The 50,518-nt window shown below is 46.0% G+C and carries 58 protein-coding genes and 4 pseudogenes; 24 read left to right on the forward strand and 38 right to left on the reverse strand.

Going from position 1 to position 50,518, the window contains the following annotated elements:
- The 4 genes from IQ257_RS10090 to IQ257_RS10105 form a co-directional block, all read right to left on the reverse strand.
- A partial coding sequence (locus tag IQ257_RS10090; protein WP_322744273.1) for a WD40 repeat domain-containing protein occupies positions 1-1,089 on the reverse strand: 1,089 nt, incomplete at its 3' end.
- A gap of 18 nt (positions 1,090-1,107) precedes the next feature.
- Positions 1,108-1,551, reverse strand: a complete 444-nt coding sequence (locus IQ257_RS10095) for a heavy metal-responsive transcriptional regulator (protein WP_193873598.1) — start codon at positions 1,549-1,551, stop codon at positions 1,108-1,110.
- A gap of 57 nt (positions 1,552-1,608) precedes the next feature.
- A complete protein-coding gene (locus IQ257_RS10100; protein ID WP_193873597.1) occupies positions 1,609-1,902 on the reverse strand; it encodes a hypothetical protein in 294 nt (97 codons plus the stop codon).
- Positions 1,903-2,095: 193 nt separating this feature from the next.
- A complete protein-coding gene (locus IQ257_RS10105) occupies positions 2,096-2,266 on the reverse strand; it encodes a hypothetical protein (RefSeq protein WP_193873596.1) in 171 nt (56 codons plus the stop codon).
- Positions 2,267-2,359: 93 nt separating this feature from the next.
- Between IQ257_RS10105 and ald the strand changes: the two genes are divergently transcribed.
- Entirely contained in the window at positions 2,360-3,454 is a 1,095-nt protein-coding gene (ald, locus tag IQ257_RS10110; protein ID WP_193873595.1) for an alanine dehydrogenase, read from the forward strand.
- Between the two features lie 55 nt (positions 3,455-3,509).
- Here ald and IQ257_RS10115 read toward each other — a convergent pair whose 3' ends face one another.
- Both IQ257_RS10115 and IQ257_RS10120 read right to left on the reverse strand, forming a co-directional pair.
- Positions 3,510-4,691, reverse strand: a complete 1,182-nt coding sequence (locus IQ257_RS10115) for an N-acetylmuramoyl-L-alanine amidase (protein ID WP_193873594.1) — start codon at positions 4,689-4,691, stop codon at positions 3,510-3,512.
- 104 nt (positions 4,692-4,795) lie between these two features.
- Positions 4,796-8,227 carry a PAS domain S-box protein gene (locus tag IQ257_RS10120; protein ID WP_193873593.1) on the reverse strand — a complete coding sequence of 1,144 codons (3,432 nt, stop codon included), beginning with the start codon at positions 8,225-8,227 and terminating at the stop codon, positions 4,796-4,798.
- A 288-nt stretch (positions 8,228-8,515) separates the two neighbouring features.
- On the opposite strand from IQ257_RS10120, the gene IQ257_RS10125 reads away from it, so the two are divergent.
- From IQ257_RS10125 to IQ257_RS10135, 3 genes are all read left to right on the forward strand, one after another.
- Entirely contained in the window at positions 8,516-9,190 is a 675-nt protein-coding gene (locus IQ257_RS10125; protein ID WP_193873592.1) for a response regulator transcription factor, read from the forward strand.
- A 205-nt stretch (positions 9,191-9,395) separates the two neighbouring features.
- Complete coding sequence (locus IQ257_RS10130) at positions 9,396-9,761, forward strand: hypothetical protein (RefSeq protein ID WP_228060589.1); 366 nt, start codon at positions 9,396-9,398, stop codon at positions 9,759-9,761.
- A gap of 173 nt (positions 9,762-9,934) precedes the next feature.
- Positions 9,935-10,237 (forward strand): DUF1830 domain-containing protein, encoded by a 303-nt coding sequence (locus tag IQ257_RS10135; RefSeq protein WP_228060590.1) that lies wholly within the window; start codon positions 9,935-9,937, stop codon positions 10,235-10,237.
- A gap of 109 nt (positions 10,238-10,346) precedes the next feature.
- Here the strand turns inward: IQ257_RS10135 and IQ257_RS10140 are convergent, their stop codons facing one another.
- The 6 genes and pseudogenes from IQ257_RS10140 to IQ257_RS10160 all read right to left on the reverse strand — a co-directional run bounded on the left by IQ257_RS10140 (position 10,347) and on the right by IQ257_RS10160 (position 14,970).
- Positions 10,347-11,426, reverse strand: a complete 1,080-nt coding sequence (locus IQ257_RS10140; protein ID WP_193873590.1) for a DUF3616 domain-containing protein — start codon at positions 11,424-11,426, stop codon at positions 10,347-10,349.
- Between the two features lie 120 nt (positions 11,427-11,546).
- The gene (locus tag IQ257_RS10145; protein ID WP_193873589.1) at positions 11,547-12,083 is read right to left on the reverse strand and encodes a DUF3172 domain-containing protein; all 537 of its coding nucleotides are present in this window, start codon (positions 12,081-12,083) and stop codon (positions 11,547-11,549) included.
- A 144-nt stretch (positions 12,084-12,227) separates the two neighbouring features.
- Positions 12,228-12,938, reverse strand: coding sequence for a HupE/UreJ family protein (locus IQ257_RS10150; protein WP_193873588.1), 711 nt, complete (start codon positions 12,936-12,938; stop codon positions 12,228-12,230).
- Positions 12,922-13,047, reverse strand: a complete 126-nt coding sequence (locus IQ257_RS30725) for a hypothetical protein (RefSeq protein WP_265584462.1) — start codon at positions 13,045-13,047, stop codon at positions 12,922-12,924. The genes IQ257_RS10150 and IQ257_RS30725 overlap by 17 nt, the downstream gene beginning before the upstream one ends.
- Before the next feature lie 31 nt (positions 13,048-13,078).
- A pseudogene (locus IQ257_RS10155) lies at positions 13,079-13,198 on the reverse strand (cyanate hydratase); the annotation flags it as partial.
- A gap of 119 nt (positions 13,199-13,317) precedes the next feature.
- Entirely contained in the window at positions 13,318-14,970 is a 1,653-nt protein-coding gene (locus tag IQ257_RS10160; RefSeq protein WP_193873587.1) for an alpha-amylase family glycosyl hydrolase, read from the reverse strand.
- Between the two features lie 87 nt (positions 14,971-15,057).
- On the opposite strand from IQ257_RS10160, the pseudogene IQ257_RS31485 reads away from it, so the two are divergent.
- Positions 15,058-15,243, forward strand: a pseudogene (locus IQ257_RS31485) (penicillin-binding transpeptidase domain-containing protein); the annotation flags it as partial.
- Between the two features lie 311 nt (positions 15,244-15,554).
- Here the strand turns inward: IQ257_RS31485 and IQ257_RS10165 are convergent.
- Positions 15,555-16,325: a PspA/IM30 family protein gene (locus tag IQ257_RS10165; RefSeq protein WP_193873586.1), complete on the reverse strand. Its 771-nt coding sequence runs from the start codon at positions 16,323-16,325 to the stop codon at positions 15,555-15,557.
- A gap of 185 nt (positions 16,326-16,510) precedes the next feature.
- Between IQ257_RS10165 and IQ257_RS10170 the strand changes: the two genes are divergently transcribed.
- The gene (locus tag IQ257_RS10170; RefSeq protein ID WP_193873585.1) at positions 16,511-17,719 is read left to right on the forward strand and encodes a Coenzyme F420 hydrogenase/dehydrogenase, beta subunit C-terminal domain; all 1,209 of its coding nucleotides are present in this window, start codon (positions 16,511-16,513) and stop codon (positions 17,717-17,719) included.
- A 40-nt stretch (positions 17,720-17,759) separates the two neighbouring features.
- Here IQ257_RS10170 and IQ257_RS10175 read toward each other — a convergent pair whose 3' ends face one another.
- Both IQ257_RS10175 and csaB read right to left on the reverse strand, forming a co-directional pair.
- Positions 17,760-18,194, reverse strand: a complete 435-nt coding sequence (locus IQ257_RS10175; RefSeq protein WP_193873584.1) for a hypothetical protein — start codon at positions 18,192-18,194, stop codon at positions 17,760-17,762.
- 227 nt (positions 18,195-18,421) lie between these two features.
- Entirely contained in the window at positions 18,422-19,465 is a 1,044-nt protein-coding gene (csaB, locus tag IQ257_RS10180) for a polysaccharide pyruvyl transferase CsaB (protein ID WP_193873583.1), read from the reverse strand.
- Positions 19,466-19,560: 95 nt separating this feature from the next.
- Between csaB and IQ257_RS10185 the strand changes: the two genes are divergently transcribed.
- From IQ257_RS10185 to IQ257_RS10205, 5 genes and pseudogenes are all read left to right on the forward strand, one after another.
- Positions 19,561-19,914, forward strand: coding sequence for a DUF2499 domain-containing protein (locus tag IQ257_RS10185; RefSeq protein ID WP_193873617.1), 354 nt, complete (start codon positions 19,561-19,563; stop codon positions 19,912-19,914).
- A gap of 10 nt (positions 19,915-19,924) precedes the next feature.
- On the forward strand, positions 19,925-20,221 hold the full coding sequence (locus IQ257_RS10190; RefSeq protein WP_193873582.1) for a DUF3593 domain-containing protein: 297 nt from the start codon (positions 19,925-19,927) through the stop codon (positions 20,219-20,221).
- Between the two features lie 29 nt (positions 20,222-20,250).
- Positions 20,251-20,439 (forward strand): annotated as a pseudogene (locus IQ257_RS10195) (class I SAM-dependent methyltransferase); the annotation flags it as partial.
- A gap of 252 nt (positions 20,440-20,691) precedes the next feature.
- On the forward strand, positions 20,692-21,720 hold the full coding sequence (locus tag IQ257_RS10200; protein ID WP_193933019.1) for an N-acetylmuramoyl-L-alanine amidase: 1,029 nt from the start codon (positions 20,692-20,694) through the stop codon (positions 21,718-21,720).
- A 29-nt stretch (positions 21,721-21,749) separates the two neighbouring features.
- A pseudogene (locus IQ257_RS10205) lies at positions 21,750-21,920 on the forward strand (Uma2 family endonuclease); the annotation flags it as partial.
- Positions 21,921-22,015: 95 nt separating this feature from the next.
- On the opposite strand, the gene IQ257_RS10210 reads toward IQ257_RS10205, so the two are convergent.
- On the reverse strand, positions 22,016-22,834 hold the full coding sequence (locus IQ257_RS10210; protein ID WP_193874225.1) for an META domain-containing protein: 819 nt from the start codon (positions 22,832-22,834) through the stop codon (positions 22,016-22,018).
- Between the two features lie 256 nt (positions 22,835-23,090).
- On the opposite strand from IQ257_RS10210, the gene IQ257_RS10215 reads away from it, so the two are divergent.
- The 3 genes from IQ257_RS10215 to IQ257_RS10225 all read left to right on the forward strand — a co-directional run bounded on the left by IQ257_RS10215 (position 23,091) and on the right by IQ257_RS10225 (position 24,890).
- Entirely contained in the window at positions 23,091-23,804 is a 714-nt protein-coding gene (locus tag IQ257_RS10215) for a MotA/TolQ/ExbB proton channel family protein (protein WP_193874226.1), read from the forward strand.
- A gap of 3 nt (positions 23,805-23,807) precedes the next feature.
- A complete protein-coding gene (locus tag IQ257_RS10220) occupies positions 23,808-24,239 on the forward strand; it encodes an ExbD/TolR family protein (RefSeq protein WP_193874227.1) in 432 nt (143 codons plus the stop codon).
- Between the two features lie 153 nt (positions 24,240-24,392).
- Positions 24,393-24,890, forward strand: a complete 498-nt coding sequence (locus IQ257_RS10225) for an ExbD/TolR family protein (protein WP_228060592.1) — start codon at positions 24,393-24,395, stop codon at positions 24,888-24,890.
- 13 nt (positions 24,891-24,903) lie between these two features.
- Here the strand turns inward: IQ257_RS10225 and IQ257_RS10230 are convergent, their stop codons facing one another.
- The 6 genes from IQ257_RS10230 to petC form a co-directional block, all read right to left on the reverse strand.
- Positions 24,904-26,079, reverse strand: a complete 1,176-nt coding sequence (locus IQ257_RS10230; RefSeq protein WP_193874228.1) for a hypothetical protein — start codon at positions 26,077-26,079, stop codon at positions 24,904-24,906.
- Between the two features lie 388 nt (positions 26,080-26,467).
- The gene (locus tag IQ257_RS10235) at positions 26,468-26,989 is read right to left on the reverse strand and encodes a hypothetical protein (protein ID WP_193874229.1); all 522 of its coding nucleotides are present in this window, start codon (positions 26,987-26,989) and stop codon (positions 26,468-26,470) included.
- Between the two features lie 83 nt (positions 26,990-27,072).
- Positions 27,073-27,495 carry a hypothetical protein gene (locus IQ257_RS10240; RefSeq protein WP_193874230.1) on the reverse strand — a complete coding sequence of 141 codons (423 nt, stop codon included), beginning with the start codon at positions 27,493-27,495 and terminating at the stop codon, positions 27,073-27,075.
- Positions 27,496-27,691: 196 nt separating this feature from the next.
- Positions 27,692-27,874, reverse strand: coding sequence for a CsbD family protein (locus IQ257_RS10245; RefSeq protein ID WP_193874231.1), 183 nt, complete (start codon positions 27,872-27,874; stop codon positions 27,692-27,694).
- A 417-nt stretch (positions 27,875-28,291) separates the two neighbouring features.
- Complete coding sequence (petA, locus tag IQ257_RS10250) at positions 28,292-29,281, reverse strand: cytochrome f (protein ID WP_193874232.1); 990 nt, start codon at positions 29,279-29,281, stop codon at positions 28,292-28,294.
- 127 nt (positions 29,282-29,408) lie between these two features.
- Positions 29,409-29,951 carry a cytochrome b6-f complex iron-sulfur subunit gene (petC, locus tag IQ257_RS10255; RefSeq protein WP_193874233.1) on the reverse strand — a complete coding sequence of 181 codons (543 nt, stop codon included), beginning with the start codon at positions 29,949-29,951 and terminating at the stop codon, positions 29,409-29,411.
- A 238-nt stretch (positions 29,952-30,189) separates the two neighbouring features.
- Here petC and IQ257_RS10260 point away from each other — a divergent pair, with 238 nt between their 5' ends.
- Complete coding sequence (locus IQ257_RS10260; protein WP_193874234.1) at positions 30,190-30,507, forward strand: DUF3067 family protein; 318 nt, start codon at positions 30,190-30,192, stop codon at positions 30,505-30,507.
- Positions 30,508-30,529: 22 nt separating this feature from the next.
- On the opposite strand, the gene tatC is transcribed toward IQ257_RS10260, so the two are convergent.
- From tatC to IQ257_RS10280, 4 genes are all read right to left on the reverse strand, one after another.
- The gene (gene tatC / locus IQ257_RS10265) at positions 30,530-31,306 is read right to left on the reverse strand and encodes a twin-arginine translocase subunit TatC (protein WP_193874235.1); all 777 of its coding nucleotides are present in this window, start codon (positions 31,304-31,306) and stop codon (positions 30,530-30,532) included.
- 224 nt (positions 31,307-31,530) lie between these two features.
- Complete coding sequence (locus IQ257_RS10270; RefSeq protein ID WP_193874236.1) at positions 31,531-33,573, reverse strand: ABC transporter ATP-binding protein; 2,043 nt, start codon at positions 33,571-33,573, stop codon at positions 31,531-31,533.
- Between the two features lie 144 nt (positions 33,574-33,717).
- On the reverse strand, positions 33,718-34,890 hold the full coding sequence (locus IQ257_RS10275) for a glycosyltransferase family 4 protein (protein WP_193874237.1): 1,173 nt from the start codon (positions 34,888-34,890) through the stop codon (positions 33,718-33,720).
- A 61-nt stretch (positions 34,891-34,951) separates the two neighbouring features.
- Positions 34,952-35,158, reverse strand: a complete 207-nt coding sequence (locus tag IQ257_RS10280) for a hypothetical protein (RefSeq protein ID WP_193874238.1) — start codon at positions 35,156-35,158, stop codon at positions 34,952-34,954.
- Positions 35,159-35,350: 192 nt separating this feature from the next.
- On the opposite strand from IQ257_RS10280, the gene gloB reads away from it, so the two are divergent.
- From gloB to dnaB, 3 genes are all read left to right on the forward strand, one after another.
- The gene (gloB, locus tag IQ257_RS10285; protein WP_193874239.1) at positions 35,351-36,124 is read left to right on the forward strand and encodes a hydroxyacylglutathione hydrolase; all 774 of its coding nucleotides are present in this window, start codon (positions 35,351-35,353) and stop codon (positions 36,122-36,124) included.
- Positions 36,125-36,406: 282 nt separating this feature from the next.
- Complete coding sequence (rplI, locus tag IQ257_RS10290; protein WP_193874240.1) at positions 36,407-36,865, forward strand: 50S ribosomal protein L9; 459 nt, start codon at positions 36,407-36,409, stop codon at positions 36,863-36,865.
- A gap of 126 nt (positions 36,866-36,991) precedes the next feature.
- A complete protein-coding gene (gene dnaB / locus IQ257_RS10295) occupies positions 36,992-38,338 on the forward strand; it encodes a replicative DNA helicase (protein ID WP_193874241.1) in 1,347 nt (448 codons plus the stop codon).
- A 93-nt stretch (positions 38,339-38,431) separates the two neighbouring features.
- Here dnaB and IQ257_RS10300 read toward each other — a convergent pair whose 3' ends face one another.
- A complete protein-coding gene (locus IQ257_RS10300) occupies positions 38,432-38,986 on the reverse strand; it encodes an FKBP-type peptidyl-prolyl cis-trans isomerase (RefSeq protein ID WP_193874242.1) in 555 nt (184 codons plus the stop codon).
- 24 nt (positions 38,987-39,010) lie between these two features.
- Positions 39,011-39,334, reverse strand: a complete 324-nt coding sequence (locus IQ257_RS10305) for a phasin family protein (RefSeq protein WP_193874272.1) — start codon at positions 39,332-39,334, stop codon at positions 39,011-39,013.
- 197 nt (positions 39,335-39,531) lie between these two features.
- Here IQ257_RS10305 and IQ257_RS10310 point away from each other — a divergent pair, with 197 nt between their 5' ends.
- The 3 genes from IQ257_RS10310 (at position 39,532) to IQ257_RS10320 (ending at position 40,919) form a co-directional block, all read left to right on the forward strand.
- A complete protein-coding gene (locus tag IQ257_RS10310) occupies positions 39,532-39,846 on the forward strand; it encodes a TIGR03792 family protein (protein ID WP_193874243.1) in 315 nt (104 codons plus the stop codon).
- A 52-nt stretch (positions 39,847-39,898) separates the two neighbouring features.
- On the forward strand, positions 39,899-40,276 hold the full coding sequence (locus IQ257_RS10315; RefSeq protein WP_193874273.1) for a zinc ribbon domain-containing protein: 378 nt from the start codon (positions 39,899-39,901) through the stop codon (positions 40,274-40,276).
- A gap of 70 nt (positions 40,277-40,346) precedes the next feature.
- Positions 40,347-40,919: a ComF family protein gene (locus IQ257_RS10320; protein ID WP_228060593.1), complete on the forward strand. Its 573-nt coding sequence runs from the start codon at positions 40,347-40,349 to the stop codon at positions 40,917-40,919.
- A gap of 177 nt (positions 40,920-41,096) precedes the next feature.
- Here the strand turns inward: IQ257_RS10320 and IQ257_RS10325 are convergent, their stop codons facing one another.
- The 10 genes from IQ257_RS10325 to IQ257_RS10370 all read right to left on the reverse strand — a co-directional run bounded on the left by IQ257_RS10325 (position 41,097) and on the right by IQ257_RS10370 (position 49,357).
- Positions 41,097-41,471, reverse strand: a complete 375-nt coding sequence (locus IQ257_RS10325; RefSeq protein WP_193874244.1) for a DUF433 domain-containing protein — start codon at positions 41,469-41,471, stop codon at positions 41,097-41,099.
- 40 nt (positions 41,472-41,511) lie between these two features.
- Positions 41,512-42,090 carry a Uma2 family endonuclease gene (locus tag IQ257_RS10330; RefSeq protein WP_193874275.1) on the reverse strand — a complete coding sequence of 193 codons (579 nt, stop codon included), beginning with the start codon at positions 42,088-42,090 and terminating at the stop codon, positions 41,512-41,514.
- A gap of 182 nt (positions 42,091-42,272) precedes the next feature.
- Entirely contained in the window at positions 42,273-42,908 is a 636-nt protein-coding gene (locus IQ257_RS10335) for a DUF3226 domain-containing protein (protein WP_193874245.1), read from the reverse strand.
- Between the two features lie 5 nt (positions 42,909-42,913).
- Positions 42,914-44,038, reverse strand: coding sequence for an AAA family ATPase (locus IQ257_RS10340; protein WP_193874246.1), 1,125 nt, complete (start codon positions 44,036-44,038; stop codon positions 42,914-42,916).
- Positions 44,039-44,213: 175 nt separating this feature from the next.
- Positions 44,214-44,477 carry a DUF4160 domain-containing protein gene (locus IQ257_RS10345; protein ID WP_193874276.1) on the reverse strand — a complete coding sequence of 88 codons (264 nt, stop codon included), beginning with the start codon at positions 44,475-44,477 and terminating at the stop codon, positions 44,214-44,216.
- Between the two features lie 25 nt (positions 44,478-44,502).
- Positions 44,503-45,237 carry an STAS/SEC14 domain-containing protein gene (locus tag IQ257_RS10350; protein ID WP_193874247.1) on the reverse strand — a complete coding sequence of 245 codons (735 nt, stop codon included), beginning with the start codon at positions 45,235-45,237 and terminating at the stop codon, positions 44,503-44,505.
- Between the two features lie 61 nt (positions 45,238-45,298).
- Positions 45,299-45,973, reverse strand: coding sequence for a Coq4 family protein (locus IQ257_RS10355; RefSeq protein ID WP_193874248.1), 675 nt, complete (start codon positions 45,971-45,973; stop codon positions 45,299-45,301).
- Between the two features lie 48 nt (positions 45,974-46,021).
- Positions 46,022-47,461 carry a Coq4 family protein gene (locus IQ257_RS10360; protein ID WP_193874250.1) on the reverse strand — a complete coding sequence of 480 codons (1,440 nt, stop codon included), beginning with the start codon at positions 47,459-47,461 and terminating at the stop codon, positions 46,022-46,024.
- Positions 47,462-47,622: 161 nt separating this feature from the next.
- Positions 47,623-48,348: a TetR/AcrR family transcriptional regulator gene (locus tag IQ257_RS10365; RefSeq protein WP_193874252.1), complete on the reverse strand. Its 726-nt coding sequence runs from the start codon at positions 48,346-48,348 to the stop codon at positions 47,623-47,625.
- Positions 48,349-48,541: 193 nt separating this feature from the next.
- A complete protein-coding gene (locus tag IQ257_RS10370) occupies positions 48,542-49,357 on the reverse strand; it encodes an MOSC domain-containing protein (protein WP_193874254.1) in 816 nt (271 codons plus the stop codon).
- On the opposite strand from IQ257_RS10370, the gene IQ257_RS10375 reads away from it, so the two are divergent.
- The 3 genes from IQ257_RS10375 to IQ257_RS10385 all read left to right on the forward strand — a co-directional run.
- Complete coding sequence (locus tag IQ257_RS10375; protein WP_193874256.1) at positions 49,356-49,496, forward strand: hypothetical protein; 141 nt, start codon at positions 49,356-49,358, stop codon at positions 49,494-49,496. The two genes, IQ257_RS10370 and IQ257_RS10375, sit on opposite strands and share 2 nt — an antisense overlap.
- Before the next feature lie 99 nt (positions 49,497-49,595).
- Entirely contained in the window at positions 49,596-50,300 is a 705-nt protein-coding gene (locus tag IQ257_RS10380; protein ID WP_193874258.1) for a Mo-dependent nitrogenase C-terminal domain-containing protein, read from the forward strand.
- A 129-nt stretch (positions 50,301-50,429) separates the two neighbouring features.
- A partial coding sequence (locus tag IQ257_RS10385) for a hypothetical protein (RefSeq protein ID WP_193933025.1) occupies positions 50,430-50,518 on the forward strand: 89 nt, incomplete at its 3' end.

Here is a 50,518-nt window from a genome sequence, read left to right on the forward strand (position 1 = left end):
GGCGCGATCATATCCTCCTGTCGCCAAGAGAGTACCATCGGGACTAAATTCCACCGAACGCACCCAATCTTGATGAGCAGTCAGTAAAGCGAGGAGTTTACCCGTCCTTAAATTCCACAATCGCACACCATCTCGACTAGCACTTGCCAGGGTTTCTCCGTCGGGATTGATGGCGATATCCCAAATTCGTCCCGTATGTCCCGAAAGGGTGTGTACTTGTCTTCCGGTTGTGAAATTCCAAACCTTGATGGTACGCTCATAACTGGCACTCACCAGAGTTTGACCATCGGCAGTAAACTCTAGATCACTAACAGAACTCTGATGGGCGGGAATTCTACTCAGCACTTGTCCTGTTTTCAGGTTCCACAGTTTCACTGAACCATATTTGTGTCCGCTTGCCAGGATGTCGCCATCCGGATGAATATCGAGGGCGTAGGTTTGGTTATCGAAGCGTGCCAGGGTGTAAAGAGGACGCTTCTTGAGCAAATCCCACAACCGAATGCCATCTAAACCCCCACTCACTAAGGTTTGACTGTCTGGAGTAATGGCTAATGCCAGAATATTTGTGGTATGCTCTCGAAAAAGATGAGTATAATCCCCCGTTTGCCAGTTCCAAATATTGATGATAGAATCCTGACCAGAGCTTACTAGGGTTTTTCCATCGGGTGTTAAGGCAAGGACACTGACAGAGGTCTTTTGCGCCCGAGTATTTTCTACTTCTTTACCCGTTTTGAGCAACCAAATTTTAACCTGTCCATCGTTATAGCTGCCGCCACTCAGCAAGATTTGCCCATCTGGACTGAAGGCTAGAGACTCAACGGCTGTATTATGACCGATGAGTGTGCGAACGAGTTGAGGGTTTCTCCAAACGGTAGCCGATGATGGGGATGTTGGTGTTACTGCTGGTTGAGCAGGGATATTGGGAATGGGTGGAGGGGCGGGTACGGGCAGAGGTTGGCTCAGTGCAAGCTGTGAGGATAATCCGACTAGAGCTGTAGCTGTGATTCCCAAAAGGGCGAACTGTCGGATTCGGAAATAGAGACGGAGTAAGATTTTCATGCTGGTGGTGCGGGTGATGCGATCGCTCACGATTGTCTCATTAGATAGTTAATTAGACTGATTCCCCGCCCCTTGAATGTTTGGGCAAATCGTGTGGGCGATGCGATCAGGAGAGGGTTGCTCTTGCCAGCCAGAAAGCAAGCCCAACAGCTCGGACTTCAAAAGTTTGAGAGCAGCAATTTGCTCGTCAATTATCTCAATTTTATGATGTAAATGCTGTTTTACGGCACCGCAGGGTAATTGTCCAGAGTCGTGAACGGCTAAAATATCTTGAATTTCGCTGAGGCTGAGTCCCAAAGATTGTGCTCGTTTGATAAATGCGAGTCGATTCAGAACCTCGTTGGCGAATAGGCGATAACCGGAGTCAGAGCGGGTTGTTGTCGGTGCGAGCAGCCCCATCTCTTCGTAGTAGCGGATAGTTTTTACCGATAATCCACTTTGGCTGGCAACTTCACCAATTTTTAACCAGCAGTCGAGAACAGTTTTTCCCATTTGTTGTCGAGTTGCGAATCAGCGCCAATTTTAGCAGCGGCGGTTAGAAGCGATCGCTTATCGGTGTGATTGACGCCTGGTAGAGTTAAGCATCGGCAGGGGCGGGCGAGAGGGACTCGAGGGCAGATAATGAGTGACGGGTTGCTCGACGAGTTCTTCTTCTCTCTTCTGAGTTTGCCACCAACGCACAGCGATCGCTAGCATCACCATCAGCAGACCAAAACTCAGCAGCGACCAACGCTCCCCAACACCGCCAATCACGGCATCTACAGCTCCTACAATGATGATAAAACTAGAAATGGGTTCTTTGCGGTACGCTAACTTGAAAAATCTCGGTCCGATAGCATTCATAAGGTTCTACTTAAGTATTTATTCTAATTCCAGGGTATCCGATCCGTGCCCGAATTAGCGATGGATTATTCCATTGAAGAATGCCTGACTAGAAGGGGACAAGGGGAAGCCGAAGGTGGGGAAGATGGGGGGTATTTTAATCAACATTCAGTCGGCAAATTTTCTCTTTATCTCCCCTATCTCCCCCACACCTTTACTGCAAGCCCAGCCAGGTTAGCAAACCTTGACCTGTAGCGTATTCAATGACCAAAGTCAAAATAAAACCAATCATTGCTGCTCGCCCGTTCAATCGCTCTGCATATTCGTTGAAGCCAAACTTGGGTTCTGCTAGTTGGGGGATTGTAGTTGGTTGAGGTTGTGTCATGATTCTCTAAGCCTCGCACGTCGAGTAAGTTACAATTCTTTACTAATTTTAACAGTCAAGACAAGCAAGGGTGCCTGAACAGGTAAAATAGATATGGAAGTTGGTGTACCAAAAGAAACGAAAGACCAGGAATTCCGGGTCGGGTTAAGTCCCAGTAGCGTCAGAGTCTTAGGTGAAGTGGGTCATGCCGTTTGGGTTGAGACTCAAGCGGGTGTGGGTGCTGGCTTTACCGATGAAGATTACCAGCAGGCGGGGGCAACCATAGTCTCGACTGCTGCTGATGCGTGGAATCGGGAACTGGTGGTTAAGGTTAAAGAACCTCTGAAGTCAGAGTACCAATTTTTGCAAAAGGGGCAGATCTTATTTACTTACCTGCATTTGGCAGCAGACCGCCCTCTAACTGAGCATCTCATGGATTGCTGTGTTTGTGCGATCGCCTATGAAACCGTTGAACTTAGCGATGGCAGGTTGCCCCTGCTGACTCCCATGAGCATTATTGCAGGTCGTCTTTCCGTACAATTTGGGAGCAGATTTCTCGAACGCCAGCAAGGAGGGCGGGGGGTTCTCTTGGGCGGTGTACCTGGAGTGCGCCCCGGTCAGGTGGTGATTCTTGGTGGTGGAGTTGTGGGTACGGAGGCGGCTCGAATTGCGGTCGGCATGGGAGCGCAAGTTCAGATTCTGGATGTGAATGTGGAGCGTTTGGCTTATTTAGAAACCCTCTTTGGTTCTAGAGTCGAACTTCTTTACAGCAACTCGGCACAAATTGAAGCGGTTGTTCCCCAAGCGGATTTGGTTATCGGTGCAGTTTTGGTTTTAGGGCGTCGCGCTCCTATCCTCGTGCCTGGAAGCTTAGTCCAGCAAATGCATCCGGGTTCTGTAATAGTCGATGTTGCAGTAGATCAAGGGGGTTGTATTGAGACGGTACGACCCACGTCTCACACTAATCCTATCTATATTGAAGAAGGTGTAGTTCATTATGGTGTGCCAAATATGCCGGGAGCTGTACCCTGGACGGCAACCCAAGCACTCAACAACAGTACGTTACCCTACGTTTTAAAGCTGGCGAATCAGGGAATAAAGGCTGTAGAGCTTGACCCAGTACTCGCAAAGGGGGTGAACGTACAGAATCACCGATTGGTTCATCCGGCGGTGGGAGAGGTGTTTCCTGATTTGGTTCAGGGTTTGTAGTTTAGGGTCAATCGAGTGATCAACCCTGAACTTTAGCGATCGCACAATGGGGACTTTAAGCCAAATTTAAAACTGACCAGGTAACTGTACCAACAATACCATCCCCTTCCAAACCTTTCGATCGTTGAAACCCAATCACCGCCGCTTTTGTGCGAGCACCGAAGGCTCCATCGGCTGCACCGGGGTCGAATCCTTGCTTTTGCAGGAGTTGCTGGAGTTTCTTAACTTCTGAATTAACGGCTCCTTCCTGTAAGGGGAGAAAGGGTTCTGACGGTTCGTTACGCCATTTTTGAGAAAACTCCAGTAAACTTTGGGTAGCAAGTTGTTGCTGTAGCCACTCAATTGCCTGAGTTTGGTGAGGCAAGCCGCGATAATACTTGTAAGTGTCGAGCAAATTGATCATTGAGAGGGGTTGTGGTGTTAACGGAACAGAACCCCCATCAGTTGGTTTCTGTTGCTGTTTAGAAACCCGCTCGAGTATACTCCAGGTTGCAGGTCCCACCAACCCATCAGGATCTAATCCGTGAAACTTCTGAAACGAAATCACCGCTTCAGTTGTACCCGCACCAAAGATGCCATCAATCGGACCAGGATTAAAGTTTTGAGCTTTGAGGAGTTGCTGAAGTTCTTTGACTTTGAGTCCTGTGTCACCTTCCCGGAGAATTTCTTCAACAGAAAGCCCCAGTCGCTGGCGCACCTCTTGACGCAAACGGGGCAATTGACTGTAAAGCCAGTTACCAGGACATTGGGTGGGTGAAAAGTCTCGATGTCCTTTGATATTATCAGGGTCAATTTTAGCAGCCGAGCAAATCGAAACGCATAACTCAACCAGAGCATTCCACTGATGGGCATTCATCTGGTAAGTTGTGAAGGTTCCTTCATTTTCAATGCCCGGTGACTCGTTGCCTTTATTGGTGCCAGCGTGGGCAGAACGGACGCTGCGTCCCCGTTTGATGGCATTCAAAGAACTGTGTCTGCCTTCTAAGAGAAACCCACCGGTGGTATTGAGGAAATTATGACCAGAATCCGCCCAACCAAAGCCATCCATGTGGGCTTTTTGAATGCTCCTGGCAAGGCTTTTAGCTCCTGCCAAGGTGCCTCTGGATATATCGTTGGGGGGGTTGGGAGTTGCGGTGTGATGAATGACAATATATTGGGGTAGAGTTTCTGGTGTCCAACTTTTGGGGGGACTGGCTCCCCATTCTTTGGTAGAAATGACACTAGCTGTAAATGCCATATTTATCGTTTTTCTCCGGTGGCGATCAATGTTGACCTTGAACCCAAATCGTGCTTCTCAATTGAGAAGACTCTAATTCCTAATTTATAGTTTATAACTCATCATTACCCAAAGGGAATTGTCACGGTAAAACTTGTTCCAACACCCACTTCACTTGTCACCGTAATTGTGCCGCCGTGTACATCCACGCAATTTTTGGCAACGGTTAGCCCCAATCCTGAACCCGGAATGCTGCCAATATTCCCTCCCCGATGAAAGGCTTCAAATAAGTGATCTTGATCTGAAGGAGGAATACCCCTTCCTAGATCGCTGATTTGGAATATTGCCTCTGTTGGCGTACAGATTAATTGAAACTGAATCTCATCGCCTTGGGTAGAATATTTAATCGCGTTTGAGAGTAAATTAGTCAGGATAGATCGCAGAAGTTTTTCGTCGAAAAATGCCCGCTTACAGTCTCCTTGATAGTTAAAAGTAAGGATATATTGGTTGCCAGCATTAAGTTGCATTTCTTCCACGATTTGCTGACAGAAGGGTTCGAGAGCGAGGGATGCGGGGTTGAACTCCAGTTTTCCGGTTTCAGCTCGATTGATAGTCAGAATATCTTCCAGCATTTGCCGCATTCGTTTAGCCGTCGCCTCAATACGGTTCAGATTTCGGAGCCGTTTTTGATCAGACGATTCACGGGCACAAAGTTGGAGTAACTGAGCCGATGCCAAAATGGTACTTAAGGGAGTTCGGAATTCATGGGAGGCTAAGGAAAAAAAGCGCAGTCTCAAGTGACTGAGTTCTTGCTCTCGCTCTAATTGTCGCCGTATTTCTTCTGCCCGTTTGCGTTCGGTAATGTCAAGACCGATACCGATAATATACTTGACTGAGCCATTCGCATGAAAGATAACGGTGTGAGCCCAGGAGAAAAAGTTCTGACTCCCATCCCGTGCTATCCAAGAGTTTTCAAAATCCTTGGACGTATGAGTCGTTTGCAGTTCTCTAAATTCTGATTTAAACAGCTCTATTTCTTCATCGATCAGCAAAAAGTCCCAAACAAACTTGCCTTTAACTTCGTCGGCGGAATAGCCCGTTAGTTTTTCACAGGCTTGATTGAAGTGAACGATTTTTCCTTGCTGATCAAATACGACAATCAGGGCATTCGCCGTATCTAAAATGGTTGAAACAAAGTTTCGCTCTTCGAGTAAGGCTAGCTCTGTCCGTTTGCGATCGCTAATATTTTGTGACATGGATAAGCCACCGTAGACTTCTCCCTCTTCGTTCTTCAATGGCAGTAGGTGTACCCAATAAATTCTCTCCCCCAAAGCGAATTCAAACACCCTTGCCTCACCCTTGAGTACGGCGTGATAATAGGGTTCTATCTCTGCATATACCTTTGTGGGAAACGCTTCTCCAATTGTTTTTCCGACTAAACACGCATTGGAAAGTCCCACCTCTGCCAATCCCGTGCCGTCAACGAGGGTGTAGCGTAATTCTTTATCAAACAAAGCCACTGTCCCGTTGGGGAAATTTTGAGTGAGCGTGCGGTATAGTTCTTGGGTTTTTCTTTGTTGTTCTTCTGCCTGCTTGCGCTCGATAATATCTCGCCAGGCGACAGCATATCCATCACCAAATTTGACCACACTGATTCGGTATGCTTGACTAAGATGGCGATGGGGAGAGGTATCCTCTGCATACCAAACCAATTCTTTGATAAACGGTTGACCGGTTTCTACTACTTGACAGTAGTCATCGAATAAACCGTTTTCTCGATTAGCAGGAAAGAGTTTGCACAAGCGCTTGCCAATCTGTTCAGCTTTCGTTAAGCCTGTATCCTCACAAGCTGCCCTATTGACATATTCGATGCAAAAGTCTGCGATTTTTCCTGATTCATCGCGAATGCTGGTGCAAATGCTAAAGCAGTCGAGCATATTCTCAATGGAGGTGCGGAATCGTTCCTCACTGGCTGCTAGTTCCGCTTCTAGCTGCTTGCGTTCGGTAACATTGATCGCTGTACCGAGGATATATTCTGGCATACCCTCATCATTTTGGGTAAAGACAATTTCCCACAAATGCAACCAACACCATTCCCCTTGGGCATTTTTGACGCGGACTTCCTGTTCAAAAATTTCACCCTCGTTAGCTGTGAGGTATTGTTCCTGAATCAAAGCTCGATAGGGCGAGTCTGCCGGATGCAACACCTCTGGAATAAATGGGAAACTCTTGGCTTGAATTTGAGCCTGAGTCATCCCAAAAAATTCTTCGCTGCGTCGATTTACCCAAATAATACGATGTTGAATTTGGTCGTAGATGTAGAGTAAGTTGGGCGTGGTGTCGGTGATTTGCTGGATAAAATGCTGACTCTTGCGCAGGGTTTCTTCAACTTGCTTGAGTTCAGTGATATCTTGATTAACAACAATGGCTCCGATAATCGCTTGGTCTTCATTCCACAGGGGCATGGCAGAATTCAGGATTGTTTTATAGGTGCCATCGAAACATTGAATTTTAATGACCTCATTGATAGAGGTTTCCCCCTTGGTAATTGCCCTAGATAGCGCCCATTTGTCAGGGGCAATCGGTTCTCCCGTATTTGTCCACCACCCTTTATACTCACCATACTGATTAACCCCAACATACCGAGCTCCCGCCCAGATTTGTTCCCCAGCCGGGTTGCTTTGCAAGATGACACCCACTTCGTTGGTAATCCAAACGCCGACGGGCAGGGTATCTAAAATCTTGCTGAGGAGCGCTTCCCGATATTGCAATTCCTGTTCAGCTTGTTTGCGCTGGCTAATGTTCATGGCGGCACAGGTGATGCCCACAACATTGCGATCGCTATCAAACAGAGGTTCTACGGTTAAGTCATAGTAACGAATCTGTCCATCTACGGCGATCGCAATTTCTTGACGCTCTCCTATGCCACTGGTTAGCACTCGATGCTTTACAGCGATTAGACGTTCGGCGTTTTCCGGCTCGAACAGTTCGGTTTCCAACTTACCCACCAGCGTCGAACCATCAATCCCGCTCGCCGGATTGTAAACCCAGGTGTAGCGCAACTCTCTGTCTTGATTGAAGACGACAATCGGCGAATTTTTGAGAACCACCCGAAAGCGCTCTTCACTTTCTTGGAGCGATCGAATTAATGCGGTTTTTTCAGCTTCCACCTGCCGCAGTTGAGCTATTTCTGCCTGGAATTGAGCCGTGCGCTCTGCTAGTTGCCGTTCTAACTCCTGGTCTAAACTGAGTTGTGTCTCACAGGACAATGCCCGTGCTACTTTAATATCACAACTGTTGTCTTCCAGCTTTTGCCATGCATCCTGTACAGGTAAAGAGTCAGTGAACAACTGCCGAAGCTGACAGTACACCCCAGTGAGTAGCCCTAGACTAAAACCGTTGGCAATTGCCACCACCAGCATCGGATTGGGCAAATGGGTTAGTGCAGAGGGTACGGCAATTATAGTCCAACAGGAAAAAGCGATCGCGCCACTGAGTATCAGTAACGCCAAACCTAACCCGCCGACTGTAATTTTTTGTTCGATAGATCCGTTCATAGGCATTCAGCACTCTGGACTAGCGATATCCCCGGCAGGACTTGATATGTAAAATTATCGGGCAAAAGCCGCCCATTGATTTCAGCTTAAAGAGTTCAATACAGTAATGAGCGATGCATTGCCTCTCACTAGAGTTGATACAGTTAAAAACAGCAAGACGCTCTAACTCATCTGTTATACAACGTAATACCTCAGTTGAACATTAACATCCGTTCAAATCGTCAAAAATCTAGCCTCGATTAGACTTCTTGCAACTGTTCCCATTCCCTATTCCCCATTCCCCTTGAGATGAAGCTCTTATTAGTTGAAGACGATCTACCTCTGGCAGAAGCCTTAGCGGAAGCCCTCACTGATCAACAGTACGTTGTTGATGTCGTCAATGATGGTGAAGACGGCTGGAACCAAATCACAGCCCTTGAGTATGACTTAATTTTGCTAGATATGATGCTGCCCACCCTAGATGGCGTCAGCTTGTGTCGGCGGGTGCGCTCTCATGGCTGTAATTCTCCTATCTTGATGATTACAGCTCGCGACACGAGTACCGATAAAGTGAATAGCTTGGACGCGGGAGTTGATGATTATATCGTTAAACCCGTCGATCTCCCAGAACTTTTGGCGCGGGTGAGAGCATTGCTGCGACGGGGAACAACGTCAGCACCGGTGCTGGAGTGGGGAGGCTTACAACTCAATCCCAGTACCCATGAAGTCACTTACAACGAAGAACCCCTACACCTAACTCCCAAAGAATATTCTTTCCTCGAGCTATTTTTGCGCAACGGGCGACGGGTACTCAATCGCAATTTTATCATTGATCACTTATGGTCACTAGAGGAACCTCCATCGGAAGATACGGTCAAGGCTCATATTAAAAGCTTGCGCCACAAACTCAAAAAGGTAGGCGCTCCAGACAACTTGATTGAGACGGTTCACAGCGTTGGCTATCGCCTCAAGCCCATTTCTTAATGTTTTCTTTAGAAAGTTCCCACCTTTCCTTTAGGGTTCTTACTCAAATTTTTCACTTTTGAAGTGTACTCTCAATACTGTTAGGTTACGTCCTACCGGGTTATTCCGTCTTCTCAAGCTGCTTCCAGGCATTTAGGGAACTCTGATTGCTGGCAGCGCTATTGTCATCTCCATCTGGTAGCCCATGAATTTGAGGAAACAGACAATGTCTAAAACCATGTCCAAAAGGATCGTGGACTTAGGACTGCGACTCGTCAATGAAGAAATTGACACGGCTTTGGAGCTGTATCCAGATGAAAGCTACAAAAAAGCCTTTGCAATTCCCGAATTGCGTCAGCGGTTAGTTGACTATGTAATGGCAGGAATTCCAGAGGCTTATATCTGCAATCCTGATACACCCAACCCAAGCAAGTTTCCCTATCATTCCTTAGAACTGCGTTTGCGAGTAGAACAGTATGTTCATTGGGGGATTGAGTATATCTTAGAAACCCATGCCGATTTAGGCGAGGGCACATTACCCAAAATAGCTCACTCAAGTTACCCGTCTAATTATCTAGCAACAGCCTTGTAAGGAGTAAAATGTAGCCTCCTTGGGGTACAGCTAAACTTGAGTCCTACGTTAAACAAGCCGTTTGAGAATTGGCGATCAAGACTCACTCAAAGGGAGAGATGGGGCTTGACTCTCTGTTCATCAATTCATACCTGCCTTTGCCGTCTACGTTGTAGTTACACACTCTATTGGTTATGTCTCAATTTTTTTCTCCTCTACCCACTAAACATACCGAGCAGATGCTTTGCTGCTATGTTAACGGAACGCAAAAGATGTTGATAGCTCGGATTGCCAATAGTCCTAACTATCATTTCGAGCGAGTTATTTTCCCCCAAGAACGCTACTTGTTTAAAGCACCACCCAATGCTCAACTCGAAATACATCGGCATAGTGAAATGGGGATGACCCTAGCTGATAGCATTCCCTGTAATTATCTGCGGGTTTCTGAAAGCCGTACTAGCCGCAGCAGTGAGGCTATTCCCAGTAAGAGCGCCTGAATTATACTGCAAATTACCCCCTTAAACAAGTACCTAAGTCGTACTTTTAACAAAACTTAAAGAGCTTTTGAGGAGCGTATGGGGTGTGGGGTTTAGGGTGTGGAGATAATCAAAGTCGGAACACATCGACATAAACCCCATCCGAACCCACTTTTCGAGCCGGGGCAGGAGAATCGTAAACCACTAACAAACAATTAGACTGTCCCAAACAGGGGAACAACGCCAACCCCTCGGCGCGATCGCGTCCTGGTGTAATGGGTAGGTCGAATAAAACCTCTAAATCTCCCGATTCAATACTCCCTAAACTGTCTCCAGAGCAATCTAACAGATTTTTGTGGCGAAAAAGTCGCATTGCTCCCTCCAGCTCCATGGTTGGACCTGCCAGAATTAGCAGATCATCGCCATGCCAGCAGAGTTCCCGCACTCCCAAACCCTGTAAATTTACAAAATGCTTTTTGTAGAGTGATCCGTTTTCACCGATTTCCTTGAGCGTTAAAATACCAGGTTCGGTTTCGGCAACTTCTATCTCTACAATTACTGCCCATCCACGCAGCACCGGACCTCGAAATCCCAGAAAAACGCGATCGCCCCGAACCGCCAATCCTTCAATATCAAATCCATTGTCTTTGCTCGGCAAGGGAAAGGTGACAAAAGGTCCGAGGTGGCTATCCTCTTTCAGGGCTTCTATCAAGATATTAGTGGTTTCCGTCTTTTGCAGGCAAGCGGCTGTCAGTCTTTCATCAGGATTATCAGGATGGGAATAGGATTTCATTAATTCCCCACCCAATACGGGAATGCGAGCCAGCAAATAACGGTTAGCATCCGTCTTAATTTTGGCAAGTCGTTTGATATCCTTCTGGGGTTTTTTTCCCTTGGCTTTTCCCCGCTTGGTGCTGTGGGAACCTGTTACCCAAAGATAAGAATCGGCATAATCCATTCCTTCAATATCGATTTCATCGTCTTGATTGAATAGCTCGACGAAATCACCCAGAAAAAAAGACTGGTGTGCGCCAAAAACATAAGGCTCAATCAGAGATAGGCGCTCAATGCCTAAGAGTTCATCCGAACCAACCCACAAGCTACCATCTGGTGTAAAAGCAGCGGCAGATAGGTCTTCTAAAAAATCATCGGTTTTATCATTATCATTGAAGCGAAGCAGAACACGGGTTAGTAAAAAGGGGTTCGTCATAGGAGTCAAGTGACAAAGTTATGGTATAAAAAAAATTAGCTGCTCTCGCCTCCAGTGAACGAGAGCAAGCCGATCTGCCGTCAAATCTACCAACCGATGAACCACACAGCAGCTTAACGATTAAAACTTATCCGTTTCTGGCTTTGGACCAACGCTACCAGGTTGGTTGAGGAAGAAATTACTAGCCCCATCATTTTGATAAATGCAATCAATTTTGGGTTCAGCTTCCAACGGACCGGTAAAGCCAAAGGTATTCATACGGTTTTTACACTCGCTTACCTGCTTTGAGCTTACGAGTTTCTGCTTTTCTAGAATTGCCCAGTTATTTCGGCGTAAAACACACCCCGGTCGCATACTGGGTTGAGTCACATAAACATTGAAGGGGTTGAGGGTTAAAAATACTCGCATATCAGTAACCATAGCGCTAGCTCCGTACTGAATACACAGTTCAGGATTCGGTGCACTACGGTCGATGACTTCACGGGACGCAACATTTTCTGGATTGAGACTCGCCGTGGAGCTAAACGCAATACCAACCCCAACTCCCAGCACAAAAATGCCCCCTAAAATAGCTAAGATTGTGGCATTGAATATAGAAGGGAGAGAGGGCTTGGCAGGTGGGGTATCGCGGACGGGAGACCTAGATCTACGTTTCATAGTTGCTGAATCAAGCTGTAAGAGAATCGGCAGGAAGTGGTTGGAACCTTCCTCCTTCTTCCAGTATGCCTATAGATGCCCCTAGTCGTCTAAGGACAGAACCCCAGATGGATAAAAATTCCATTGCTTCTTGTGGGGGTTTCATCAACCAACCATTGAACTGGCTAAGAAAACGACTCCTACTGAGCAAATGCCCAAGCCTAAAACGCGCTGGATTGAAAAAGCTCGCTCACTCCATTGACTCAGTAATAGTTTACCCCCCATCATTGCCCCCAGAGCGATCGCCCCTTGGATGAGGGTAAAACCTAGTAGGTAGGCAAAGAGCGGACTCATCTCGGCTCCGATGATTGCTTCACCATAAGCATAACCATGGAACAAACCGGCGATCGCAGCTAGGGCTGTTATTATCTGATAATTCAGCTTCTGCTTTAAGATCAGCATCACCCCAAAGATAACTACTGAGCCAGAAATTGCCAGTTCAGCCACAGGTAAGTCAATCGCCAGCAGGTGAGTTCCCGTACCTACCAGAGCAGTCAGCAAGAAGGCAACTGGGATAAAACCACCACGAACTACGCTAGCCGCTAATAACCCAACCGCAATCACAAATGCTAAATGGTCAAACCCAATCACTGGATGTGCTAGTCCTGACATAAACCCTTCAAAGATGTTGGCAGGGGTTCTACCACCCATAGGATGGTGTGCCGAAGCGCGTTCAGCAGCACCTAAGACGCCAATCCAAACCAGTAGGGCGATTTGAACAATGTCAATCCCTTTTTTTCGCAGATGAGAGATTTTTGACTGATAGTGCCGAATAGCAGAATGATTGAACTCCAATCCTTTACTCTTCGATTTCATAGATATCCCAGAATACTTCGGAGAATGCCAGATCCTGTAGAGCCACTCCGCTAACGCGATCGCTAACGGAAAACCCCTTCACAGGGTAGAGGAGAACAACATAGCACATAGGGCGTGTCTATTGTAAATCAAAGAAACACCTACCACTTCTTGTCGGGCAAGAATTTACCACACATGATGACTTTGACGCGATCGCCTTTTGGGTCTTCTTCCTTCTCCACATCCAGGGTAAAATCGATAGCGCTCATAATCCCATCCCCCTACTCCCTGCTTTCATCAGGGTGTACCTCACCAGATAGAGAAACGCTATAAATCCCGCTAGAGTGAAGGCAGAAGGATTAACCCTTCAACCTTCAACCTTCTAACCTGCAACCCTCCGTCACTGCCAGACAAAAAGTTGAGCTTCGTAACCGCCAATATCAATCATGATGCCATCATCCCCGACTTCCACATCGTAATCCCTCGTCCACTCGTGCCACTTACCCGCTGCTGAGAAGTTCGGAATGCGATAGCCCGCTAGGAAGTTGTCGGAGAAATTCGCCACCACTACAACACGAGAACCTTCATCATTCCAGCGGCTATAAGCTAATACTTTGGCTTCTGGATTTTCATGGATGAATTCAATGTTTGCGGTGTAGAGGGCATGATTGTTTTTACGGAGATGAATTAAGCCCTTGCAAAAGTCCAATAGACCGCGATTCAGGTCATGTTCGAGTAGCGTCCAATCGATTTTAGCTTCCTCTTGGGTTTTGTACTTATACTCGCCAAACTCTTCACCCATCAACAGAAGAGGCACTCCGACGGCTGTGAAAACTAGGACAGCGCCTAACTTTCTCCGCTTAAACGCTTCCTCATCCACAATGCCGCGATCGCCTAACTCTGCTAAAACATGATTATGGTCGTGATTAGTTAGATAATTAACGACATTCGTGGCACCCATGAAGCCTTGACGCTTGCAATCAATCACATCCTTAAGGCGTTCGATATCAAAGGTATCCCCACAGATATGTTCGAGAACGCAATGATAGAAACTGTCGTGCCAACAGGCATCCATCGGTCCGTCTACATTCGTGATACTCGTCGTTTCAGGAATGTGTTCGGCAATGGCGTAAAACGGCTTCGCACCTGCCGCTTTTTTAGCTTCTTGAACAATCCAATGCATGAAATCATAGTTGGCAATTTGTCGCGCCGCATCGAAGCGAATACCGTCGATATGATACTCTTTCGCCCAAAAGCGTACTTGATCTCCCATAAACTTACGGGCTGGATAAGTATCCAGGTTATCATCGTAGAATTCGTAATTAAACTCAGGTCCCCAGTTGTTATCCGGGTCACGGGGGGAGTGATGATACCAGTAATCGTGGTCAATTTGCGTCAGAGGACTTTCGGATTCTGAGTGATTATAAATCCCGTCCATGATGACGCGAAGTCCACGGGCATGACACTCATCGATTAGGTGTTTCAACTCGTCAGTTGTGCCGTAGCTAGATTCGGTAGCGAAGAAGTACCGAGGGTTATAACCCCAACTATGGTCGCCTGGATATTCCTTAACTGGCATCAACTCGATTGCGTTAATTCCCAGTTCGCACAGGTAATCTAATTTTTCAATAACGTGCTTGTATTGACCTCTGGCGTAGGGATCATCTTCGCCACCGGAAAAGTCCCCAACGTGGAGTTCATAGATAACTAACTCATGATCTGCAGGTAAAGGTTTATCATCATGCATCCAGACGTAAGTATCAACAATTCGTTGACCGTCTTTGATCCGGGCGAGGCAGTTCTGAGTGGAGTTTTCAATATCCGTAGCATAGGGATCATTGACATCTACCCATTGATCGGGTTCAAAAAACCAAGATTTGGATTGAATGCGGAATTTGTATTTATAAACACCATCCTCAAGGTCAACTGAGGTACGGAAATAACCATCCTTACCTTTCTCCATTGGAATTTCTTCCCAGTTGGAAAAAGACCCAATCAATACAGCTCCTTTGTTATACGGAGCAAATAAAGCAAATTCAATTGGAGCGGTCATTTGACCCCCTTAGGGTGAAAGAAGGATTAATAAAGATAGCGATTATTTTAAGGTGTTTATTCCATCAGTAGCTATCCATCTGGGGATAGAGGTGATGAAATTGCAGTTTTGACTTGGGATGGTGTAAACAGAAGTTTTCCTAGGTGGAACCGCAATCTCAATAGGCGAGAAGTGTTCAAGCTTTTAGCCGTTTAGTTTTACCAGGTTCTAGCCCGCAGAGTTGGGTATGAACGGATGGAACAATGGGTTGCTCAAATGGGTTATGGCAATCAAAATAATTGATTGCCATTACTCTTTACTCTTAGAAATTTGGTACTTTATTTTGACTGTGACGCTGATTAATCAAATCCCGAATCATACCTCGCACCAGCTTTTAGAAAGGGTTAGGGGATTTTCTCGTCATTACTTCTTGAGGAGCTTCTTCAAACCGTAACCTGCAAGTCCAATTACTGCACCAGCAGCCGCAACAGGAGCCATACCTATTGTTTAGATTAAGCAGTTTTTGGAATGGCAAAAGCCCTCTGTTGAGTTCACAGAGGGCTATGAAGCTTAGAAAATGTTAAAATTTTATTATCGACTTCTACTTAAACTTCAGCAATAATTCTTTCTATAACGCTCAAGTCGTCCCTGAGAGCCTCTATTCTTGCCGTCACCTGCTCAAGCTGTGCTTTGAGGGTAGTAGCATTTTGCTGATGAGAAAGTTTACGCTCCAAAGCTTTACGAGCTAAATCCTCACGTTCTTGCTTCATAGCCGCTTCAGCGACTCGATGCCAGGAGTTAACTTCATGTTGGGACTGGGAGTGCTGTTGTTGGATAAGGGAATTGCTGGCAGTTAAACAGGCAATTTCCTGCTGTATACTCAGTTTGATTTGCTTAAGGAATTCAAGGACTTTTTCAGGATTGTCAGTAGTTTTTGCCTGATCAAGAAGCCGATTCAGACCATAGGCACCCAGCCCTACCACCGCACCCGCTGCCGCAACGGGTGCCATACCAACGCCTACAGCGGTTCCAGCAAAAGCTAATCCCATCCCACCAACGGTGGAAGAAACCCAAGCACCACCCATTGCTCCAACGGCAGCAGCACCCAAAGCCGAAGCATCTTTATTCTCTATCGCTTTTTTGCCCCCGTAAGTGGCTGCACCTGCCATCGCTCCTGCTGCTACAACCGGAGCCATGCCAACACTGATTCCTCCAAATCCTCCAACTAATCCCATCCCCCCAACGGTTGCGGAAACCCCAGCGCCTGTAGCCGCTCCTGTAGCAATAAAGCCTGTGCCTTCTACAGGCTCAAGCTTACCTGTCATATCATTAAAGTTAGCTTTAACTATCCGGCTGATGCGATCGCCTAAAGCCATGTTAATGTCTTTCCTTGTGAAGGCTATGGGTTATCTATAGCTGAATGGCACTGACTTAAGGATGGTGGGCAGTGTCCAGCCTACGCATTTTCAAGGCTTTCAGCTATCGTTTGAGGCTTATTTCAGTGCCATTCTCCCTAAGATATCATGAGAAAATTGACCTGAGTTTAACAAACGAGTTTTCAATGACTGCCATAACTCCCAACTCCCCCAAACACAAAAAAGCCAAAGCCCTCAAACCCTCCAGCCCCCGCCCCGCCAAAGAACTCTGTAGCGAATGCGGCTTGTGCGATACATATTACATCCATTATGTCAAGGAAGCTTGTGCATTCCTCAACCAACAAATTGCCGAACTCGAAGAACAAGCACACGGGCGCACTCGCAATCTAGAGAATCCTGATGATTGGTACTTCGGCGTCAACCAGCAGATGATGGCTGCACGCAAAACCCAACCCATCGAGGGGGCGCAGTGGACGGGAATTGTTAGCACCATTGCTATTGAAATGCTCAATAGTGGCAAAGTAGAAGGCGTCGTCTGCGTACAGAATACCAAAGAAGATCGCTTTCAACCCATGCCCGTTATCGCCCGGACTCCAGAAGAAATCCTGGCAGCACGGGTGAATAAACCTACCCTCTCTCCTAATCTTTCCGTATTAGAGCAAATCGAGCAGTCAGGAATGAAGCGGCTGTTAGTAATTGGCGTGGGTTGCCAAATTCAGGCATTGCGAACCGTTGAAAAACAACTCGGTTTAGAAAAACTCTATGTTTTAGGAACCCCCTGCGTAGATAACGTTACCCGTGCAGGATTGCAAAAATTTCTAGACACGACTAGCAAGTCACCTGACACGGTGGTGCATTACGAGTTCATGCAAGATTTCCAAGTTCACTTCAAACACGAAGACGGTTCCATTGAGAAAGTCCCCTTTTTCGGACTCAAAACTAACCAACTTAAAGATGTCTTTGCCCCATCCTGCATGAGTTGCTTTGATTACGTCAATTCCCTGGCTGATTTAGTCGTAGGTTACATGGGAGCACCCTTTGGCTGGCAGTGGATTGTCGTTCGCAATGATACCGGGCAAGAGATGCTGGATATGGTGCAAAACCAAATTGAAACGCAACCTGTCACATCTAAGGGAGACAGGCATCAAGCGGTGCAACAAAGCATTCCTGCCTATGATAAAGGTGTCACTCTGCCGATGTGGGCGGCGAAGTTGATGGGAGTAGTGATTGAAAAAATTGGTCCTAAAGGGTTGGAGTATGCGCGTTTCTCGATTGACTCCCACTTCACTCGTAACTATTTATATATGAAGCGGTATCACCCGGAGAAGTTAGAGGCGCATGTACCGGAGTATGCCAAGCGGATTGTGGGGCAGTATAAGTTGCCTGAAAGTTAGTTTCTGATGCGGCAGGAGACTTCCTTTATAGCCGCAAGGCTTAACGGCAGAGAATATTACACTTTCTCTTGTCAGCCCTTGCTGAAATCAGCCCTAAAAAAACTTTCCACCACTCCGGTTTGGGTGGTTTCAGGGCTAGCTGAGTGGGAAAATGTTCAAACAGGATATCTAGTTCACTTTGCCCAAATTCGTTCCATAGCTTCTCAATCGGCTTGAATTCCTCTTGGTGAGGGAAACGGGGAGCATTGCCGATTAGGGCTTGAGCGTGTTGCGTCAAAGGCTGAAAGTGGATTGAATAGCACAATCCTGCGACTGGGTGGTTTTTGAGTTTAAAGCAGGGAAAAAATTCTGGAAAGCGTTTCTTAGACTCTCGAAAGCGATTATAGATGTCCTTTTCCCAGTGATTTAGGGTGATAGTATCAAGTCCTTCCAGTTGCTTATCTGTGATACGGGTTGGATCATGCAGTAAGTCCATAACGTCTCTCTTGCGAACAGCTCAATTCACCCATTAATCCTAGAGGTTAAATGTGACAGTTGTATGACGAACAGATGAAATTATGATAGTTTCCTGAAAGCGGTTCTCATACTGATGAAGTACAGCCCTCACCCCCTAGCCCCCTCTCACTCGCTTTTTGAGAGGGGGAAATGTACCTCAGTAGATTGGGAAACGTTATAAAGCGATCGCACTTTATCCCCAACTATTCATAAAGTCGCCGCCAAAAAATCCCGATGCATCAGCGCTCGATCTACCAATGACTGAATCTGTTCACGACTGAGGGGTTCACCGTTAACGTAATGTTCTAACCAGATTTGACTGATTAAATTCGCGTCATCGGGCAACTGCCCCAACTCCCATCCCGGCAACTTCAACTCTGCCATCAACTGACTAACCTTAGGATCGTAACTGAGTGCAAAACAGCGACATCCTTCTGCTGCTGCCATAATCAGGCTGTGGAAGCGCATCCCAATTGCCATTTCCACCCCCCGAAATAACCCTTTCAACTCTCTAGGGTCATCTAAACAGAAAATCTGATTAGATCCGGTAAGCTTAGACTGGATAGACTGAGCGATACTTAGGTCTTGGGATGTCTGGAACGGCACCAGTAAGATGCAGGTTTGCGTCGCTTTTTGAAAGTCTACCAGTGCTTGGGTAAGAGTAGCAAGACGTTCTGGGGTGAGGGTAGGATGCGATCGCAAACTCACTGCGACTCTGGGTGCAGGCAAATCCCACAACCCTGGTACAGGTTTCGACTCCAACGCCCAAACCGGATCAGGTGCAATTAGAAACGGAATTTGCCAATTTGCCAGGATATCCGCCGAACCACCATCCCGCACACTTACCCCCGTACACCCACTAAAGCACTGCCGCGCTATCCACTGAGTCATAGAACGCTTCAAAGGACCAATTCCCTGCGCCCAAGCAATGGTTTTCAAGCCTTTTTTCTGCGCCAATCCCATCAAACCAGCGTAATAAATAGGACTAGCAACACTCGTAACATCTTGAATTAAACTACCACCCCCCCAGATAAAGCTATCTGCCCGACGCATCACCTGCAATACCCTGAACGCAGAAGTGCGATCGCACGTCTGCACCCCATAACGCTTGCGCGTCTCACCAGGATTACCAGACAACACCAAAGGCGTCACTGACTCCGGCAGCATTTGCAACAGCGACGCCAGCAGCGCCTCATCGCCACCATTACCCTTCCCGTAATATCCGCACAAAATTGCCCGTGTCTGACCCATGGAAAAACTTTACCAGTTTTCTGGAGATTCATGGAACGGTAGGATATAAATTGGGCTTTAATTGTCAAAAATCTCTAATTCCCCATTCCCCCTATATGCACGCCCTATCAATTCCCACTTGGATCGTTCACATCTCCAGCGTTATCGAATGGATAGCCGCCATCTGGTTAATCTGGACATACGGCGAAGTCACTGGCAATCGTTACTGGTGGGCGTTATCCTGCGCCATGTTACCTGCATTGGTAGGTGCTATGTGCGCCTGTACTTGGCACTTCTTTGACAATCCTGAATCCTTAGAATGGTTAGTTACTGTTCAAGCCTCTATGACTGTAGTGGGAAATTGTACTCTCTGTGCTGCTGCTTGGTGGATTTGGCGGTGTGTACGGCAGTCTCATTCCAACTCACCAGAAAAAACTACCAAAGCTAAGACAACCGCTGACGTTTCCTGACAAGAGAGTCATGATTTCTAAAGATACTTTATTTGCCCTTTCCCTATTTCCCTACCTAGGATTTTTGTGGTTTATCACTCGTTCCGGGCAAACACCTCGTCTAGCGCTGATTGGGTTTTATGTCCTATTGATTTTTGTTGCCGTTACCATTCCTGCTGGGATTTACGCACAGGTGGCTTATGGGGAAAAGTTAGCTAACGTGGATTGGTTGCACGGTAGTGCAGAGGTTTTCTTAACTCTATCTAATATTTTAGTAGTCCTGGGTTTCCGGCAGGCGGTTATGGAAAAAAAACAGTCATCTTCTTGACTCCCGTAAACTATGAAAAAGTACTATTCATTAAGGCTGATTATCAGGTTCTGGGAATTGATATCTCGGAGTCAATGATTGCGATCGCACGAAAGAGAGTGCCAGATGCAGAGTTTAAGGTTGAATCCCTTTTTAAGGTTGACATTCCGCCATGTAAGGCGGTGATATCGGTTGGTGAATGCCTCAACTACCTGTTCGATCCACAGAGCGATCGCTGCTATAGTGAGGCGATCGCTATCTAGAGATGCATCATCTGTAAAATTCTGCTCAAGCGCCTAAACTGCATCAATCGTCCTGTTACTAACCAAATTTTTCCTTAATCCAATTGAAAATTTCTCCTGACAGGGTAACCGTCTAACTGTAAACTTTGACAGTGGAGCTTAAGGTAAGCCCACGTCCCTCTGTTCCGTGAGACTATCCAAAATTACTCCTCTCAAATTCGTAACCTTACACCGCCCTGAGGAACGTTAATGGTGAAACTGCACTGGCTATTACCCAGTTTTCTGGGGTTTTTTTGGCTGTCATTACCTGCTCAAGCTGCGAAACTGCTATCGTGGCGCTTTGATGCCAATCAGAATCAACTGGTTTTTACAACAGATGTAGGAGTACAACCTAGAGTACAACTTATTGCCAACCCAACCCGTCTAGTAATTGACTTGCCTGGTATCGCCTTAGATCGCTCCAAAATAGAGCAACTGGTGGGTGGGACAATTCGGGCAGTACGGGTGGGGCAATTTGATTCCCAGACAACCCGCTTAGTGGTTGAACTCGACTCGGGCTATACGATTAATCCCCAACAGGTTTTTTTCCAACAATTTGCTGCCAATCAATGGAGGGTACAATTACCCCTGCCGCAACGGGTGGTACAGCTACCCTCTTCAACGCCCTTTCCGTCACAAACTCCCGCCGTACCTCCTACTATCAGCAATCCTCCCGCCGGATTTCCCCAAGTTCCCAACCGCCGTATTGTGGTAATGGTCGATCCTGGACATGGTGGCAAAGATCCGGGAGCGGTTGGATTGAATGGACTGCGAGAAAAAGATGTAATTCTGCCCATTTCCCAACAGGTGGCAGCCATCTTGCAGCAACAGGGAATTCAAGTGATTCTGACGCGCACGAGCGATTACTTCGTAGACTTGGCACCGCGAGTAGACATGGCAAAACAGGCTAACGCTGATTTGTTTGTTAGCATTCATGCTAATGCGATCGCTCGTCGTTCTGATGTGAATGGTTTGGAAACCTATTATTACTCGAATGGTCAGCGCCTTGCCCAAACTATCCATAACAGCATTTTGCAGAGTATGGATATTAAAGACCGAGGAGTGCGACAAGCCAGATTTTACGTTCTGAGGAACAATCCCATGCCAGCCGTACTCGTCGAAGTAGGCTTTGTCACGGGTGCGCAAGACCAACCGCGATTAGCCACACCTGAGTACCAGAACCAAATGGCGCAAGCGATCGCTCGTGGTATCTTACAGTACATTCAGCAAAACTTTTAGGTTTTCTCTTTGTATTCGATTCCAGCCAAAACAGCGAACCTGAACCTGACTTTGCTATTTTGAGGAAACGAGCGGATAATTACCGCTTCGCTCTTCCCAAAGCCGATGATGTTCTGCTGGTTATTGAAATTGCTGATTCGACCCTTAAGTATGACCGAGAGGTTAAACTTCCACTCTATGCCGAAGCAGGGAGTTCTGATTAGCTGATCAGTAAGTTGGCACGGGTTGCCCCCTTAGTCTCCCCCATTCTGGGCTACCATGTACACACATCTGGCTTCTAGCTGACCAATACTGTCTACCTGTTAGTCGCTTCATCGCTAGCGGTAAATGAGAGAATGCGATCGCCTCTCTCATTGAAAAACATCAACCGATTTCGCCGAAGCCTATAGCGCGTAACAGATTGTAGCGCTTGCAGATAGTTTTGTTCCTGTTCCATTATGCCCTCTGGCTGCTGACAAGCCATCTCGGTAAATTCAATTCGATCAAAGATCAGTCCCTTGCCATTCATCCCATAGAATGCTCCGTAGCGATTGCAACCAGCAGAACCCGTCATCCGACCGTCAGCAAGGGTGGCTGTAATTTCGGTATTGGGTAATACGTCCCTACCCCTGTAGGATGAGAGTAGCCAACGTTGGTTATCCAAATTTGCGATCGCTCGAGTCGAAAAAGATTGTCCTAATCCTAGACTCTTTAACTCTTCTAGAACTTCAGGCGACCAAGGACGCACCGAACCAAACGCACCATCATAAACCGCACTCCAATTTCCGTTTTCCTCATTCTCCCCAAAGAAGAGATAACGTTCTCCCGGTTCGGTAATAATATTTTGGCAAGAGTTACTATTAAATCCAGTCAGGGTGACGACTTTGGGACCGGAACCCTTGAAATAACGATTGACTCGAATAGTTAACGTGTCCCCATTAACCTGAGTGACAGTTCCTTCAAAGACATAAGGGGTTTGGCTAACTCGTTGTTCGATAGTAGCAGGACTGCTTCCCGGTGCAGGACGACAGGCAGCAGCAGGTTTAGTCTGCATCAGACTCAGTGCGATGAAGATAGGTAAACCGAGTCCTAAAAGTCGCAGCCATTGGCGAGAAGTGGGTAGTGGGTTGAACATCGTAGAAGAAGGTTGTTAACGTTGATAAAAAGGCGTAGTAGCTTTATCCGCGCCTCTTTCCAAGATGACCTTGTTTAGCTAGTAACCGAGCCACCGTTTCAAATAATGAAACTGATTTAACCGCAACTTATGCCAACAATTACGTGAAATTAACCAGGTATACCCCCTGATTTGGATATGCTAGCGTGGAAAATGCTTATATGCTGTTGAACCAGCACCAAACCCAGCTATCCCGACGCAAGTCGCCTCAATCCTCATGACACGGTTATACGATTTATTCCTCAAAGGTGGACCGGTGATGTGGCCCATTTTGGGGTTATCGATTTTAGCAATATCTTGCGCTCTCGATAGAGCCTGGTTTTGGTTCCGGTTGTTAAGCCAAGAAAACCGCATCGTCCATGATGTACTGGATGCAGCACCCTACGACTTAAAAAAAGCGGCAGATACTGCCGATTATGCTCGATTTTTGCCCATTGGTCGGTTTTTGCTGGCTCCCCTCAAACTCCGGCAACCCACTCCTGAAACCTTTCGTCTAGCAATGGAAGCCGCAGGGGATAAGGAGTTCGTGCAAATGCGAAAGGGTGATAAACTTCTGGAAACCGTAGTTGCCCTTGCCCCCCTACTCGGTTTACTGGGGACGGTAACAGGTTTGATTGGTACATTCAACAACCTCAATATTGGCGGTGGAGGTACATCGGTTGAAGCGTCCAAAGCTGCTGCTGGGATTGGTGAGGCGCTAATTACCACAGCGGCAGGTATGATTGTGGCGATTATTGCTCTAATAATCTTCCGAGTTCAGGTAACTTTGCAGTCTCAGCAAATCGATTACTTTTCGGAAGTCGGGACTCAGTTAGAGTTAATCTACCGTCAATTTTGGTACGAATCTTCTGTTCCCAGCCCCAGTCGTTCCTTACCGAGTTCTACGGCTTACACGAGTGATTCGGTGTCGGTAGAAGAATACTCTCCGTAAGTTATGCGATTTAGAAATCGACAACCAGGTTCGTCAATACCAGAAGTCAATTTAGTGCCGATGATGGATGTGTTGATGTCAGTTTTGACTTTTTTTATTATCATTTCGATGGGTTTTACGACTCAGATTACAGCAGATGTTGAACTTCCCGAAGCTGGACCTGCTAAGGTGAGTGAGAATGGCGCTGGTGCGAGAGCTGAAAAAACGCCTGATCCGCTAATTATTGGGTTGAACGCGCAAAATCAAATCTTGTTAGCTAATAAACCAGTGAATAAAGAGCAGATGGGGGAGGCAATACTATCATATTTGACAGAGAAACCGGATGGAGTTGTGGTTTTGAAGGCAGACCGGAAGTTGTCGTACAAGCAGGTTGAACAAATTTTAGGTGAGATGCAGAAAATAGGAGGCGATCGCGTTTCTTTGGCACTTCAGTAGAATTTTAGATTTTAGGTTTGATCTCACATCTTGTACCAGTCTCACTAACCGCCAGTGGTTTAAACCACTGGCTCATAGCTAAAGTCCTCTTAAGTGGACTTAAGCTATTAGCCCGGAGTTTTAACTCTGGGCGGATTTTCGGGTTTACTGACAATGGTGCAAGATGTCAGTTTGATCGGAGATATACCAAAAGCCACTCACTCCCCATTCCCCACTCCTTCCTCCATGCGCTTTAAAAATCAGCGATATAACTCCTCACTACCAGTCATTGACCTCATCCCGATGCTCAACGTAATGATGTCAGTACTGGCATTTTTTGTTCTTATCTCTACTACATTGGGTAGCTTACAGGTAGTAGACGTGCAGTTACCTAGGGATGAGGATGGTCAAGTTCAGCAAGCCAATCCACCAGAACCCCTGATTGTGAGGTTAAATCGACAAGGGCAGCAAGTGCAAATTGTAGTGGGTGAACAACCGATTGGTAAAGAGCAACTATTCCAAGAAATGCGAGGATATTTGGGGCAAAATCCTAAGGGTGCCGTCCTGCTGACGGCTAATCCGGATGTGGGTTATGAACAAGTCGTGCAGTTGTTAGCCGAAATGCGAGATGTGGGAGGCGATCGCGTTTCTCTGGGGATTGAAAGCAATTGATAATACCTTCTTCCTAGCGTGGCTTTTCTTTAGATGGGATAATGACTGTTATGGGATTATCATCTTGATCGTGTGCAGGTGCAAATATCAGATATATTTCAAATTCACTCTGCTTTACTTTGTAAATAGTCCCTCCTCCATAATTCCCTTCTTCCGATAAGGATTCAAATCCTAGTCCTTTTAGTTGCTTATTTAAGCTCGATGCCAATTCAGTTGGGGATGCAGGCTGCTCTGCTGTTGTTTTTCTGGCAAATTTAAACTCGAAGTTTTTACCTTTAAAATTATCCTTTTCAACCAGTCTGTTCAAATCATTTTCTTCAAAATCTTTGAGTCTATACTCATTTTTTACCATCTCAATTGCAATACTTAACCCTGCCATCACTGATCTATCTTCTGTGTCTGCCTCCATTAACTGCTCTAAGCTGTACTCTTCAGATTCCAGATAGATAGCTGTTATTTCATCTTTGGAGATTAAGTGTAAGTAGTTGGTTTCATCTGTATGACTAGATACTTCATAAACTCTAAAATTAGGTTCTCCCTTAATTCGTTTGGGACTATCAAAGTTTTTAGTGGGTAGAAGTTCATTCTCAAAGTTTTCAGCTACTGTTTCCAAGTTATCTGCTGTATGCCATATATAAGTAGCTTCATCAAATTCTGAGCGCAGTACACCACCAGAACCTTTCTCTGCTCTTGGATAACGGGGAAATGTGGCAAAAAAGTTGACAACTTTCTGAGGTAGTGTAGACTCTTCGTTAGAATCGTTTGATGTTTCACCATTCTGCTGTGGCTGTGCCTGAGAAGCATTAGAGGTAGCTGAGGGTTGGCTAATCTGCTGATTCTGGGAAGGATTGGTCTGCTCTAACGAGCGAGTGATTATGATTTGAGGAGGACTGGTCTGATTCCACTGAGGAGTTTGGAGAGGAGTATCTTGGCGTCTACGAGTTCGTCGGGGAGTCGATTTTGGAGAAAGGGAGGATTTAGGAAAAGCTTTAGAAGAGGATTGGGTCGGAGAGGATAATTTTGTAATCTTAACCGTTTTCTCTTTTTCAGGGTTCTCGGACTTTTTCAAGTCATAGGCAAGTGGCAGCATTAGCACTGCACCATGCAACACCAAAGAAATCAGCAGCATAGGTCGGAGTAATATCCGTGCAGGAGTCGGTAAGTTTTTCAGGAAGTAGGGCAGCTTCATAGCGTCCTTTGGTGTTCTAGCTGGGCAACAGTCAGCTAACCCCCATCTTACCGACTTCACCAATCAGTAGGTAAGGGGTGAGAGAATGCCTGCCTGTTACTCTTACCTATATCTAGACGTACCGACAGGTAAATTTATCCCAATGGATTGCTACGAATCACTTCTACCTTTTTGCATTAAGGATCTCGAATCAGACTGTTCAAACCATTAGTAACATAACATTCATTAATAACACGATTTTTCCTCTGCCTAGAGTGACAAAAGAGCGATATATTCCCAAACATATTCAGGGAATGGGGAGTAGGGAATAGGGAGTGGGGAAAAAGACTCAAAAATCCCCACTCCACTTAGTGGGAGAGGGGGCAGAAGTTGAGAGTAAACGAGTTAACTACCGACGATGCCCAAACCATTTCGCAGCAATCGCACCCAAAACTGCTCCTACCATAGGATTACTGAGAAACTTCATAATTGCAGGTTGATCGGCTAAAACATCTTGGAAGATGTCAGGATGAGCGTGATAAGTGAAGGTGGCGAGTTTGGCAACATCATCAGCCGTCATGCGACTGGCGTGGTGAGTTGAAAGCCCTAATTGCTTTTCTAAGTCACGATCGCTCAATCCGCGTTTCTTCAGTTCCTTGAAAAACTCGCGGGCAACATCATCCCGTTCGTTGGGCTTAATTTGGGCGATCGCATTTCGCAGTTCGGGTTCCATCTGGCTAGGGGGAATGCGATCGGGATGCAAAGACTTGCCAAACAATTGGCGGCGTTCATCTCGTGAAGAACGTTGGGCAAAGTCGTCAAAATTTTGATACTCTTGCGCTGGAGTTTCTGGAACAGGTTCCAAAGATTCAGTATTACCGCCAGCCAAGTCGTGCATGATCTGACGCTTGTATTGGTCGCTACTAGCCATATTCTTTATCTCCTTCAAAATTGTTGTTACCGTTGCGCGATCGCCCTTACGTTATCGAACGGTCACACAACAGCGATTCTTTCTTACTGATAAGTAACTTGATTCAACTGATTGTCATAATTCGCCGTTAAAATTAGTTGTTTATCGGGAGCGTACATCAAAACTTTCAAATCCCGGTTAGGGAAATTCTGATGAAATCCTTGTACTAAAGATTTCGCTAAATCTTTAGCTTCTTGGGGACGGACTTTAGGTGTAATAACAACTCCTAACTTATCGTTATCACGCACGTAGGCGTCGCTAATTAGTCCTTTAGCTGTCTGAACGACCCAATTCCCAAACTCTTGACCTGCCGGACTATTACCCTTTTCTAGTTGTTGATAAGTAATACTGGGGTTTAATGCCGTTGGCGTTTGGGTTTGACTAGCCTGACAAGCTGAAGTAGTAGCCAGAAGCAACACTAAAGCCAAGGCTGTAAAGAACTGGCGAGTTCTTTGAAAAAAAAGCACAGTAGCCTCCTCATAAAACTATTACTACTTTGTCTTTACTCAAGAAAACAAAAAGGGTTAGATAAACCCTATCTAAACCCTCAAACTCTAGTAAGCTAGGCAGAACTGAATAAGATGGAAAAAACTCTCAATTTAGGGTCAAAAGGCGTTCCCATAGTTACAAAGTTCTACTTACCTACTTTTAGTTGCTCTGCAACTAGTCAAGTGCTTTTTTAGCTTTGTCTTTCACGTCTTCGACAGCATGACGGGTTTCAGCTTCAGTTTGCTTGGCTTTACCTTCTGCTCTATCTTCTGGATCGCCAGTAACATTACCCATTGCTTCTTGAGCCTTACCTTCAATATTTTTAGCAGTGGCTTTGGCTCTATCTTCAGTACTCATATGCTATTGTTCTCCTTTTGTAATTTCGGGCAAACTTTCTTTGCTTTGGTATCCAATGTATCTGAAAAATTTTGCACGAACGTCTGCCCGTAGGCATATCTGCACCAATGCTATTTCTATACCGAAAGTATTGTTGGCAAACAGCCTGCGGTAGATTGGCAGACTTATCTTTAAGTAAAAGATTTAAAAGTACACACTATTGTAAAGCTTTGCAAAGTATAGAGTTGGCTCTACTGTAACTATTGACGATCGCCTCTGTTGAACGACAATAGGAGTCTTTTTGCAGGAAGTCTATGTTTTATCAACGTTTTATCAACAATCGCAAAGCAAAGCTGATAACAAAAAAAGGGATAAGGTCGCTACCTATCCCTCACATAATGATTTTGCTGTTAGCAAACCAAAGGAACGTTACCGAACCTAGAAATTCATCTCAGCGGCTTGCACCTTCTCAATTTGCTTCTTCTTCAAAACCAGCATTAGTTGAGAAAGCATAATTGCAGCGATGAAGACTAACAGCCACACAATCCGAGCTGGGTCTTGCAAGACAATTTCAGTTTCTGCCTGACCAAATCCACCCACATTCGGATCGCTGGTCAATGCTTCAGCGGCAGCCACTTCTTGACCTTCAGAAACAATTAACTCCGGTCCAGCAGGAATCGTATTCGCAACGGTTCCACCCTCTGGGGTTTGAATGGTGACTTCGTAGCCACCGTCTTCCAACTTGGCAATTTGAGAAATTACACCCGCTTTAGAGGCGTTATAGACTGCATTATTGCTCTTATTGCCTGCGGGATAAACCTGACCGCGTCCTCGGTTAGCACCGACATGAACGGGGTACTTGCCGAAATAGATTCCTTTCTCGGTTTTTGGATTGGGAGAAAGAACGGGAAAAACAATTTCTTGGTACTGCTCACCGGGTAATGGACCGACGATGACGACGTTTTCTTGGTCTTCGCGGTAGGGTTGGAAATAGACGCCGCCCACTTCTTCTTGCAGTTCCTCTGGAATTCTATCTGGAGGCGCAATCCTGAAGCCGTCGGGCAACATCACTACCGCACCCACATTTAGACCCCCTTTAGAGCCATCACCCAAGACTTGCTGCGTGTCTTGGTCGTAAGGAATCTTTACTACTGCCTTAAAGACTGTATCCGGCTTGACCGATTGCGGAAATTCCACTTCGGTTGGTTTAGCCGCCAAGTGACAGTTGGCACACACGATCCGTCCAGTGGCTTCGCGGGGGGTTTCTGGGGCAGTTTGTTGCGCCCAGAAGGGATAGGCGGTAGCGGATTGAGGAAGTACAAGATCGCTAACGAAGAAAAAGGCAACGGTTGCCAAAGCCAGTAAGACAGTTCTGGCAATCATCCGCTTGCTGCTGCTGTAAATCACCGATAAAGAAGGTGTTCTCATCGTTTAAGGAAAAAACTCAAAATTCAGAAATTAGTCATTAGTCATTGGTCATTTAGTCATTAGTCATTAGTCATTAGTTGTTGCTTTTTACAAAAGACGAATGACAAAGGGCAAATGACCCAGAAAGTTAAGTCCACCAGGGTTCTTCGCCGGTGCGGAAGTCAGTTTCAGTCCACTGGGTAAAGGTCAGCTTGTCATCTTCGGTGACGTCGGCGTGAACCAGTGCCAAGGACAAAGGTGCTGGACCTCGTACAACCTTACCCTCATTGTTGTACTGAGAACCGTGACAAGGACAGATGAACCTATTTGCACTGGCATTCCAGGGTACAACGCATCCGAGATGGGTGCAGACAGCATTTACGCCGTAGTCAGCAATAGCGTTCTCCTCTGTTATCACAACATAGGTGGGGTCGCCTTTGAGACCTTGAGCTAACGTGCGATCGCCTACATTGTGACTGGCTATAAATTCGCTAACCTCGATGTCATTGCCCAAAGCATCCTTGGCAGTGACACCGCCACCGCCGCCGCCACTTGATGGTGGGATAAAGTACTTGACAATTGGATAGAGAGCGCCGACGAATGTGCCCGTTATCGTACCAAACGCCAAGAGGTTCATAAATTGACGACGCCCCATATCGGGGACATCTGCGGAGCCAGAAACTTGAGCCATAACTGAACGCCTAAGGGTATATTTTTTTTAACAACTCTGGGAACATTCCCAGCCTTTTGTTAACCCTGCTCCTTGGATGTAGAGCGGTTCAACAGCTAGCAGGGTAGCCGAAAAGATTGAATTAGAAGGATTTTCGGCTTGAGCTATGAGTATTATTACATTTTTTGTACCCGTCTCATAAAGTCAAGAAACGTTCTGTTTGTAACGAAATGTAAACTAAGCGACAACCCAAGAAGTTATGATTGGACAAGACTTGCGCCAACTCCTGCTCAACAAGTGGGGAAGGTCTTACGATATCCAGATTCGGCGGACTCAAGGGAAGATCTTTATTCAGATCATGTGGAAATACCTAGAGCAGGCATCGTTTCCCCTCTCTGAAACCGACTATATGGAACGTCTCGATACAGTTGCCACCTATCTTCAAGGTTGGGGCGGAGTCGAGCAGGTGCAAAATTACATCAAGCAAACCCGCGAACGTCCGCGATTGGGCAAAGCTGTCAGCATTCCAATTGAGCTGGGCGAACGGGGTTCGGAATGGATGGTAGAAGATTTTTAGCTGACTATCGATTGTTCTGACTCTACTTACCGGAAAGCTTCACCACACCAATACCCCCAAAGTAAAGACTGAGGACAGCTCCCGCTAGCAAACTTTGGGTGAAGGGGTCGGTGGAGGGAGTCAGCACTGCTCCCAAGACAGTTGCCCCAACCACTACCACGCGCCAACCTGACAGCATTTGTTGGGAGGAGACAATGCCCAAATTGCCCAGCAGCAGCAAAATAACTGGTACTTGAAAGACTAAGCCAGTAAAGAGTAACAGGGGCAGAATAAATTCAAAATAAAAGTCAATCGAGTACGACTGCTCCACCACATCTGCCCCATAACTAATCAAAAAGTTTAGAGCAGCAGGAATCAACGCAATGTAAGCAAATCCTAAGCCGACGAAAAATAGAATACTAGAACCAAAAACCACCGGTCTTAGTAGGCGTCGTTCGCGGCGAGTCAGTCCTGGTAACACAAACTGGATAATTTGGTAAAGAATAAAAGGACTGGCAAGCAGTAAGCCTGTATAACCTGCTACTTTCATAGATACAAAAAAGTATTCCCCTGGTTTCAATTGCAGAAACTTTACTCCCTGAGCTGGGATTTCTAGCAACTGGACAATGGGTTTAACCCCCACAAAGCAGCCCATGATACACACAGCTACGGCAATCAGCGAGTAAAAAATTCGCCGTCGTAACTCCTCTAAGTGCTCGAACAGCGACATCTCGACATCATCGGGCATCTCGTCGAGATGGTTATCTTTTTCTAACTCATCTGAACGTGACTGGGGTGGAGTTTCTATGTCAGGTGTCATTGATTTAGATAGCTTCAGGGTTCGTTGACTATTGTACCGACCCTAGGAGAGGGGTTGGTTATGAGGTCAAAACTTGACCCCACCCAGTTGCGATGGCAGTAATCTTGGGAGGCATAGTATCATCCACATAGCGCAGAATTTTCTCAATTCTATTTTCCCAAAAAAACTGGCGCGCAAACTCTACACTTTCTGAATATCCCTCGCTCTTTCTCGAATAGTTATTGCTATTTTTTTGTCAACTTAGCGCTGTTTTCAAACAATTCGATAGTGTTAAGAAGGGTGATAGCAGCGCTATAGGATTCTTCTAATAATTCGTTCTGCTCTTCAGGAGTATCTACCAAGTCATCAGCCAGCAATCGAAGGGAACCAATCATCGAGTTTAGGCGGCTACGAGCATCGTAAGAGGCTTTGATTAATGTTTCTTGATCCAATAGCGAACCTTGAGGTCGTTCGGCAAACTGTTCGTAGTATAGCTGGGCGTATCGACCCCCTTGGCTTAAAAGTTCCTGATGCGCCCCCACTTCCACAAGACGCCCTTTCTCCAGCACCGCGATTTGGTGAGCTTTTTGCACCGTTGAGAGGCGATGAGCAATCACGAGAGCAGTGCGAGAACGACTGAGTTCTTCGAGGGCTTCCTGTACTAGGCGCTCTGTAACAGTATCTAACGCACTCGTAGCTTCATCAAGGATTAAAATATCCGGGTCTTGTACAAGAGCACGAGCAATGGCAAGGCGCTGTTTTTGACCGCCAGACAAGCGAACGCCCCGATCGCCAATTATCGTATTGAATTTTTCCGGCAGTTCCATAATAAAGTCATAGGCATTTGCTTGTTTTGCCGCCTTGATAACGTCTTCCTCCGTAGCATCAGGTTTGGCATAAGCAATATTATTGTGAACTGAGGTATTGAACAGAAACGTATCTTGGCTCACAATCCCCATCTTTTTACGGAGGGTTTTGATGTCAAATTCCCTTAAATCCGTTTCATCAAAGGTAATACAGCCCTTGTCAGGGTCGTAAAATCGGGTTAAAAGATCTGCTAGAGTTGACTTCCCAGCACCGGTTGACCCCACTAACGCTAACGTAGTGCCACGAGGTACTTTCAAGTTAATATCTTTGAGTCCCCAATCGGGCTGATTGGGATAAGAAAATGATACATCACTAAACTGAATGCTTTCTCGGAATGGAAATTTTTTGTAATTTTTGGAACCGTTCAGCATAAACCGCTTGTTTTTGCGGCTCAAAAAGTCATTCACGATATCCACGCTCGCAGAAGTATTCGCCAACGTTCCACGAGCACCGTTTAACTGAGAAATCAACGGCAGCAACCGTTGCAGCAACAACAAGTAAGTGAGCAGCACTGCCGAGAGTGCTTCAAGCTGACTGGCAAAGAAGACCCGACCGAGGAAGACAATGGTAATGAGTCCCACAATGCCGGTGACTTCACCGACTGGTCCAATTGCGGCGTAGTTGGCTTGCGATTTGAAATCAGCCTTTTCGCGATCGCGAATTAACTCATGAATTCGTTGGTATTCCCTGTCTTCATTCGCTGTTGCCTTAATTAGTCGAATGCCGCTAAGAATTTCCAATACGCCGATAGAATAAGCTTTAGATAGGTCTGAGAGCTGCTTACCAAATTTTTTGGCACGACCAATCGAGTACTGATTGACTACTGCCACTAACGCTAGTAAAACAGTTGACGCAATGGTTAGCTGCCAAGAAATCGCCAGTAACAAGCCTATAAACACCAAGGCAGTAATCGAAGTAATTAAGGCTCTGAGCAGCGTACTAATCGAACTGACTGAGCGACCAATTTCGCCACCCAAACGGTTGATCAGATCCCCCACTCTCATTTCGGTGTAAAAATCCAAGTCCACATCTAGCAATAACTGCAATCCCGCCTCCCGCAGATCGCAGGTAAGCCTCCGCGTCAGAGAACTCGATACTAAACTACTCGAATAGTTAGCAAGGTTTTTCAAAACAATCAAGAGTATGATAGCTCCTGCCATCACCGCTAGGCGGTAGTATCCAGAAAGGCTGTTAAAGGGCGACATAATCGCCTGGAGAATTGGGGGGCCCCCTTTTAAATCTACATCTATATCCAAAAAATTTAAGACAATCGGTACAACTAAAGCTGTACCAATTCCATTAAATAATCCCCCCGAAAATCCTAAAATGATTGTTAGTACAATCCAACCCGGATAACGACTAGCAAATTTAAATAAATCTCGATATTGACTCGGTAATTTCAAAGGAAACTTTAAAAACATGAGTTAATTCCTTGACGAAAAAAGTTATTCATAACAAAGAACATCGCCACTCACTTCACATTCCAGTCCATTTTTGAGTTCCTGAATAATTAAATCGTGATATATTTCCCAATTAGGCGTTAAACTGAACACTCACCAACGAAACTAACTCCTTGAAACTAACTGCCCAATCAGTTCGGAAAGGATAGCCGCCATCTTATCTGTGCTGTAATAAGCGACACACCTTTCTCTAGCTTTCCTTCCTCGTTCATTTGCTACTTCCAAATTTTGGAAGATCCACTGGATTTTCTCGGCAATTTGTCCAGGAGAATTGGGCTCGACCAGATAACCCGTATCTCCTAAAATTGTGGGAATATCGCCAACCCGAGTAGAAATGATTGGCTTTGCCATCGCCATACCATCTGTGAGTTTGATCGGAAACTGAGCATGAGCCGTAAGTGTATCTCGTTGGGGAACAATAACCACATGAGCTGCTGCCACAACTTCGGGCATTTGATCTACAGGTGTTGAAGGTAGTTTGACAATCCATCGCTTGCCGATAGTCATTAGCTGTTCGATATACCCGTCACCAATTTCTCTGCCACCGACCAAAACTAGTCTTAAATCTGGCTGATCTAACTGTTCGAGCGCCAGCAAAACATCTTCAATGCCTTTATGAGGTCGTGCTGTACCTGGAAACATCAGCACTCGATAATCCGATAGACCATATTTGGCTCGACTAGCGTCCGGATCAAATGGTTCAGGGTCAAATAACACTGTATCTTTACCGTTCGGAAGATAAGTTCCACCAAAACGATATTGAAGAAATTTCGTATCAACGGTTACAGCATTGGCTCGATTGATCAGTTTTTCCATCCACTGCAAATAAAGCCAATGTTCTGGAGACCTCAGCGCCCCATCAGGTTTGAGTAAGTCTCTAGCAATCTGTTTAGGCGTGGGACGATACCGCCACTGACCTTCTCCAAACCAACTTAACTCCCAATCATCAATATCTAAAACGATGGGCTGATGAGCTAGTAACCGCTTGAGTAAGGCTATACCGAAACTTGTCGGTCTTGGTTTTACGGCGTAGATAATATCTCCATCGATTTGCCCAAGCAGGTTCCTAGCTGACTGTAGAACTTGGGGATAATTACCTCCCGATACCCAATGAACCGGAAGGTTGGCAGGTGGAAGCGGATAAAGACTGGTTCCGAAGAGAAAACCACAAACTTTAACGTTGTAGTTGAGCTTTTGTAACACCTGTCCTAGAAGGTAGGCTCTGGTTCCCCCGCCTCCCGACAAATCCGGTGCCAAGATGGAAACGTTTTGCACCACTAGTTTACAAACACTGATAACGACACAGCCTGACTATAGACGTAACCCATACTGCCAACCTCTATTCTATAAATTTCAGATGCCCCACTTGTAACTCATCAAAGACACGATTAATGTGGCTGCGTTCTTCATCAGTAACGTTGTAGTCAGAAAGGATAGTCGTGACCAACTGTAGATGCTCTTGGCGACTTAACTGACCTGTATTGAGAATTTGGTCTACGATTTGAGGGATCGCTGGGTTTGGCTGACGTTGGATAGTTCCTGCCATTGCGTCTGGTTGCCTTCTTGATTGTTTACTAAGATAGCCTGCTTGCTGTAAGCGCGTCATCACTAATATTAGAGATAGGTTTGTATCTGTTAGCTGTCAGTCAAACCTGTAGTATCTATTCAGTATGCAGTAGGTTCACCCGTTACATACAGCTAAATTGTTTGAAGATTCTAAGAAGAGAGACGACTCAAGATGCAGGTATACCGACTGCCAGCCCTTTCTGACAACTATATCTTTTTGTTACATGACTCCGAACACAACATCGCGGCTGTTGTCGATCCCGCAGAAGCTCAATCCGTACTCAAGCACCTGAAAGAACTTGACGCACAGTTGGTGTCCATTTTCAACACTCACCACCACATGGATCATGTCGGCGGTAATCGAGAACTGATGCAGCATTTCCCCAATGTCTGTGTCTATGGAGGAGCCAAGGATCGAGGCAGAATTCCCGGACAGCAAGTGTTCCTAGAGGAGGGCGATACTGTTAAGTTTAGCGATCGCATTGGCGAAGTTTTGTTCGTTCCCGGACATACTAGCGGACATATCGCCTACTATTTTCCCCCAGCCACCACGGGTGAAACAGGTGACTTGTTCTGCGGCGATACCTTATTCGCAGGCGGTTGTGGCAGACTATTTGAAGGGTCGCCAGCCCAGATGGTCGAGTCTTTGAGCAAGCTGCGGGATTTGCCTGATAACACGCGGGTTTGGTGCGCTCACGAATACACCCTGAAAAATCTGCAATTTGCCCTGACGGTAGATGCCCGAAACCCCGACCTAAACACTCGCTATGCTGAAATTGAAGAGGCTCGTCGTAGCAAAGAAGCCACAGTGCCTTCTTTGCTAGGGGTTGAAAAGCGTACTAATCCATTTTTGCGCTGGGAGCAATCCGCTATCCAGTCTGTAGTCAACGCCAAAGAACCCGTACAGACCTTTGCGCGGTTGCGGGGCATGAAGGATCGGTTTTAATAAATCCGCTGCCATCCCTTGAATGTTGAGTTGCGATCGCTCAACAAATTTTCGTAATATGGACATCTGAGCGAGCATCATCATAAAAAGCCGTCGGGGAAACCCATCTCTCTTAGGGGGGTGGGAAAGTTTTTGGCGGCAGCTTTGAGCATCGGGCAGCGTTAATCCCATGCGCTATCCTCTATGCTCACTTGCATCCCACCCGCGCTTGCTAAACTCTGCTGCGCTAACAATTGTGGGATGAACTCGATCTAGAAAGAAGTCCGTACCCAACAAAAGACCATGGCAAAACGTGTACAGTTAGTTTTAAATAAAGACGTTAGAAAGCTGGGCAAAACTGGCGATCTAGTGGAAGTCGCTCCCGGCTATGCTCGCAATTATCTAATTCCCCAAAGCATTGGGGTTATAGCAACTCCAGGCATTCTCAAGCAAGTCGAGCGGCGCAAAGAAAAAGAGCGACAGCGTTTACTCGAAGAGAAGCAGCAAGCCGAAGCCCGCAAGACTGCTCTAGAAACCATCGGTCGCTTTACCATTCGCAAGCAAGAAGGTGAAAACGATGCCATCTTTGGCACCGTAACTGCCGCAGATGTGGCAGAGGCGATTCAGGAAGCCACTAGTCAAGAAGTAGACCGGCGGGGAATCACTCTACCCGATATCGGTAAGCTCGGTTTCTACAAAGCAGAAGTCAAACTGCACCCAGAAGTTACAGCGATTGTAGAAATTCACGTTGCGCCCATCTAGCAACAAGTAAGAGCGAGTAACCCCAACTAGCAGGGTTGACCCGTTCGCGGGTAAGGATTGGGGGTTGAGTGATGGGGCGGCATCTGTTACTCAGCTCCCTTATTCGTTTCTCTTACCGTCTTGGCTATGGCTGACTTTAACTTTTCTGCATTTATTAACTCTCTACCCCCTCAAAACATTGATGCGGAAGAGGCAATTCTTGGAGGTATTCTACTCGACCCCGAAGCTATTGGTCGGGTGGCGGACTTGCTTGTGGTTGAAGCTTTCTATATCAGTACCCATCAACAAATTTACAAAGCGGCTTTAGTCCTGCACGGGTCAGGTAAACCGACGGATTTGATGAGCGTTACCACCTGGTTGTACGACCACGAATTGTTGGAAAAAGTCGGGGGTGAGAGCAAGTTAGCGCAGTTAGTCGAGCGCACGGTGTCAGCGGTTAACGTTGACCGATACGCGGGACTGGTGATGGACAAGTACCTGCGCCGCCAGCTTATCCAAGCCGGTAACGATATAGTTCGGCTGGGTTACGAGACTTCTTTAGAGTTGGAAACAGTTCTCGACCAAGCGGAACAGAAAATTTTTAACCTTACTCAAGAGCGCCCTCAGCAAGGTCTGGTGCCAATTTCTGAGACGTTAATTCAGACGTTTCAGGAAATAGAAACCCGCCATGAGGGTATTGCCCTACCGGGTATCCCTACCAATTTTTACGACTTGGATGCCGTAACGGGTGGTTTCCAACGGTCTGACCTGATTATCATTGCGGGTCGTCCGTCAATGGGAAAAACCAGTTTTGCGATTGGGATTGCCCGTGATATTGCCAAACAACTTCCCGTGGCAATTTTTAGCTTAGAAATGTCGAAGGAGCAGCTCGTGCAGCGACTTCTGGCAAGTGAGGCGGGAATTGAGAGTAATTATCTGCGGACTGGACGAATTGCTCAAAATCAATGGGAACCCTTGAGTCAGGCATTAGGGACTTTATCGGAGCTACCGATTTATATTGATGATACTGCCAACCCAACCGTCTTGCAGATGCGATCGCAAGTGCGGCGTCTTCAGGCAGAACAAGGTGGGATGTTGGGATTGGTTTTAATTGATTACTTGCAGTTAATGGAAGGGAGTGGTAGTGACAATCGAGTGCAAGAACTCTCTCGCATAACGCGCAGTTTGAAAGGATTGGCTCGTGAAATTAACGTTCCTGTCATTGCTCTATCTCAGCTCAGTCGCGGGGTGGAAGCTCGCACGAACAAGCGCCCCATGATGTCTGATTTGAGAGAGTCAGGTTCGATCGAGCAGGACGCCGATTTAATCATGATGTTATACAGAGATAGTTACTACAATCCCGACTCTCCTGATCGAGATGTGGCAGAGGTAATCATCGTTAAACACCGTAACGGTCCGACAGGAACGGTTAAACTTTTGTTCAAACCTGAGTTAACTAAGTTTTTGAACTTAGCCAATCAACAAACTTACTGACAAGCGGTCGCACATTGATGAACAGGGGAGTAGGGAGTAGGGAGTAGGGAGTAGGGAGTAGGGAGTAGGGAGTGGGGAGTACCAGAGAGGTTTTTAGCTAATTTTCAGCAGTTCCACATCAAAAATCAAGGTGGCGTTGGGAGGAATCACTCCACCTGCACCACGAGCGCCATAACCCAAGTCTGGCGGGATAATGAGTTGGCGGCGTCCACCAACTTTCATGGTAGCAAGACCTTCATCCCAGCCCTTGATGACTTGTCCAGCGCCTAGTTTGAACGAAAAAGGACGGTTGCGATCGCGGGAACTATCAAACTTAGTGCCATCTTCTAAGGTTCCGGTGTAGTGAACTACCACGGTCTGACCCTTTTTGGGGATTGCCCCCTCTCCCTCCTTAAGGTCAATATACTTCAGACCCGAGGATGTAGTCACTACCTCCCCATCTGTAGTCGGTTCGTCTGCGGAGTCGTTATTCATTGCCATAAGGTTTGTTTCGTTAGCAGCTAGACTAGTACTCCTGACTTGGGTAATGGCTTCAGGTTGAGTGGGATTGAGTTCGTCAGCCATCGCTGTTCCACGGCTAAGTTGAGTCACAACCAATAGCAATCCACAGGCTACGACAACTCCCAAGCTGATTAGAATTTCTCTCAAAATTTATCCTCCGATGAAATGTTCTTAACGCCAGAGCTTATTTTCTAAGTCTCGCACTTGGCGTTCCAAGCGGTCGATGCGCCCCCGCAATTCATCAATTTCGTTTTGGCGGGCTACACCTAAATCCTGTAGCATATTACGCAGTTGCCGTTCCATGGTCGCTTCAACGTTGCCCTGCTCTGACTTAATCTGCTGCACCATGTCATCGACAAACCCTTTAGCTTGCTCCGGGTTAATTTTTCCTTCTTTTACCCACTCATCGCTCACTTCTCGCAGTTTCTCAGCGACCATAGAGGTCGTGCCAACACCAACCATTAATAGCTGCTTGAGCCAGTCTTGATTATCCATCTTTCTACCCGCTGGGTACTCCCAACCTACAGTTCTATTGTGGGACATCTTACCAACAATTGCTGCTTTTCCGGTCTGCCTTAAAGTATTCATGACCTATTACAGCCACCTTAAATGCAGCAATTCCTCTCCTATTATGATCCGTTAGGATTGAAGGGGAGAGGATAACCACTAAATCAGCGTCACGGAACTTAAAGATGGTAATTGAGTGGCTCAAAATCAGAGTCTCCCCCGAACTACGGGAAAACTTCATTCAGAAAGACTCTGAAATTTGGAATTCGATGCTGGCAAGCTGTCCAGGATTCGTCAGCAAAGAAGTCTGGATCGATCCAGGAGTACCAGGAGAACTGGTGTTAGTGATTCGTTGGGCAAGCCGTGAACAGTGGAAGTCAATTTCCTTGGAACGGCTAACAAAAGTCGAACAGCAGTTTGACCGGGAGTTTGGAGAGTCGTATCAGATGATTGAAACAACTGAGTATCAAATCCGAAAATTCCCCCAGGTATCAAGCTAAGAGTGAGCAGCTTGATAAGATACTAGTCTTGAATAGCGATCGCTACTACATAATGCAAAATTGTCCCTGTTGCCGTCAATCTATCGATAGCAAGGCGCTGACTTGTCCCCATTGCGGCACGGTTCTCAAAGCTTACGGTCATCCGGGTATTACCTTACATCGAGCGGTAGAACAGGAGTCATTGTGTGAAAGCTGCACCTACCATGCCGATGATACTTGTACTTTTCCTCAACGTCCCTATGCTAAGGAATGTACCCTCTACACGGATATATCCCAGTCTCAGTTAGAAACTGACCCAATTTACACTCCCCGTCACAGCTTTCCAAAGACAATAAAGTTCTGGTGTCAACGAAATCCAGCTTTAGTTGGTTTAATAGGATTGGTTGCTCTCAGTGTCCTCCTAGCGGTCTGTCAAGCTGGTTTTGAGTAGTTACAACAGATATCCTTGAGGATGCGATCGCCCTGCTAACGCCGAACTGTGCGAGTATTGCCACCGACAGTTGCAGCGCTGCCAACTGAGTAACCCCAGCGAATTTTGGCACGAAGAGTTACCCGTATTCGTCTGGGGGAATTATGGGGGTGTTTTGAAACGAGCGATCGCTGCTTTAAAATACGACAACAAACCCCAGTTAGCGCGTCCGTTGGGTTACTGGTTGGGTGAAGCTTGGCAGAAATCTCCCGTTGCCAAGGAAAGTAAAAAACTAACGGTGGTTCCTATTCCCATTCACCCCAGCAAGCGGCAAAAACGGGGTTTCAATCAGGCAGAACTCATTGCTCAAAGTTTTTGCCAGTTCACAGGTTATTCTCATCAACCCTTTGGTTTAGAACGCATCCGGGAAACTGAGGCGCAGTTTGGGTTATCGGTGCAAGAGCGATCGCAGAATCTAACAGGTGCTTTGGAAATTGGCAAAAGCTTTCGCCGAAATTCCCCCACCTCACCCGTGCTAATCGTCGATGATATCTATACCACGGGGGCAACGGTGCGATCGGCTGCTCAAATTTTACGCAAACAGGGGATAAAAGTTTATGGAGTCGTTGCGATCGCGTCTTCTAAAAAGGGGATGATGAGGTGATGGGAATGCATCCAGTATTGTAGTAAGCGATCGCGTGGTTTAGCCTCTTCTTGTAGCGGTTGGAGATATTCTTACCATTACGGAATGAAGATTCGTCTTACACCTCGATAACTATCAATATCAAGCACAATTTTAATTAGACTTTCAACACATCGACTTCGATACTCGGACAAAAAATCATACCTTGGACTTGCGCTTTGCCTGAGCTGCCCGCAGTTTTTCCCAAGCGACTTCAGTCCCAGGCTTAGGCGGCTGTGCTGCAATTCGGGTAACTAGTTCACGATTTTGCTCTTTGTAGTATTGTTGGAGTTCTTCGGCTTCTTTGAGAACTTGCTGATACTCTGTTTCCACCTCTACACGATTGCTCTCAATGTAAGCTAGAGCAGCGTTAATTTGTTCTTCTGTAAGCTCAAATAATCCTTGGATAAACTTGGGCGGATATTGAGCTGTCACATAGTCCATTACATCGTAGAGGGTAATCCGCGTTCCTGCAATTGTCAGCCCACGCTCTGTACGAATGATTTCTGGGTGTTCATCTGATGCCAGAGCCATACCCTCTACCTCCTTAACACTAACCTCTCCTTAATTTACACTAAATCTCCCGACGAAACGCTCTAATTGCTTCTCCAGTGTCAGTTTCAGCCATCAAAATACAGCGTCTCAACAAATCAAGATCGAGTTCATTGAGTCCGAGTAGTTGGCTGCGATCAATGCGTTCATAGCTACCGTTGCGAAGATGATAGAGCGTCAGCAAGCCATCTTCCCAGAACCAAACTTCAGGAACCCCCAGTGCTTTGTAGCGCTCTAACTTGCTGGTGCTACCACTGGTAAAAACGACTTCGGTGGACAAATCTGGAATTGCTTTTACACTCCCAATGCAGTAGGATTCGTCCGCTTGAGCAGAAACAACCCCTTCTTTTTCTTGAGTCATTGATCGGGTTGGCTGGAAGAAAATACCCTTTTCGACGAGAAAGGTTGTCACTAAATAACCAATAATGCTGGCAAAAGTCTCATGTTCACGTCCTGGCATGAGAACCTCGATCGCCCCGTCATAGTAAAACAGCCGCACGCCAGGAGAACCATCAAATCCCTTTTGGATGAATTTGAACTGTTCCCAAGTCCCATAATGGACGATGCGTTGGTCGGGAGTTTTGTCAAGTAGTTGGGGCATCGTGTTCACCTGTGGCAATCCCTGTTTTAATTGTGACATACCGCTTATCCACCTGCATCGGCAGTTTTAGGCGATCGCGTGGTTTAGCCTTTCCTGGTAGTGGTTGATAATATTCGTCTAAAGTGAGAAGTGCGCTCGCACTTGTTATGAGTATGTACTCCCTAACGTTCCGGTGCAGCGATTTATGTGAATAAACGTATTAACCAATTGGTAAATCTTACTGCAACATCTGTGTGAGGACGAAGAGCTTGCCTTGTAATTGCTTTTCCCAGGGGATAGCCAGGTTCATGATGCCAAGCAAGATATGTATGAATTACCGCTTTACTGCGATGCACTGCTTTGAATGTTGTTACCTTTCTTCCGTGCGCCTGTTCAACACATTCTCGTGCGAATGCTAGTGATGCTGGTTCTGCCAGTTCAGCACAAAAGTCTTCTAACATACCAGAATTCTGATTATTGGGCATGAGCCAAAATCCAAGCTTAGGTTCATCTGCAACACTCTCAACTACCGTACCATCAGCATCAGGAGTTGTTGGAAAGACATAGCTGTAATGCCTTAATTTACCTTTTATGCTCTGCCATCTGCCTTCAAGAGAAGGTTTGTCAGCATCAAGCATAACGCCTATTACTTGAGGAGGATCGGGACGTACAATTAGAGCATTCAGCCGTTTCAAAACCTCGACATCTGAACCACATTGATATATACCAAAAGTTTCAGGAACAGTATGAGCAGCACATAAAGCCATAACAACGTGGCAATCGTTATCACCTTCAACAAGCAATACTTTATCTGTATCTTGTCTACAAACGTCCCTCATACTACTCACCGTACTTCAACATCCATGTCAATAGCATCAGTGAGTGTCTCCGATGTATACTCTGTTGCTTTAATCAGCCCAGCCTTCGCATCAAGCCGAAAGAAAGCACCAAGCGCAGGGTATTTATTCCATGCATGATTAAACCCTTCTATACAATCACGACTATGCGTTGTTGCAAAAACTTGAACATTAAGCCTATTGGCTAGCTGAAAAACAATGTCCCAAACTTTAGGTTGCACACTCCAATGCAATCCATTTTCAAATTCATCAATTAAGAGAAGCCCATTACGAGCATTTACAAGAGCGACAATTATATGAAATAGACGGGTAATACCGTCTCCCATACTTTTGAGAGGTAATGGTTCATCTATCCCTTTAATTTTCACTAGCGGAATACGGTTATCACCTGAACGTTTTTGACTAATATCCTCTACAAAAGCAACCCCAGAAATTCGATCATCAATCAGATGGAGTGCAGAAATAACTTCCGATTCTAAATCGGTCAAGCTTGTTAAATCCCAAAGAGCAGCTAATTTGCGATTAGGCATATTTTCTGTTGAAACAATCTGCCATGTGTATTTGAACTCAGATTCCTGCCGTCCATAAAGCATTCTAGAGCTATGTCGAATGTCTCTCACATCCCTAGCTAATCTAAAAAGTCTCCTAGTTCTTTTACCTTCTTCTGCTACAAGAAAAACTTCAACATTAGATAGGTCTTCATCAAACTGAACATCAGAGATGCGAATTTTCCTTATTGTGCCTTCGTCATCATTTTTATTTTGATATACGGCAGCACCAATATGAATCTTTGTATGTGAAGAGACTTCCCCAAGAGAAATTCCCTCTTCTCCTATTCTCGGCAATTTGTGACCAAAAAAGAGATGCCGCATAGGATTATCGAAAAAATTTTGAGAATGCAGTTGAACCTCGCTAAACCAAGTCTCCTGCCTAGACTCTACAAGGTCAAGAAGAACGGTAGAAGAAGCATTACTGGCATAGAGTTCTACTGCTTCGAGAAATGTACTCTTTCCAGCATTATTCCTGCCAACAACCAGGTTGACACGACTTAGCCTTCCCACTTCAAGGTGTTGAAAGAGCCTAAAATTATTGATCTGAAAGGACTCCAGCATACAAGATCTCCGTAATCCCTTCCAACTAGCTTACAGGACACCAAGATCGATGGAAGGAATTGCGTTTATTGTTCCCAAGTCCTATGATGGACGATGCGTTGGTCGGGAGTTTTGTCAAGTAGTTGGGGCATCGCGTTTACCTTCGGCTATCCCTGTTTAAATTGTGACATACCGCTTATCCACCTGCATCAGCAGTTTTAGGCGATCGCTCCTTCATGATTGCATTATGGTCGATGTGCTTCGTGTAGTCAACCCAAGTATTAAAGTAGTCATGCCAAGCCTCTAGCAACGTTTGTTGGTGTTCTTCCACGAGTCCCATGATTTGATTTAACTCATGGTCTTTAAAGCCCCGGTTCTTTTCCAGAGAAACAGGATCGAGCCAAAACTTAACGATTTGCCAATCTCGCTTGACGTGGATGTGGGCAGGTTCACCTCCAATACGGTTCGGTTACTGAGGGTCTAGTTTAGCTATTGGTAAGCCAAGTCCGGGCTGTCTCAATTTGCGATCGCTCAAAAACTTTCACTTCAAAAGGAAAGACAGCACCGACAGCTTCAGCAATCGTCCGCATCCATTTGACATCTGCCACAATCGCTACGTGGGTCAGATCTTTGACCATGTGCGCCTGCTGCATATCTTTCCAAAGTGCCATAGGGTCTGCGCCCTCAAAGCTGCGGATTTCTTCTAGAACCTTTAGTTTTCCGTGCTTTGCGAAGTCGGCCTGAATCTGGGGAACGATGCGGTCAAAGTCGGCTGCGGTGATCTTGCCTTCTATGATTATTTCTACAACGTTGTTGAGATCATTGCTTTTGTATTCCATCCCTGGCTCTTGACTCTGCTCTGGCGCGGTTAGTAGCCAAGTACGGGCTTCTTCGAGTTGCGATCGCTCAAACGCTTTCACCTTGGCAGACAAAATGTTATCCGCAGCAGCAGAAATAGTGCGTACCCATTCAGCGTCTGCAACCACCGCAGCGTGGGTGAAGTCGCCTACATGGTTCAGCCCAAACTGAGCATCTTTCCAGAGGGTAATAGGATCTATGCCCTCAAAGCTGCGGATTTCTTCTAGCAGCCTTAGTTTGCCGTGCTTCTCAATATCAGCCTTGATCTGAGCAACGACTCGATCAAAATCTGCTTCGGTAATTTTGCCTTCAACCGTGAGTTCGACAATGTTGTTGTTGGAATTGTTTCTGTACTCAATCATGAAGTGTCTCCTTTAGTTAAGTTGTGGTTATGGTGTTTGTACAGTAGCCTGAAATAGGCTGCTAAACGGCAACGCCTTCTTCAGATAGAACTTTGGCGGTTGCTTTATTTGGTTGTTTTTCAAGCTGCTCATCTTTTAAAACTAGCCCTAACTCAGAACGAATATCTGCGATCGCACGCGCCCAATTCTCTTCAAACCGATAAGCCAGCAAACAGCTTGCCTGTTCACCCAGTTCCTTACCTCTGCTGGCACTGGCAAAGATTGCCTTAGCTTGCATCGGCTTGATCATCACAAAAATCAACTTGATTAAGGGATAAACCAGATTCAGTGCTTTGGTGTAGTTCTGACCAACAGTAAATCCGAACACGCCCATTTCACCCGGATAGCTGGTATCAAATCCCAGCAAAATATGAAAGATGTCGTGAGTAACGGTGTAGCGCAGTGCAAACGGATGACGCTCGGCTTCTGCCCGCAGATCATCACTGATTTCTAACGGTTGAATCCCGTTTTTGAGCATGTGCTGGGCATACTCATAACCCAATGTGCCTTCAGGGAGTTGACTCAGTTGTGTTAAATCAATCTTGGGATAGTAAGCTGCGAGATCTTGCAGTTGTACCAGTACGTCAGGATTTACACCAAATCCGTACAGTTCAGATTCGAGCAACGCCGCGTCTCCGGTTTCCCCTTTCGTGAAATAGTCTTTATATGCTTTAATGAAGCGTTTGAGGTTGGCCATTGTAATTACCTTTGATTAGATGGAAATGTGAATTGAATGCAAGTGGACTTAAGCGGCGATGGTTGCTTGACTTGTAGCCATCTCCCGGCTCGGTTCTTGTTCAAGCTGCTCGTCTGCTAAAACCAGCGCTAATTCAGCACGAATATCAGCGATCGCCCGCGTCCAATTTTCTTCAAACCGATAAGCCAGAAGGCATTTTGCTTGCTCACCGAGGGCTTTGCCTCTGCGAATATTGGAGCGCATCTGCTGACCCTGAGAGCGAAAAATCAGTGGGTATAGAAATGTCATCACGGGCTGAAATACGTTTAGAAGCTTACTGTAGTCTTGAGCGATCATGAACGCTGCTACACCCATTTCACCTGCATAACTGGTATCAAAGCCTAGCAACACATGAAAAACATCGTGGGTGAGAGTGTAGCGCAGCCCGAACGGACTGAGACTAGCTTCTTCCCGCAAATCGCCCCCGATTTGGGAAGAGACAGACTGAGGAGTATAGTATTCGCCTTCTCTAATGTTGAGATAGGCAACAATGCCACTAAAAGGAGCATAAAGTTTAGTGCCTTCTAAGGCGACTTTAGCCTGAGTCAGTTGGGCTTTGGCTGTTGTAATGCTTGATTCGGTAGCTTCTAGTTGTTGTTGGGCGGCACTCACCTGAGATTGAGCAGATTGAATTTGAGATTTGGCAGATGCAACTTGAGCAGAAGTGGCACGAATGTCAGCCTCGGCATCCCGAACCGCATTTGTCCGAGTGTCAATTTCGCTGGTTGCAACTGCCCCTTCGTTAAATAGGTATTGGTAGCGTTTGAGTTGGGTTTGTGCCAAGTTGCGTTGAGATTGGGCTTTTGCTACCTGTGCCTGTAATTGTTGCACCTGCGATCGCGCCTGTGCTACCTGTGATTGTGCGGAAGCTACATCTGCTGCTGCTGCGGCTTTGCGTTTTTGGGCTTCGGCGATCGCTGCTTCAGCCTTACTGACGTTTGCGAGTTCTTCCCGGTCATCAATTTTGGCAAGTAGTTCGCCTTTTGTCACTTTGTCTCCTTCCCGCAATCCCCGCCCACTTCGCTTGGTAATGTAAGTTATATCTCCTGCTACATCGAAGGCCAGATACCTAAACTGTTTTGCGCGGAGTGTTCCCTCAGTCGAAACCCAAGCGCTGATAGGTTGGCTTTGGGCGGTAGTTACCCGTACTGGTAGTGGCGAATACTCGACGGCGGTAGTCGGTGTTTTCTTTACGTCATCTCCCCGGCGCATGAATAATACGCCACCAATAGCTAAAATTGCACCTAATAGTGGTATAATTATCCAGATTTTTTTGAACTTTTTTTTCTGGCGATCGGACGGTTTGGGAGATTCCTCGACTTCTTGGTTTTCTTCTTGAGACTGTTCGGGTAGCACTACGGGTGAAATAATTAGGTTTTCTTCTTGAGGTTCGGGTAGTACTACGGGTGAAATAATGCCATCTGTGTCATGTTCAGCTACTTCTTCCATATCTGTGATTACTAAATAAGATGAGCTAGGTGTGTTTTCTTCAGAGGACATATGTGAATACCTGTAAAGACTTGGATATGAGTTTGTTTTGATGTATTAAACTTGCATTTTTGTAATCTATTTTGAGCAATTTCTATTAATCCAAAATAGATTCAACTTAGTTACTTCCTAGTATCTGTTAGACGAGTGACTACATTTTTTACTTGTGGAGTTTCTTTGCCGTTTGATGCACTTGATTTACTACCTAAACCTTGTTCCAATACCAAAATCAAGTCATCAAAAATTTTTTCTACTGCCTGCATATCTAGGTCAATTGGGACTTTATCAGCTAACTGTTGAGGATCAATGCCAATTTTTTCGGGGATAAAGTTTCTCAAGCCCTCAGCCAAAGTCAAAATAATAAATGTAGCTAAGTCTGGGTCTATATCACTGTTGATATCTCCTTGAGCAATGCCTTGGCTAACTAGTTGCTGAATATACTCCACTGAACCTTTTTTAGTTCGTTGCAGCACTTCATCCCGAAATGGTACGTCGCCATAAACGGCGCGATTAACAATCTGACTGAGATCAGGATGAGTTAAATCGAAGCGAGCGCTAATACTAAATAGCCAACGCAAGTATGGGAAAAATCCCATCTGTGGTTCAGGAGGATGGGCATTTTGTAAAAAGGCTATTTTTTGTTGATTCGCTAAGTCAATTAGATATAAATAAAGGTATTTTTTATCTTCAAAGTATTGGTATAGACTGCCTTTGGCAATTTTTGCTTGTTTAACAATGTTGGAAATTGAGGCAGTTTCGTAATCGTGACTGGCAAATTCTGCGATCGCCAGTTTAATAATAGTTTGTCGCTTCTCTTCAGGCAGATTGAAAAAGGTCTGAGTAGGCATAGCAAATAAATCTATTTCATCATCTAAGTGACTAGATAGTCACATTATGATTCAAGTATCCCTTACTGTCAACCCCCAATACGGTTCGGTTAAGTTCACACACTATGTAAACTGATAATTGTCATTAGGGTGCAAACGGCAAAAATGCAACTCAAAAAATTCTCCTTATTTGTGCCGAATAAAGTATGAAATGTCAAATCCCTTTACCAAAACTCTCAATTTCCACCGCCTCTCCTACCCGCAGCGTACCCAACTGCTCTTGAATCAAGTTTTGCCCAAAAAAGATTTGTCCATCACGGAGGCGATACTTAGCCAGAGTCACCAACGGCTCTTTTCCCCGCAAGCCTTGAGATTGATCCACTGTGGTAATCACACATCTGGAACAGGGTTTAACAACCCGAAAGGGAATTGAACCAATGCGAATTTGACGCCAACTATCTTCTGCAAACGCTTCACAACCCGACACCACTAGATTAGGTCGAAATCGGTTCATCGGGATAGGCTGATCTAAGCGATCGTTTAAGTCTTGCAGGGATGCCTCAGAAATTAGCAAAAAGGGGAATCCATCCGCAAAACTGACCTGTTCGTTGGGGTTAGCATAGTGAGGGTTGATCGGTCGAATGGAGTTTTCAGGCATATAGACCAACTGACAGGGAATGTCCAGAAACTCACTAAACCACTGGTTGACCTTTTGGGGTAGGGGAATGGCATCACAGATATCATTCCACACTTGCACCGAGATAGGGCGATCGCTCTCAAGTTCAATAGGGATGGATAGGGGAGATTGATTGGGCGCTTCAACCCCTAACTCACCCTCCCCAAACTGCACCTTAATCAAAGCCATGTGCGGGAGTTGGCGCTGGGTGAGAAATTTGCCCCTTTCATCCACTAGCATCCACCGTCGGTCATATTGAAAGCCGTGCGTCCCAACCTGAGAAGTTTCCAGGGAAATGCCGCCAGCGGACTTAATCGGATAGATGTAAATGCCACTCAACTTTATTTGAGCCATGCCTGATTGTAAGACTATTGCGATCGCTACTTTTCAATCACCCATACTCCAACCGCAGTCTCTGGGTAAGAGAACTTATCTAGCAGCACTAGTTAAGATTGAAATCGGGACTATTCCCAACTCTGGTAGAGTCCGATAGCTCTTACCTTAGACCAGTTGTGTTTTATAGTTTACAGCCAGTCGAGACTCTACCAGAATTAGCTCCCACAATATCGTCGGTAGTTTAAGCAAGGTAGTTATGACAAGCATTACTCAATCTCACTACACCGAAGAACAAATTGCCGCTTGGCTGCGGGGTTTATGTACTGTTGCCTGGGCAGACGGTCACTTTGACCCCGAAGAGAAAGAAATAGTAGCCCAACTCACTCAAGAAGAACTTGCCTCTGATAAGGATTTGCAGTCTGTCGAACAGACCATTTCTCCTGAGGAACTCTCCGCTGCTTTAGGAAAAGAGTCCGACACAGCCGAGAACTTTTTAAGAACCGCCGTGATGGTAGCTATGGCAGATGGCATCTACTCCGCCACAGAGGCAGATGTTCTGGAACAGTTCTCCGAAGCTCTGGGGTTACAAATTGAGGCGCTGAGTTCACTGCGGCATATGCTTTACGACAACGGCGAGGTCATCGACCAAACCGACGCTGCCCATAATGTGGCTCAGAAACCTGGCACATCGGTTCACCCCCATTCCGATATCCTGCAACCTGTGCGAAGCTGGCTCGACGAAATGAAAGTGCATGATCCACGGGTGGCGCGAGTCATCTGCAAAATGATTCCGTCTCAATGTCCATTTGAGCGCGATGTAAACTTATTTGGTCGCAAAATCGCCCACATTCCGGCAATGTGCAAGATCAATCCCCTCTACGACCAGTTAGTTGGCTTACGCTTTCGAGCATTATCCTATCTGGCAGATGAGCGGGGTGAAGATGTCTCAAACTATTTTTGAGTAGTCATTGGTCATTAGTTAGTAGTCATTAGTGGTTGAGCACCCCTAAAACATCCGTTATCAAATCCGTTGCCACATTAGTCATTGTTTTTTTACAAAGGACAAATGACAAAGGACGAATGACAAATTATGCAATTTATCGATCAAGCAGAAATTGAAATTGAAGCTGGTAAGGGCGGCGATGGAATTGTCGCGTTTCGGCGGGAGAAGTATGTGCC

It is taken from the genome of Coleofasciculus sp. LEGE 07092 (genome assembly GCF_015207375.1).
GTDB lineage: Bacteria > Cyanobacteriota > Cyanobacteriia > Cyanobacteriales > Coleofasciculaceae > LEGE-07092.

Excerpts from the sequence above, each read along its gene's own strand:
- IQ257_RS10305 (WP_193874272.1), bottom strand. The coding sequence starts at position 39,334 with ATGGATAATCAAGACTGGCTCAAGCAGCTATTAATGGTTGGTGTTGGC.
- IQ257_RS10235 (WP_193874229.1), bottom strand. The coding sequence starts at position 26,989 with ATGGCTAGTAGCGACCAATACAAGCGTCAGATCATGCACGACTTGGCT.
- IQ257_RS10150 (WP_193873588.1), bottom strand. The coding sequence starts at position 12,938 with ATGAAATCGAAGAGTAAAGGATTGGAGTTCAATCATTCTGCTATTCGG.
- IQ257_RS10260 (WP_193874234.1), top strand. The coding sequence starts at position 30,190 with ATGATTGGACAAGACTTGCGCCAACTCCTGCTCAACAAGTGGGGAAGG.
- IQ257_RS10145 (WP_193873589.1), bottom strand. The coding sequence starts at position 12,083 with ATGAAACGTAGATCTAGGTCTCCCGTCCGCGATACCCCACCTGCCAAG.
- IQ257_RS10330 (WP_193874275.1), bottom strand. The coding sequence starts at position 42,090 with ATGCCCCAACTACTTGACAAAACTCCCGACCAACGCATCGTCCATTAT.
- IQ257_RS10120 (WP_193873593.1), bottom strand. The coding sequence starts at position 8,227 with ATGAACGGATCTATCGAACAAAAAATTACAGTCGGCGGGTTAGGTTTG.
- IQ257_RS10380 (WP_193874258.1), top strand. The coding sequence starts at position 49,596 with ATGACAAGCATTACTCAATCTCACTACACCGAAGAACAAATTGCCGCT.
- dnaB (WP_193874241.1), top strand. The coding sequence starts at position 36,992 with ATGGCTGACTTTAACTTTTCTGCATTTATTAACTCTCTACCCCCTCAA.
- rplI (WP_193874240.1), top strand. The coding sequence starts at position 36,407 with ATGGCAAAACGTGTACAGTTAGTTTTAAATAAAGACGTTAGAAAGCTG.
- IQ257_RS10130 (WP_228060589.1), top strand. The coding sequence starts at position 9,396 with ATGTCTAAAACCATGTCCAAAAGGATCGTGGACTTAGGACTGCGACTC.
- IQ257_RS10170 (WP_193873585.1), top strand. The coding sequence starts at position 16,511 with ATGACTGCCATAACTCCCAACTCCCCCAAACACAAAAAAGCCAAAGCC.
- IQ257_RS10355 (WP_193874248.1), bottom strand. The coding sequence starts at position 45,973 with ATGGCCAACCTCAAACGCTTCATTAAAGCATATAAAGACTATTTCACG.
- IQ257_RS10230 (WP_193874228.1), bottom strand. The coding sequence starts at position 26,079 with ATGAAGCTGCCCTACTTCCTGAAAAACTTACCGACTCCTGCACGGATA.
- IQ257_RS10280 (WP_193874238.1), bottom strand. The coding sequence starts at position 35,158 with ATGGCAGGAACTATCCAACGTCAGCCAAACCCAGCGATCCCTCAAATC.
- IQ257_RS10100 (WP_193873597.1), bottom strand. The coding sequence starts at position 1,902 with ATGAATGCTATCGGACCGAGATTTTTCAAGTTAGCGTACCGCAAAGAA.
- IQ257_RS10160 (WP_193873587.1), bottom strand. The coding sequence starts at position 14,970 with ATGACCGCTCCAATTGAATTTGCTTTATTTGCTCCGTATAACAAAGGA.
- IQ257_RS10315 (WP_193874273.1), top strand. The coding sequence starts at position 39,899 with ATGCAAAATTGTCCCTGTTGCCGTCAATCTATCGATAGCAAGGCGCTG.
- petC (WP_193874233.1), bottom strand. The coding sequence starts at position 29,951 with ATGGCTCAAGTTTCTGGCTCCGCAGATGTCCCCGATATGGGGCGTCGT.
- tatC (WP_193874235.1), bottom strand. The coding sequence starts at position 31,306 with ATGACACCTGACATAGAAACTCCACCCCAGTCACGTTCAGATGAGTTA.
- IQ257_RS10140 (WP_193873590.1), bottom strand. The coding sequence starts at position 11,426 with ATGACGAACCCCTTTTTACTAACCCGTGTTCTGCTTCGCTTCAATGAT.
- IQ257_RS10225 (WP_228060592.1), top strand. The coding sequence starts at position 24,393 with ATGGTGCAAGATGTCAGTTTGATCGGAGATATACCAAAAGCCACTCAC.
- IQ257_RS10340 (WP_193874246.1), bottom strand. The coding sequence starts at position 44,038 with ATGCTGGAGTCCTTTCAGATCAATAATTTTAGGCTCTTTCAACACCTT.
- IQ257_RS10200 (WP_193933019.1), top strand. The coding sequence starts at position 20,692 with ATGGTGAAACTGCACTGGCTATTACCCAGTTTTCTGGGGTTTTTTTGG.
- IQ257_RS10115 (WP_193873594.1), bottom strand. The coding sequence starts at position 4,691 with ATGGCATTTACAGCTAGTGTCATTTCTACCAAAGAATGGGGAGCCAGT.
- IQ257_RS10360 (WP_193874250.1), bottom strand. The coding sequence starts at position 47,461 with ATGGAAGAAGTAGCTGAACATGACACAGATGGCATTATTTCACCCGTA.
- IQ257_RS30725 (WP_265584462.1), bottom strand. The coding sequence starts at position 13,047 with ATGTGCTATGTTGTTCTCCTCTACCCTGTGAAGGGGTTTTCCGTTAGC.
- IQ257_RS10185 (WP_193873617.1), top strand. The coding sequence starts at position 19,561 with ATGCACGCCCTATCAATTCCCACTTGGATCGTTCACATCTCCAGCGTT.
- csaB (WP_193873583.1), bottom strand. The coding sequence starts at position 19,465 with ATGGGTCAGACACGGGCAATTTTGTGCGGATATTACGGGAAGGGTAAT.
- IQ257_RS10245 (WP_193874231.1), bottom strand. The coding sequence starts at position 27,874 with ATGAGTACTGAAGATAGAGCCAAAGCCACTGCTAAAAATATTGAAGGT.
- IQ257_RS10325 (WP_193874244.1), bottom strand. The coding sequence starts at position 41,471 with ATGGCTCTGGCATCAGATGAACACCCAGAAATCATTCGTACAGAGCGT.
- IQ257_RS10270 (WP_193874236.1), bottom strand. The coding sequence starts at position 33,573 with ATGTTTTTAAAGTTTCCTTTGAAATTACCGAGTCAATATCGAGATTTA.
- IQ257_RS10135 (WP_228060590.1), top strand. The coding sequence starts at position 9,935 with ATGTCTCAATTTTTTTCTCCTCTACCCACTAAACATACCGAGCAGATG.
- IQ257_RS10190 (WP_193873582.1), top strand. The coding sequence starts at position 19,925 with ATGATTTCTAAAGATACTTTATTTGCCCTTTCCCTATTTCCCTACCTA.
- IQ257_RS10365 (WP_193874252.1), bottom strand. The coding sequence starts at position 48,348 with ATGCCTACTCAGACCTTTTTCAATCTGCCTGAAGAGAAGCGACAAACT.
- gloB (WP_193874239.1), top strand. The coding sequence starts at position 35,351 with ATGCAGGTATACCGACTGCCAGCCCTTTCTGACAACTATATCTTTTTG.
- IQ257_RS10370 (WP_193874254.1), bottom strand. The coding sequence starts at position 49,357 with ATGGCTCAAATAAAGTTGAGTGGCATTTACATCTATCCGATTAAGTCC.
- IQ257_RS10375 (WP_193874256.1), top strand. The coding sequence starts at position 49,356 with ATGCCTGATTGTAAGACTATTGCGATCGCTACTTTTCAATCACCCATA.
- IQ257_RS10175 (WP_193873584.1), bottom strand. The coding sequence starts at position 18,194 with ATGGACTTACTGCATGATCCAACCCGTATCACAGATAAGCAACTGGAA.
- IQ257_RS10220 (WP_193874227.1), top strand. The coding sequence starts at position 23,808 with ATGCGATTTAGAAATCGACAACCAGGTTCGTCAATACCAGAAGTCAAT.
- IQ257_RS10210 (WP_193874225.1), bottom strand. The coding sequence starts at position 22,834 with ATGTTCAACCCACTACCCACTTCTCGCCAATGGCTGCGACTTTTAGGA.
- IQ257_RS10095 (WP_193873598.1), bottom strand. The coding sequence starts at position 1,551 with ATGGGAAAAACTGTTCTCGACTGCTGGTTAAAAATTGGTGAAGTTGCC.
- IQ257_RS10165 (WP_193873586.1), bottom strand. The coding sequence starts at position 16,325 with ATGGCTTTAGGCGATCGCATCAGCCGGATAGTTAAAGCTAACTTTAAT.
- IQ257_RS10105 (WP_193873596.1), bottom strand. The coding sequence starts at position 2,266 with ATGACACAACCTCAACCAACTACAATCCCCCAACTAGCAGAACCCAAG.
- ald (WP_193873595.1), top strand. The coding sequence starts at position 2,360 with ATGGAAGTTGGTGTACCAAAAGAAACGAAAGACCAGGAATTCCGGGTC.
- IQ257_RS10310 (WP_193874243.1), top strand. The coding sequence starts at position 39,532 with ATGGTAATTGAGTGGCTCAAAATCAGAGTCTCCCCCGAACTACGGGAA.
- IQ257_RS10215 (WP_193874226.1), top strand. The coding sequence starts at position 23,091 with ATGACACGGTTATACGATTTATTCCTCAAAGGTGGACCGGTGATGTGG.
- petA (WP_193874232.1), bottom strand. The coding sequence starts at position 29,281 with ATGAGAACACCTTCTTTATCGGTGATTTACAGCAGCAGCAAGCGGATG.
- IQ257_RS10335 (WP_193874245.1), bottom strand. The coding sequence starts at position 42,908 with ATGAGGGACGTTTGTAGACAAGATACAGATAAAGTATTGCTTGTTGAA.
- IQ257_RS10350 (WP_193874247.1), bottom strand. The coding sequence starts at position 45,237 with ATGATTGAGTACAGAAACAATTCCAACAACAACATTGTCGAACTCACG.
- IQ257_RS10125 (WP_193873592.1), top strand. The coding sequence starts at position 8,516 with ATGAAGCTCTTATTAGTTGAAGACGATCTACCTCTGGCAGAAGCCTTA.